Origin of the sequence: Kitasatospora sp. NPDC059812 (genome assembly GCF_042732075.1) — a bacterium.
Taxonomy (GTDB): Bacteria; Actinomycetota; Actinomycetes; order Streptomycetales; family Streptomycetaceae; genus Kitasatospora.
The window spans coordinates 51,641-101,866 of record NZ_JBHWIO010000022.1 but is presented as its reverse complement, the minus strand read 5'-3'; the positions used below and the strand labels follow the sequence as shown (position 1 = coordinate 101,866).

45 protein-coding genes are annotated in these 50,226 nt (G+C 71.9%); 7 read left to right on the top strand and 38 right to left on the bottom strand.

Features of this window, described 5'->3' with window-relative positions; translation table 11 throughout:
* Positions 1-319: 319 nt before the first annotated feature.
* The 9 genes from ACFV6D_RS14600 to ACFV6D_RS14560 form a co-directional block, all read right to left on the bottom strand.
* Positions 320-1,843, bottom strand: a complete 1,524-nt coding sequence (locus tag ACFV6D_RS14600; RefSeq protein WP_350882849.1) for a CoA-acylating methylmalonate-semialdehyde dehydrogenase — start codon at positions 1,841-1,843, stop codon at positions 320-322.
* Between the two features lie 305 nt (positions 1,844-2,148).
* Complete coding sequence (locus tag ACFV6D_RS14595; protein WP_380559893.1) at positions 2,149-2,949, bottom strand: hypothetical protein; 801 nt, start codon at positions 2,947-2,949, stop codon at positions 2,149-2,151.
* Between the two features lie 71 nt (positions 2,950-3,020).
* On the bottom strand, positions 3,021-3,452 hold the full coding sequence (locus ACFV6D_RS14590; RefSeq protein ID WP_063347650.1) for a hypothetical protein: 432 nt from the start codon (positions 3,450-3,452) through the stop codon (positions 3,021-3,023).
* Between the two features lie 181 nt (positions 3,453-3,633).
* The gene (locus ACFV6D_RS14585; protein WP_380377494.1) at positions 3,634-5,028 is read right to left on the bottom strand and encodes an NAD(P)/FAD-dependent oxidoreductase; all 1,395 of its coding nucleotides are present in this window, start codon (positions 5,026-5,028) and stop codon (positions 3,634-3,636) included.
* A gap of 63 nt (positions 5,029-5,091) precedes the next feature.
* Positions 5,092-5,895, bottom strand: coding sequence for an ABC transporter permease (locus ACFV6D_RS14580; RefSeq protein ID WP_063347652.1), 804 nt, complete (start codon positions 5,893-5,895; stop codon positions 5,092-5,094).
* On the bottom strand, positions 5,895-6,824 hold the full coding sequence (locus ACFV6D_RS14575; protein WP_063347653.1) for an ABC transporter permease: 930 nt from the start codon (positions 6,822-6,824) through the stop codon (positions 5,895-5,897). The genes ACFV6D_RS14580 and ACFV6D_RS14575 overlap by 1 nt, the downstream gene beginning before the upstream one ends.
* Positions 6,821-7,963 carry an ABC transporter ATP-binding protein gene (locus tag ACFV6D_RS14570; protein ID WP_380340579.1) on the bottom strand — a complete coding sequence of 381 codons (1,143 nt, stop codon included), beginning with the start codon at positions 7,961-7,963 and terminating at the stop codon, positions 6,821-6,823. The genes ACFV6D_RS14575 and ACFV6D_RS14570 overlap by 4 nt, the downstream gene beginning before the upstream one ends.
* A gap of 47 nt (positions 7,964-8,010) precedes the next feature.
* Entirely contained in the window at positions 8,011-9,261 is a 1,251-nt protein-coding gene (locus ACFV6D_RS14565; protein WP_063347655.1) for a spermidine/putrescine ABC transporter substrate-binding protein, read from the bottom strand.
* 68 nt (positions 9,262-9,329) lie between these two features.
* Positions 9,330-10,841 carry a gamma-aminobutyraldehyde dehydrogenase gene (locus tag ACFV6D_RS14560; protein ID WP_380559891.1) on the bottom strand — a complete coding sequence of 504 codons (1,512 nt, stop codon included), beginning with the start codon at positions 10,839-10,841 and terminating at the stop codon, positions 9,330-9,332.
* Between the two features lie 356 nt (positions 10,842-11,197).
* Between ACFV6D_RS14560 and ACFV6D_RS14555 the strand changes: the two genes are divergently transcribed.
* Complete coding sequence (locus tag ACFV6D_RS14555) at positions 11,198-12,853, top strand: PucR family transcriptional regulator (RefSeq protein ID WP_063347657.1); 1,656 nt, start codon at positions 11,198-11,200, stop codon at positions 12,851-12,853.
* Between the two features lie 32 nt (positions 12,854-12,885).
* Here the strand turns inward: ACFV6D_RS14555 and ACFV6D_RS14550 are convergent, their stop codons facing one another.
* From ACFV6D_RS14550 to ACFV6D_RS14540, 3 genes are all read right to left on the bottom strand, one after another.
* Positions 12,886-14,085 carry a spermidine/putrescine ABC transporter substrate-binding protein gene (locus tag ACFV6D_RS14550; RefSeq protein ID WP_063347658.1) on the bottom strand — a complete coding sequence of 400 codons (1,200 nt, stop codon included), beginning with the start codon at positions 14,083-14,085 and terminating at the stop codon, positions 12,886-12,888.
* A gap of 68 nt (positions 14,086-14,153) precedes the next feature.
* Positions 14,154-15,512, bottom strand: coding sequence for an aspartate aminotransferase family protein (locus tag ACFV6D_RS14545; RefSeq protein WP_063347659.1), 1,359 nt, complete (start codon positions 15,510-15,512; stop codon positions 14,154-14,156).
* Between the two features lie 260 nt (positions 15,513-15,772).
* Positions 15,773-17,218, bottom strand: coding sequence for a gamma-aminobutyraldehyde dehydrogenase (locus tag ACFV6D_RS14540; RefSeq protein WP_380559889.1), 1,446 nt, complete (start codon positions 17,216-17,218; stop codon positions 15,773-15,775).
* Positions 17,219-17,519: 301 nt separating this feature from the next.
* On the opposite strand from ACFV6D_RS14540, the gene ACFV6D_RS14535 reads away from it, so the two are divergent.
* From ACFV6D_RS14535 to ACFV6D_RS14520, 4 genes are all read left to right on the top strand, one after another.
* Positions 17,520-17,993: an Lrp/AsnC family transcriptional regulator gene (locus ACFV6D_RS14535; protein ID WP_030243538.1), complete on the top strand. Its 474-nt coding sequence runs from the start codon at positions 17,520-17,522 to the stop codon at positions 17,991-17,993.
* Positions 17,990-19,384, top strand: coding sequence for an aspartate aminotransferase family protein (locus ACFV6D_RS14530; RefSeq protein ID WP_063347661.1), 1,395 nt, complete (start codon positions 17,990-17,992; stop codon positions 19,382-19,384). The genes ACFV6D_RS14535 and ACFV6D_RS14530 overlap by 4 nt, the downstream gene beginning before the upstream one ends.
* A 212-nt stretch (positions 19,385-19,596) precedes the next feature.
* A complete protein-coding gene (locus ACFV6D_RS14525) occupies positions 19,597-20,352 on the top strand; it encodes an ABC transporter ATP-binding protein (protein WP_380377509.1) in 756 nt (251 codons plus the stop codon).
* A 27-nt stretch (positions 20,353-20,379) separates the two neighbouring features.
* A complete protein-coding gene (locus ACFV6D_RS14520) occupies positions 20,380-21,537 on the top strand; it encodes a hypothetical protein (RefSeq protein ID WP_380559887.1) in 1,158 nt (385 codons plus the stop codon).
* A 62-nt stretch (positions 21,538-21,599) separates the two neighbouring features.
* Here ACFV6D_RS14520 and rlmN read toward each other — a convergent pair whose 3' ends face one another.
* The 6 genes from rlmN to rpsB form a co-directional block, all read right to left on the bottom strand.
* Positions 21,600-22,700 carry a 23S rRNA (adenine(2503)-C(2))-methyltransferase RlmN gene (gene rlmN, locus ACFV6D_RS14515; protein WP_063347664.1) on the bottom strand — a complete coding sequence of 367 codons (1,101 nt, stop codon included), beginning with the start codon at positions 22,698-22,700 and terminating at the stop codon, positions 21,600-21,602.
* Positions 22,701-22,833: 133 nt separating this feature from the next.
* The gene (locus ACFV6D_RS14510) at positions 22,834-24,312 is read right to left on the bottom strand and encodes a phosphatidate cytidylyltransferase (RefSeq protein WP_380559885.1); all 1,479 of its coding nucleotides are present in this window, start codon (positions 24,310-24,312) and stop codon (positions 22,834-22,836) included.
* Complete coding sequence (gene frr / locus ACFV6D_RS14505; protein ID WP_063347665.1) at positions 24,312-24,869, bottom strand: ribosome recycling factor; 558 nt, start codon at positions 24,867-24,869, stop codon at positions 24,312-24,314. The genes ACFV6D_RS14510 and frr overlap by 1 nt, the downstream gene beginning before the upstream one ends.
* 98 nt (positions 24,870-24,967) lie before the next feature.
* Positions 24,968-25,732 (bottom strand): UMP kinase, encoded by a 765-nt coding sequence (gene pyrH / locus ACFV6D_RS14500; RefSeq protein WP_063347666.1) that lies wholly within the window; start codon positions 25,730-25,732, stop codon positions 24,968-24,970.
* Between the two features lie 261 nt (positions 25,733-25,993).
* Positions 25,994-26,833 carry a translation elongation factor Ts gene (tsf, locus tag ACFV6D_RS14495; protein ID WP_063347667.1) on the bottom strand — a complete coding sequence of 280 codons (840 nt, stop codon included), beginning with the start codon at positions 26,831-26,833 and terminating at the stop codon, positions 25,994-25,996.
* Positions 26,834-26,962: 129 nt separating this feature from the next.
* On the bottom strand, positions 26,963-27,865 hold the full coding sequence (gene rpsB / locus ACFV6D_RS14490) for a 30S ribosomal protein S2 (protein WP_063347668.1): 903 nt from the start codon (positions 27,863-27,865) through the stop codon (positions 26,963-26,965).
* A gap of 950 nt (positions 27,866-28,815) precedes the next feature.
* Here rpsB and ACFV6D_RS14485 point away from each other — a divergent pair.
* Complete coding sequence (locus ACFV6D_RS14485; protein ID WP_244293357.1) at positions 28,816-29,163, top strand: M23 family metallopeptidase; 348 nt, start codon at positions 28,816-28,818, stop codon at positions 29,161-29,163.
* A gap of 49 nt (positions 29,164-29,212) precedes the next feature.
* Here the strand turns inward: ACFV6D_RS14485 and ACFV6D_RS14480 are convergent, their stop codons facing one another.
* From ACFV6D_RS14480 to proS, 18 genes are all read right to left on the bottom strand, one after another.
* On the bottom strand, positions 29,213-29,797 hold the full coding sequence (locus tag ACFV6D_RS14480; protein WP_063351115.1) for a TetR/AcrR family transcriptional regulator: 585 nt from the start codon (positions 29,795-29,797) through the stop codon (positions 29,213-29,215).
* Positions 29,798-30,082: 285 nt separating this feature from the next.
* A complete protein-coding gene (gene whiG / locus ACFV6D_RS14475) occupies positions 30,083-31,033 on the bottom strand; it encodes an RNA polymerase sigma factor WhiG (protein WP_380559883.1) in 951 nt (316 codons plus the stop codon).
* 351 nt (positions 31,034-31,384) lie between these two features.
* Positions 31,385-32,551, bottom strand: coding sequence for a DNA-processing protein DprA (gene dprA, locus ACFV6D_RS14470; RefSeq protein ID WP_380559881.1), 1,167 nt, complete (start codon positions 32,549-32,551; stop codon positions 31,385-31,387).
* Between the two features lie 8 nt (positions 32,552-32,559).
* Positions 32,560-34,413, bottom strand: a complete 1,854-nt coding sequence (locus ACFV6D_RS14465; RefSeq protein WP_380559879.1) for a YifB family Mg chelatase-like AAA ATPase — start codon at positions 34,411-34,413, stop codon at positions 32,560-32,562.
* Between the two features lies 1 nt (position 34,414).
* Positions 34,415-34,897, bottom strand: coding sequence for a YraN family protein (locus ACFV6D_RS14460; RefSeq protein WP_363375975.1), 483 nt, complete (start codon positions 34,895-34,897; stop codon positions 34,415-34,417).
* Between the two features lie 252 nt (positions 34,898-35,149).
* Positions 35,150-35,476 carry a DUF2469 domain-containing protein gene (locus ACFV6D_RS14455; RefSeq protein ID WP_030056781.1) on the bottom strand — a complete coding sequence of 109 codons (327 nt, stop codon included), beginning with the start codon at positions 35,474-35,476 and terminating at the stop codon, positions 35,150-35,152.
* A 55-nt stretch (positions 35,477-35,531) separates the two neighbouring features.
* Complete coding sequence (locus ACFV6D_RS14450; protein ID WP_063347669.1) at positions 35,532-36,005, bottom strand: NUDIX hydrolase; 474 nt, start codon at positions 36,003-36,005, stop codon at positions 35,532-35,534.
* A 112-nt stretch (positions 36,006-36,117) separates the two neighbouring features.
* Positions 36,118-36,873 carry a signal peptidase I gene (lepB, locus tag ACFV6D_RS14445; protein WP_380559877.1) on the bottom strand — a complete coding sequence of 252 codons (756 nt, stop codon included), beginning with the start codon at positions 36,871-36,873 and terminating at the stop codon, positions 36,118-36,120.
* A 145-nt stretch (positions 36,874-37,018) separates the two neighbouring features.
* Positions 37,019-38,035 (bottom strand): signal peptidase I, encoded by a 1,017-nt coding sequence (gene lepB / locus ACFV6D_RS14440; protein ID WP_208869071.1) that lies wholly within the window; start codon positions 38,033-38,035, stop codon positions 37,019-37,021.
* 240 nt (positions 38,036-38,275) lie between these two features.
* Positions 38,276-39,133: a signal peptidase I gene (gene lepB, locus ACFV6D_RS14435; protein ID WP_380559875.1), complete on the bottom strand. Its 858-nt coding sequence runs from the start codon at positions 39,131-39,133 to the stop codon at positions 38,276-38,278.
* A gap of 181 nt (positions 39,134-39,314) precedes the next feature.
* The gene (lepB, locus tag ACFV6D_RS14430) at positions 39,315-39,968 is read right to left on the bottom strand and encodes a signal peptidase I (RefSeq protein ID WP_380559873.1); all 654 of its coding nucleotides are present in this window, start codon (positions 39,966-39,968) and stop codon (positions 39,315-39,317) included.
* A 368-nt stretch (positions 39,969-40,336) separates the two neighbouring features.
* Positions 40,337-40,687 (bottom strand): 50S ribosomal protein L19, encoded by a 351-nt coding sequence (rplS, locus tag ACFV6D_RS14425; protein ID WP_063347674.1) that lies wholly within the window; start codon positions 40,685-40,687, stop codon positions 40,337-40,339.
* A gap of 154 nt (positions 40,688-40,841) precedes the next feature.
* The gene (trmD, locus tag ACFV6D_RS14420; RefSeq protein ID WP_063351119.1) at positions 40,842-41,660 is read right to left on the bottom strand and encodes a tRNA (guanosine(37)-N1)-methyltransferase TrmD; all 819 of its coding nucleotides are present in this window, start codon (positions 41,658-41,660) and stop codon (positions 40,842-40,844) included.
* A 35-nt stretch (positions 41,661-41,695) separates the two neighbouring features.
* Entirely contained in the window at positions 41,696-42,337 is a 642-nt protein-coding gene (gene rimM, locus ACFV6D_RS14415; RefSeq protein WP_380559871.1) for a ribosome maturation factor RimM, read from the bottom strand.
* Between the two features lie 130 nt (positions 42,338-42,467).
* A complete protein-coding gene (locus ACFV6D_RS14410; RefSeq protein WP_063347675.1) occupies positions 42,468-42,707 on the bottom strand; it encodes an RNA-binding protein in 240 nt (79 codons plus the stop codon).
* Between the two features lie 2 nt (positions 42,708-42,709).
* Positions 42,710-43,138: a 30S ribosomal protein S16 gene (gene rpsP, locus ACFV6D_RS14405; RefSeq protein ID WP_063347676.1), complete on the bottom strand. Its 429-nt coding sequence runs from the start codon at positions 43,136-43,138 to the stop codon at positions 42,710-42,712.
* 657 nt (positions 43,139-43,795) lie between these two features.
* Positions 43,796-44,374 carry a hypothetical protein gene (locus ACFV6D_RS14400; protein ID WP_063347677.1) on the bottom strand — a complete coding sequence of 193 codons (579 nt, stop codon included), beginning with the start codon at positions 44,372-44,374 and terminating at the stop codon, positions 43,796-43,798.
* Positions 44,375-44,772: 398 nt separating this feature from the next.
* Entirely contained in the window at positions 44,773-46,185 is a 1,413-nt protein-coding gene (gene proS / locus ACFV6D_RS14395; RefSeq protein WP_380376648.1) for a proline--tRNA ligase, read from the bottom strand.
* Positions 46,186-46,459: 274 nt separating this feature from the next.
* Between proS and ACFV6D_RS14390 the strand changes: the two genes are divergently transcribed.
* The gene (locus ACFV6D_RS14390; RefSeq protein ID WP_380559869.1) at positions 46,460-47,284 is read left to right on the top strand and encodes a class I SAM-dependent methyltransferase; all 825 of its coding nucleotides are present in this window, start codon (positions 46,460-46,462) and stop codon (positions 47,282-47,284) included.
* A gap of 180 nt (positions 47,285-47,464) precedes the next feature.
* On the opposite strand, the gene ftsH is transcribed toward ACFV6D_RS14390, so the two are convergent.
* Both ftsH and ACFV6D_RS14380 read right to left on the bottom strand, forming a co-directional pair.
* Positions 47,465-49,408: an ATP-dependent zinc metalloprotease FtsH gene (ftsH, locus tag ACFV6D_RS14385; protein WP_380559867.1), complete on the bottom strand. Its 1,944-nt coding sequence runs from the start codon at positions 49,406-49,408 to the stop codon at positions 47,465-47,467.
* A 170-nt stretch (positions 49,409-49,578) separates the two neighbouring features.
* Entirely contained in the window at positions 49,579-50,121 is a 543-nt protein-coding gene (locus tag ACFV6D_RS14380; protein ID WP_063347681.1) for a GNAT family N-acetyltransferase, read from the bottom strand.
* Positions 50,122-50,226 lie beyond the last annotated feature (105 nt).

Genomic DNA, 50,226 nt, shown 5'->3' with positions numbered 1-50,226 from the left:
GCGGCTTGACGCCCCGTCCGACGTTTCAAACTCTAGCCGATCCCCGCTCCGAAAAGCGAATCGGCCGCAATCCAATAAAACGAACACGCCGAATAAGAACCAAGCCGCGACAAGACGCGACCCAGCCCGAACCAGGAAATGGTGTTTCAAAAGGATTGGCTACCCCGGGACCGTCCGCGCAGAGATGCGTGTCCGGTGCTCCCAGCCAGGCAGCTCGAAGAACTCTACGCGTGATCGCGACCGGATGCAAACGGGGTGCAAAGGGCCGGCCGGACCCCGGGGAGAGGGGTCCGGCCGGCACGACCGCGGGGCGGGGGGATCAGCTGTTGGTGGGGAACCCGAGGTTGATGCCGCCGTGCGAGGGGTCCAGCCAGCGCTGGGTCACGGCCTTGCCGCGGGTGAAGAACTGCACGCCGTCCGGACCGTACGCGTGGGCGTCGCCGAACAGGGAGGCCTTCCACCCGCCGAAGGAGTAGTAGGCGACCGGGACCGGGATCGGCACGTTGATGCCGACCATGCCGACCTCCACCTCGAACTGGAAGCGCCGGGCCGCGCCGCCGTCGTTGGTGAAGAGGGCGGTGCCGTTGCCGTACGGGTTGGCGTTGATCAGTGCCAGGCCCTCGTCGTAGGAGGCGACGCGCACGACGGAGAGGATCGGGCCGAAGATCTCGTCGTTGTAGACGGACATGCCCGGCTTCACGTGGTCGAACAGCGTGGGGCCGAGCCAGAAGCCGTCCGAGGTCGGGGCGCCGTTCTCGTCCTCGGCGGTGACCGGGTGCTTGCGGCCGTCCACGGCGAGCTCGGCGCCGTCGGCGACACCGGACTCGACGTAGGAGGTGACCTTGTCGCGGTGCTGGCCGGTGACCAGCGGGCCCATCTCGGAGTCGCCGTTGCAGCCGGGGCCGACCTTCAGGGTGGCGATCCGCTGCTTGATCTTGTCGACCAGCTCGTCGCCGATCGGGTCGACCGCGACCAGGACGGACACGGCCATGCAGCGCTCGCCGGCCGCGCCGAAGCCCGCGTTGACGGCGGCGTCGGCGGCCAGGTCGAGGTCGGCGTCGGGCAGGACCAGCATGTGGTTCTTGGCGCCGCCCAGGGCCTGCACGCGCTTGCCGTAGCGCGTACCGGTCTCGTAGACGTAGCGGGCGATCGGGGTGGAGCCGACGAAGCTGACGGACTTGACGTCCGGGTGCTCCAGCAGGCGGTCCACGGCGGCCTTGTCGCCGTGCACGACGTTGAAGACGCCGTCCGGCAGGCCTGCCTCCTTCCACAGCCCGGCGAGGAAGTTGGCGGCGGACGGGTCCTTCTCCGAGGGCTTCAGGACGACGGTGTTGCCGGCCGCGATGGCGAGCGGGAAGAACCACATCGGCACCATGGCCGGGAAGTTGAACGGCGAGATGATCGCGACCGGGCCGAGCGGCTGGCGGATCGAGTAGACGTCGACGCCGGTGGACGCCTGCTCGGTGAAGCCGCCCTTGACGAGCTGCGGGATGCCGCAGGCGTACTCGACGACCTCCAGGCCGCGGGCGATCTCGCCGAGCGCATCGGAGTGGACCTTGCCGTGCTCGGACACGATGATCGCGGCCAGCTCGTCGCGGCGGGCGTTCAGCAGCTCGCGGAAGGCGAACAGCACGGTGGTGCGCTTGGCGACCGAGGCGGTGCGCCACTCGGCGAAGGCCGAGGCGGCGGCGGCCACGGCCTGGTCGACCTCGGCGATCCCGGCGAAGTCGACCTGGCCGGCGACCTGGCCGGTGGCCGGGTCGAAGATGTCACCGCGGCGGGGCGCCGCGCCGGCGGTGGCGACGGGCTCGCCGCCGATCCAGTGAGTGATGTGCTTGCTCAAGTCCGTCTGCCTCCGAAGTCCCGGGCGGCGTCCTGCCGCCGGTCCTGTCTGGCGCCGCCCGCGAGTGGGCCGGGCGACGGGATTCACGGGGCTACCGCGTTCGTCTCCAGTCTGGTGCCCGCCGCGCCAGGCCTCAACGAACAGGCTGACGGGGATCGCGGATTCAGCCTTACAGGTCGTCCGGTTGCTCGGCCGAATGCGTGAGGGGGCACGAACGAACGTGTGAAGCCGGACCCGCAAAGACGACCCCGCAAGACGAACGCGCCAGGACGAACGCGCGAGGACGAAGCGCCGCCACCCCGCGTTCAGGACTCCTCGTCCTCCAGGTACGGGTCGTACAGACCGTCGGCCGCCTCCTGGGTCTCCAGCAGGTCCAGCCGCAGGTCCTGGGCCCAGGCGAGCGCCCACCGCTTCAGCCCGCCGACCGCGCGTGCCGCGACACCCCGGGCCCGGAACCGGCCGTCCGCCGCCTCGGCCAGCGTCTCCAGCCGGTCGGCGAGCGCCGCGGGCTGGAAGTCCGCGTCCAATTCGCCTGCCAGCGCGATGAGTTCGCCCTCCCGGTAGCAGTCGGTGAGGGCGTGCACGTCGACCAGGTCCCGCGGCATGCCACGGTCCACCAGCAGCGCGGTGGTGAGCGCGGCGGCGTCCTCCAGGGCGACGACCGGCAGCACAACTGGCAGGACGACCGGCAGCGCCACCGGCAGGACCGCCGCCGGTTCGCCGGGCGGGGGCGCGGCGAGGTCGAAGCGCACCGGCCGGTGCGCCAGCGGCTCCTTCCGCAGCTCCACCGAGTGCGACCGCCCGCCGAGCGCGAGCCGGACGGTGAGCTGCTCCAGCCGCGGCGTGCCCGGGCGTTCGGCGACCCCGCCGCCGGCCGCGCGGTAGGCCTCGCCCAGCGCGGCGGCCACCTCCGGCAGGTCGGCCCCGCCGGTCACCAGGGTGAGTCCGTCCTGCGGGCAGGCCGCGACACCGTGGGCGCGCAGCGCGTGCCCACCGGCCAGGGCGAGCCCGTACCGGTCGCAGACGGGGGCCGCCAGTGCGGCGAGGCGCAGCTGGGTGTGGCCCGGTCGAAGGGGCGCGTCGACGGCGTCCGGGGCGGTGGTCACGTTTCCAGTCTGACGCGACCGCCCGCCCCGCGCGCCACCGCTGCCCTGGGCCCGGAGCCCGGGGCGGGCGATCACCAGCCGCTGAGCCCGGCCGCGGCCTCGTGCAGGGCGAGCTCCAGCAGCACCGGGTCGTTGAGCCGTCCGGAGCCGTCGGGCGGGACGAGCCAGCGCACCCCGCGGCTGCGGCGCTCGGGGTGCGGGACGACGATCCAGGTGCCCTCCCCCGCGCTGCGCACGCCCGTCCCGATCCAGCGGGCGGCGGTGCCGACGGGGACCAGGAAGCTGACGTGTTCGTCCCCGAAGTCGGTGAGGACGGGGCCGCAGGAGCCGGGGTCCAGGATCTCCAGGGCCGGGCGCCCGAGCCGTCCGGGGACGGAGAGGACGTCCCAGCGGCGGCCGGCCGGTAGCAGCATCAGCCCCAGCCCGGTGCGCTCCCATTGCTCCCGGAAGGCCTCCGGGTCCGCTGCCACCTGAGCGAGCCAGTGCAGTCCGGTGCTCTCCATGTCTGTCCCCGCTTCTCGCCGCTGGTTCCGGTCGGGTCGTCCTGGTCGGGACGCGGCGGGGAGACCGAGACCCGCCGTCACCAAGGAGAGGCGGACGGCGGGTCTCTCTTACACGGATAGCACGGATAACACGGATAGCAGGGATGGCACGGATGGCGAGGTCAGCTCACGGACAACGAGGTCAACTGTCGAAGCCGAGCCCCATGCGGTCGAGCGTGCGCAGCCAGAGGTTGCGGTGGCCGCCGTTGCGGTCCGCGCGCTCCAGCGAGCGGGTGGTGATCTCGATCCCGGCCCAGCGCACCGGCTCGGGCGGGAACGGCAGCGGCTTGCTGCGCACCATGTCCAGCGAGGTGCGCTCGGTGCGCTCGCCGGACAGCAGGTCGAGCATCACCTCGGCGCCGAAGCGCGTCGCGCCGACGCCGAGCCCGGTGTACCCGGCCGCGTACGCGACCTTGCCCCGGTAGGCGGTGTCGAAGAACGCCGAGAACCGGCTGCAGGTGTCGATGGCGCCGCCCCAGGCGTGGGTGAACCGCAGGCCCTCCAGCTGCGGGAAGCAGCGGAAGAAGTGGTTCGCCAGCGTACGGAAGGTCTCCGGCCGCTGGTCGTACTCGTGCCGGACGCGGCCGCCGTAGTGGTAGACGGCGTCGTAGCCGCCCCACAGGATCCGGTTGTCGGCGGAGAGCCGGAAGTAGTGGAACTTGTTGGCGCTGTCGCCGAGTCCCTGCCGGCCGCGCCAGCCGATCGCGGCGAGCTGCTCGTCGCTGAGCGGCTCGGTCATCAGCGCGTAGTCGTACACCGGCACGATGTACGGCCGGACCCTCTTGACCAGCGACGGGAACACGTTGGTGCCGAGTGCGACGCGCCGGGCGAAGACCCGTCCGTACGGGGTGCGGACGGCCATGCCGCTGCCGTACTCCCGCAGGTCGGTGGCCCGGGTGTGCTCGAAGATCCGCACGCCCTGGCCGAGGCAGGCGTCCCGCAGGCCCCAGGCGAGCTTGGCGGGGTGGACCATCGCCACGCCCTCCTTGTCCCAGAGGCCGCCGAGGAAGGTCGGCGAGTCGACCTCGGCGCGCAGCTCGTCGGCGTCCAGGACGGTGATGTCGAAGCCGTACCGGGCGACGGCCTCGGCGATCTCGTGGAGTTCCTCGACCTGGTGCGGCTGGGTGGCGACGTCGATCTCGCCGGTGCGCTCCCACTCGGCGTCGATGCCGTAGCGCTTGAGGGTGGCCTCGATGCCGTCCAGGTTGGCGGCACCGAGGCGTTCCAGCTGGGCGAGTTCGGCGGGCCAGCGTTGCAGGCCGTTGCCGAAGCCGTGGGTGAGGCTGGCCGCGCAGAATCCGCCGTTGCGCCCGGACGCGGCCCACCCGACCTCGTTGCCCTCGACCAGCACGACGTCCAGCGAGGGGTCGCGTTCCTTGGCGATGAGGGCGGTCCAGAGGCCGGAGTAGCCGCCGCCGACGACCAGCAGGTCGCAGGTGGTGTCGCCGACCAGGGCGGGCAGTGCCGCCGGCCGGCCCGGATCCTCCAGCCAGAAGGGGGTGGGCCTGGCGTCACTGAGTGCGCGGGCGGAGTCCATGCATTATCAGCCACTTTCTGTACTTAGGCGATGGTTTGTTCGGCCACCACACCCGACCGTACGTCAGGCGGTGGCCTTCCGGCGGTTGCCCAGCCACTGGCCGGCGACGGTCAGCGCGACGGCGGCGATGAACATCGCGGTGCCGATGACGTTGACCTGTACCGGGATGCCGCGCTGCGACGCGCCCCAGACGAACATCGGGAAGGTGACCGTGGTCGGGCCCGAGTTGAACTGGGTGATGATGAAGTCGTCGAAGGAGAGCGCGAAGCTGAGCAGCGCTCCCGCCGCGATGCCGGGGGCGGCCAGCGGCAGGGTGACCCGCAGGAAGGTCTGGGTGGGGGTCGCGTAGAGGTCCTGGGCGGCCTGTTCGAGCCTCGGGTCCATGCTCATCACGCGGGCCTTGACGGCCGTCACCACGAAGCTGAGGCAGAACATGATGTGCGCGATGAGGATGGTGGTGAAGCCGAACGGGATGCGCATGTTGAGGAACAGGGTCCCGAGCGAGGCGGCCATGACCACCTCGGGCATGGCCATCGGCAGGAAGATCATCGCGGTGGTGGCCGAGCGGCCGCGGAAGCGGTAGCGGGCCAGCGCGAAGGCGACCATGGTGCCGAGCACGGTGGCGCCGATGGTGGCGAGCACCGCGATCTGCAGGCTGAGCGAGAGCGACTGGCACATGTCGGCCACGCCGCAGGGGTTGGTCCAGGCGTCGGTGGAGAACTCGTTCCACTCGTAGTTGAACTTGCCGACCGGCTTGTTGAACGAGAAGGCGAGCACCACCAGGTTGGGCAGCACCAGGTAGGCGAGGGCCAGCACGCCGGCCAGCACCACCAGGTGGGCGCGTATCCACTTGGTAATCCGGGACATCAGACCAGTTCCTCCGTCCCGGCCTTGCGCATGTAGACCGTCACCATGCCCAGGATCAGGGCCATCAGGATGAAGCTCAGTGCGGCAGCCGTGGGGTAGTCGAGCACGTTCAGGAACTGCTTCTGGATGCCGTTGCCGACCATCTGCTCGCTCGGCGAGCCCAGCAGCTGGGCGTTGATGTAGTCGCCGGAGGCCGGGATGAAGGTGAGCAGGGTGCCGGCGACCACCCCGGGCAGCGAGATCGGGAAGGTGACCTTGCGGAAGGTGGTGAACGGCCGGGCGTACAGGTCGCCGGCCGCCTCGTGCAGGCGGGGGTCGATCCGCTCCAGCGAGGTGTACAGCGGCAGGATCATGAACGGCAGGAAGTTGTAGGTGAGACCGCAGACCACGGCGAGCGGCGTGGCGAGCACCCGGTCGCCGGAGGTGAGGCCGAGCGCGTTGGTGACGTCCAGGACGTGCAGGGTGTTGAGCACCCCGACCACCGGCCCGCCGTCGGACAGGATGGTCTTCCAGGCCAGCGTGCGGATCAGGAAGCTGGTGAAGAACGGCGCGATGACCAGGATCAGGATGACGTTGCGCCAGCGCTTGCCGGCCTTGAAGGCGATCGTGTACGCGAGCGGGTAGCCGACGGCCAGGCAGAGCACGGTGGCGATGCCCGCGTAGGAGAACGAGCGGACGAAGTGCCACTTGTACTCGACCAGGGCGTCCCAGTAGGTCGCGAGGTGCCAGGTGACCTTGAAGCCCGCTTCGAGCGAGCCGGTCTGCAGCGAGGTGGACGCCTGGTAGACCATCGGGACGGCGAAGAAGACGACGAGCCAGGCGATGCCGGGCAGCAGCAGCCAGTACGCGGTGAGCTTGCGCTTCGGCTTCCGTGCCGGTTCCGCGAGCGGTATGACCTGTGACGGAGCGGCCGGGGTGGTGGTGGTCATGCGGCCTCCTCCGCGGTGCCCGCGTCGATCGCCTGCGCGGCGTCCAGGGCGAAGGAGTGCGCCGGGTTCCAGTGCAGCAGGACGGGCGCGCCGGGGACGATCCGGGCGTCGCGCTCCATGTTCTGCTCGAAGACGGTGACCTCCTGGCCGCCGTCGGTGCGCACCACGTACTGGGTGGAGACGCCGATGAAGCTGGAGTCGAGGACGGTGCCGGCCAGCCGGTTGCGGCCGTCGGCGACCTCGGCGGAGGCGTGCGCGATGGTGATCTTCTCCGGGCGCACGCCCAGGTGGACCTGCCTGGCCTCGGTGGCGCAGCGCGCCTTGGGCACGGCGAGGCGGACGCCGGCCGCGGTGAGCAGCAGGTCGCCGCCGTCGGTGCCGGTGACCTCGGCGGGCAGCAGGTTGGACTGGCCGAGGAAGTTGGCCACGAAGGTGGTGGCGGGGTTCTCGTACAGCTCGGCGGGGGCGCCCAGTTGCTCGACCCGGCCGCCGTTCATCACCGCGATGGTGTCGGCCATCGTCATGGCCTCCTCCTGGTCGTGGGTGACGTGCACGAAGGTGATGCCGACCTCGGTCTGGATCCGCTTGAGCTCCAGCTGCATCTGGCGGCGGAGTTTGAGGTCGAGTGCGCCGAGCGGCTCGTCGAGGAGCAGCACCTGCGGGTGGTTGATCAGGGCGCGGGCGACGGCGACGCGCTGCTGCTGGCCGCCGGAGAGCTGGTGCGGCTTGCGCCGGGCGTACTGGCCGAGTTCGACCAGCTCCAGCATCTCCTCGACCTGCTTCTTGACGTCCTTGCGGCCGCGGCGGCGCAGGCCGAAGGCGACGTTCTCGAAGATGTCGAGGTGCGGGAAGAGCGCGTAGCTCTGGAAGACGGTGTTCACCGGCCGCTTGTACGGGGGCAGGGCGGTGACGTCCTGGCCGCCGATCAGGACGGTGCCGCTGGTGGGCTCCTCCAGGCCGGCGATCATGCGCAGGGTGGTGGTCTTGCCGCAGCCGGAGGCGCCGAGCAGGGCGAAGAAGGAGCCCTGCGGGACGGTGAGGTCGAGCGGGTGGACGGCGGTGAAGGCGCCGTAGGTCTTGCCGATGCCGGTGAGGCGGACGTCGCCGCCGGCGGCCGCGTCGCGCTGCTGGTCTGTCATGGGTGTCTTCCTGGGTTCTCTGCCGGGAGTGGGCCGCGCGTGGGGGGTCAAGCGCCGATGAGCTTGGAGAACTTCTGCTCGAAGTCGCTCTCCTCGGTCTCGGTGAGGGTGCGGAACACGTGCGACTTGGCCGCCATCTCGGGGGTGGGTACGACCAGCGGGTTGGCCGCGCTGTCCGGGGCGAGGGCGGCGAGTTCGTCCTTCATCCCGGTGACGGCGGAGACGAAGCCGATGCCCGCGACCAGCTGCGCCGCGATCTTCGGCTGATAGTAGAAGTCGATCAGCTTTTCCGCGTTCGCCTTGTGCTGCGCCCGGGCCGGGATCAGCATGTTGTCCGTCGAGGAGACGTAGCCCTTCTCCGGGATGACGAACTCGATGTCCGGGTTGTCGGCGCGCAGTTGGATCAGGTCACCGCCCCAGGCGACGCAGGCCGCGATGTCACCGGAGGACAGCTCCTGGCCGTAGTCGTTGCCGGTGAAGCGGCGGATCTGCTTGCTGTCGACGCCCTTCTGCAGCCGGGCGACGGCGGCGTCGTAGTCGTCGGCGGTGAACTTCGCCGGGTCCTTGCCCAGGTCCAGCAGGGTGATCCCGATGCTGTCGCGCATCTCGGAGAGGAAGGTGACCCGGCCCTTGAGGTCGGGGTCGTCCAGCAGTTGGGAGACGCTGGTGACCTCCTTCCCCTTGGTCGCCTTCTTGTTGTAGGCGATGACGACCTGGATGCCGGCCCACGGGTAGGAGTACAGCCGGCCCGGGTCCCAGTCGGGGGCGCGGAAGCGGGAGTCGATGGTGGTGATCGCGGTGGTGACGTTCGCCGGGTTGAGCTTCTGCGCCCAGCCGAGCCGGATCATCCGGGCGGCCATCCAGTCGGTGAGGACCATCAGGTCGCGGCCGGTGTCCTGGCCGGCCGCGAGCTGCGGCTTGACCTTGCCGAAGAACTCGACGTTGTCGTTGACGTCCTCGTTGTACCTGACCTTGACGCCGGTGGCCGCGGTGAAGGCGTCCAGGGTGCCGTGCTTCTCCTTGTCCTTCTCGTCGGTGTCGATGTACAGCGGCCAGTTGGAGAAGTTGACCACCTTCTCGGTGTCCGAGAGGTCCTTGGCGGCGTTGGCGGTCGAGTCGCCGCCGACGGTCCTGGCCGCCGGGATCCCGCAGGCGGCCAGCGTGCCCGCACCGGCGGTCAGCGCGGCGGCCCGCAGCAGGGTGCGGCGGCCGATCGCGGCCCGGCCGCTGGTCAGGCTGCGTTCCCAGGCCTTGCGGACCGGTTCGGGCAGACCGTCGGTGAACTCGTTGAACGCCATGGAACGGGCCTCCTGGGGGTAAGAGGTCGAATCGGGGCGCCCTGGGGGGCGGCGCCCCTGGGCAGGGGTTATCTGTCTCCGAAGACGGTGCGGTGCCAGTCCTTGCGGGCCACCGCGGTGGTGTCGAACATGACGTGCTTGACCTGGGTGTACTCGTCCAGCGAGTACTGGGACATGTCCTTGCCGTAGCCGGACGCCTTGTAGCCGCCGTGCGGCATCTCGCTGATGATCGGGATGTGGTCGTTGACCCAGACGCACCCGGCCGCGATCTCCCGGGTGGCGCGCAGCGAGCGGTGCACGTTGCCCGTCCAGGCGGAGGCGGCCAGGCCGTAGGGGGTGTCGTTGGCCAGCCGCAGGCCCTCGTCGTCGGTGTCGAAGGGCAGCACGACGAGCACCGGGCCGAAGATCTCGCCCTGGACCACCTCGCTGTCCTGGGCGGCGCCGGTGATCAGGGTGGGCGCGTAGTACGCGCCGCGGGTGAGGTCGGTGCCGTCGTGGCCCTTCTCCGGCGCGCGGCCGCCGGTGACCACGGTGGCGTAGGAGCGGGCGCGTTCGACGAAGCCGGCCACCCGGTCCCGGTGGGTGTACGAGACCAGCGGGCCGAGGTCGGTGTGCGGGTTGAGCGGGTCGCCGATCCGGATCGCGGCGTACAGCTCGGCCACGCCGGCCACGAACGCGTCGTACAGCGGGCGCTGGACGTACGCGCGGGTGGCGGCGGTGCAGTCCTGGCCGCCGTTGATCAGCGAGGCGGCGACCGCGCCGTGCACGGCGGCGTCGAGGTCGGCGTCGTCGAAGACCACGAACGGGGCCTTGCCGCCGAGCTCCAGGTGGGTGCGCTTGACGCTCGCGGTGGCGAGTTCGGCGACCCTGCGGCCGACCGAGGTGGAGCCGGTGAAGGACACCATGGCGACGTCCGGGTGCGCGACCAGGTGCTCGCCGGTGGTGCGTCCGGCGCCGGTGACCACGTTGACCACGCCGTCGGGGATGCCCGCCTCGGTGCAGGCCCGGGCGAACATCAGCGAGGTGAGCGGGGTCAGCTCGGACGGCTTGAGCACGATGGTGTTGCCCGCCGCGATCGCCGGCAGGACCTTCCAGGCGGCCATCTGCAGCGGGTAGTTCCACGGCGAGATCGAGCCGACCACGCCGATCGCCTCGCGGCGCACGTAGGAGGTGTGGTCGCCGGAGTACTCGCCGGCCGCCTTGCCCTCCAGGTTGCGGGCGGCGCCGGCGAAGAACGCCACGTTGTCGATGGTGCCGGGGACGTCGAACTCGGTGGCCAGCTTGACCGGCTTGCCGGTCTGCGCGGTCTCCACCCGGGCGAGGTCGGCGCTCGCCGAGGTCAGGACGGCGGCCAGTGCGGTCAGCGCCTCGGAGCGGGCGCCGGGGGTGGCGCGGGACCAGCCGGGCAGGGCCGCCTTCGCGGCGGCCACGGCCGCGTCGACCTCGCCGGTGGTGGCCAGGGCGACCTGCTCGACCACGCTGCCGTCTGCGGGGTTGACGACCTGGAAGGGCTCGCCGCTCCCCCGGGTCTGACGGCCCGCGATGTACTGCGCGCCCGCGCCGAAGTCGGTCAGGTCCATCTGGTTCCTCCAAGTGCCGGTGGGTCGACTGCCACGGCGATTCTCACGGTTGTGCGGTGGGGGAATCCGACCGGCTGATCACCGGGGTTGCGCGATCCTGGCAGTCCGGCGGACTCCGGACAAGGGATTCCGCTGTTGCATTCCGGCAACGCGATGGATTCCGGCGTGAGGTCTGTTTTTCGCCACAGCCGACCCGCTGACCATGCCCGGTGCCGCCCCGGCGTGACAAGGGTCACTCCGACAACCTCGGTGGGTAGGGCCTTACAGGGTGCAAGGGTTCACCGAGGGCGACAGGTCGTCGCCGCGATGGATGATTTACCTGACACTCTGGTCCCTCAAGGCCCTGGAGGCCCGCGATGCTCCCCACCGTCGCCCGCGTGCTCGACCTGGAGGTGATGCGGCGCGGCCTGCCCCAGGTCGTCGCCGGCGCCGACCACCTGGAGCGGCCGGTCCGCTGGGTCCACGTGAGCGAACTGCCCGACGTCGCCGGGATGCTCCAGGGCGGCGAACTGGTGCTCACCACCGGCATCGCGCTGCCCGACGACCGCGAGGGCCTGGCCCGCTACGTCCGCGAACTGGACGAGGTGGGGGTCGCCGGACTGGTCGTCGAGTACGGCCGGCGCTACTTCGACTCGCTGCCCCGCGCCCTGGTGCACGCCGCCGAACAGCGCGGCCTGCCACTGATCACGCTCCGCCGCGAGCTGCGCTTCGTCGCCGTCACCGAGGCCGTGCACGCGCTGGTGGTCAACGCCCAGCTGGAGCAGCTGCGCGTCTCCGAGGCCGTCCACCAGGTGTTCAACGAGCTGGTGGTGGAGGGCGCCGAGCCGCCCGAGGTGATCCGCCAGGTGGCCCGGATGGCGGGCGCGCCGGTCGTCCTGGAGAACCTCGCGCACCAGGTGCTCGCCCACGACACCGCCGGCCGCCCGGAGGTCGAACTGCTGGAGGACTGGGAGCGCCGCTCCCGCGGGGTCCGCCCGCCCGGCCGCACCGGGCACGACCCGCGCAGCGGCTGGCTGGTGACCACGGTCGGCGCCCGCGGCCAGGACTGGGGCCGACTCGTGCTGGTGCAGGATCCGGGCCCGCTGCCCGAGAACGAGGCCCACCCGCACACCATGCTTCTGGAACGCGGCGCCTCCGCTCTGGCGCTCAACCGGCTGGTGGTACGCGACCGGGAGAGCCTGGAGCGGCAGACCCACCGCACCCTGCTGTCCGGCATCCTCACCCACGCGCTGACCGTCTCCGAGGTGGCCCTGCGCGCCCAGGCGCTCGGCGTCCCGCTGGAGGGCCGCCGACTGGTCGGAGTGGTGCTGCGGCAGCGGCGCGGCCCGATCCCGGCCGCCCTGGAGGCGCAGGCCCGGCTGCGCGACTTCACCGAGCTCGCCGCGGGAGCCGTCCGGGCCTGCCGGCTCTCCGCCCTGGTCGGCGCGCTGGACGACGAGGGCGTCGGCGTGCTGATCACGCTCGGCACCCAGCAGGACGAGCACGCCGCCCTGGACGCCTTCTCGGCCACGCTGCGCCGGATGTCGGCCGAGGCCGGCCGGGACGACGCCGCCGCCGCACCGGCCCCGGTGGTCGCGGTCGGATCCTCGGTCGGCTCCGTCCGGGACGCCCGGCGCACCCTGCTGGAGGCCACCCAGGTCGCCGACGCGGCCCTGCACGACGCGCCCGGCGGCCGGGCCGCCTCGTACTACCGGCTGCCGGACGTCCGGCTGCGCGGCCTGCTCCACCTGCTGCGCGACGACGCCCGGCTGCAGACCTACGTGGAGCGGGAGCTGGGCCCGCTGCTGGCCCACGACGCCGAGCACAACGGCCAGTTGGTGCAGATGCTGCGGATCTACCTGGAGCAGGGCCGGAACAAGTCGGCGGCGGCCGACGCCGCGCACCTGTCCCGGCCGTCCTTCTACGACCGCCTGCACAAGGTCGAGCGGATCCTCGGCGTCGACCTCGACCAGGTGGAGTCCTGCCTCTCCCTGCACGTGGCGCTGCTCGCCCTGGACGCCGTCCGCCGCTGACCGCCGACCGCTGACCGCTGACCGCCGGTGGCCTACACGCCGGTGATGCGCCCCCAGACCTTGTGCAGTTCGGGCCGCTCCGCCGAGGTGACGTCGCGCATGGTGTGCAGCCGGGCGCGCATCTCGTCGGTCGGGAAGAGCAGCGGGTTCTCCGCCAGTTCGGCCTTGTCCTTGTCGCCGCTGGCCGCCAGCACCTCGCGGGCGGCCGGCACCGGGCAGATGTACTGGACGAAGGCGGCGAGTTCGGCGGCCACCTCGGGCTGGTAGTAGTGGTCGATCAGCAGCTCGGCGTTGCGCTTGTGCCGGGCCCGGTTGGGGATCATCAGGCTCTCCGCCCACAGCTCGCCGCCCTCCTGCGGCACCACGAACTCGATGTCCGGGTTCTGGGCGGTCAGTTGGACGGCGTCGCCGGAGTAGGCCTGGCAGGCGACGGCGGCACCGGAGGCGAGGTCGCTGGTGTAGTCGTTGCCGGTGAAGCGGCGGATGTGGCCGGTGTCGACCATCTTCTGCACGGTGTCCATCGCCCGGTGCGCGTCGTCCTCGCCGAACCGGGAGACGTCCGCACCCTGGGCGAGCATCAGCAGCCCGAGCGCCTCGTCCAGCCCGGCGAACAGGGTGACCCGGCCCTTGAGATCGGGCGCCCAGAGGTCCGCGGTCGACTTCAGCTCCCGGCCGAGCGCCTTGCGGTTGTACGCGATGCCGGTGATCCCGGACTGCCAGGGCACGCTGCGCCGGCGCCCGGGGTCGAAGGCCGGGTCGGCGAGCTGCGGGTCCAGGTTGGCGGTGACGTTGGGCAGGTTGGCCCGGTCCATGGCCTGCACCCAGCCGAGCGAGACGTACCGGCCGGCCATCCAGTCGCTGACCACCATGAGGTCCCGGCCGGGGTCGGCGCCCTGGGTGAGCACCGGGCTGATCTTTCCGAAGAACTCGTCGTTGTCGTTGATGTCCTCGGTGTAGGTGACCGCGATGCCGGTCCGCTCGGTGAAGGCGTCCAGGGTCGGCCGGTGGCCCTGGTCGTCGGTGTCGATGTACTGGGTCCAGTTGGAGAAGGCGAGCCGCTGCTCGCGGTCCGAGCGGTCCTGGACCGAGCGGCGGTCCTCGGCGACGTACGCGGACGGGATGCCGCAGCCGGTCAGCGTGCCGGCGCCGAGCAGCGCGGCCCCGCCGAGCACCGAACGCCGGCGGATCGTACGGGAGTTGTGGGGGCGGGTCGGGGTGGTGCTGCTGGGCATGGGGAAGGCCTCCGGAGCGTGGGACGGCCCCGGGCGTGCGCGACACCCGGGGCCGTCCGGTCGGTACGTCAGACGGTGTGCGCGTCGGCGAGCGACAGCACCTCGTCGAGCACCGCGAGACCGGTCTTGGCCTCCTCCTCGGTGACGGTGCACGGCGGGACGACGTGGAGGCGGTTCATGTTGACGAACGGCCAGAGCCCGCGCTGCTTGCAGGCGGCGGCCAGCTCGGCCATCGGCGCGTTGGCGGGGCCGGCCGCGTTGTACGGGACCAGCGGCTCGCGGGTCCCGCGGTCCTTCACCAGGTCGAGCGCCCAGAACACGCCGAGGCCGCGGACCTCGCCGATCGAGGGGTGCCGCTCGGCCAGCTCCCGCAGGCCGGGGCCGAGCACGGTCTCGCCGATGTGCTTGGCGTTCTCGACGATGCCCTCCTCCGCCATGGCGGTGATGGTGGCGACGGCCGAGGCGCAGGCCAGCGGGTGGCCGGAGTAGGTGAGCCCGCCCGGGAACGCCCGCTCGGCGAAGGTGGCGGCGATCTCGGCGCTGATCGCCACGCCGCCCAGCGGGACGTAGCCCGAGTTGACGCCCTTGGCGAAGGTCAGCAGGTCCGGGGTGACGCCCCAGTGGTCGGCGGCGAACCACTCGCCGGTGCGGCCGAAGCCGGCCATCACCTCGTCGAGGATGAACACGATGCCGAAGCGGTCGCAGATCTCCCGCACCCCGGCCAGGTAGCCCGCCGGCGGGATCAGGATGCCCGCGGTGCCGACCACGGTCTCCAGGATGATCGCCGCGATCGTCCCGGGGCCCTCGAAGGCGATCACCTGCTCCAGGTGCTCCAGCGCGCGCTCGCACTCCTGCGCCTCGTTCTCGGCGTGGAAGTTGGAGCGGTAGGCGTACGGGCCCCAGAAGTGCACCACGCCGGAGACGCCGGTCTCGTTGGCCCAGCGCCGCGGGTCGCCGGTGAGGGCGATCGCGTTGGCGGTGGCGCCGTGGTACGAGCGGTAGGCGGACATGACCTTCTGCCGGCCGGTGTGCAGCCGGGCCAGCCGGACGGCGTTCTCGACCGCCTCGGCGCCGCCGTTGGTGAAGAAGATCTTGTCGAGGTCACCGGGGGTGCGCTCGGCGATCAGCCGGGCGGCCTCGCTGCGCGCCTCGACCGCGAAGCCGGGGGCGATGGTGCAGAGCTTCGCCGCCTGCTCCTGGATCGCGGCGACCACCTTCGGGTGCTGGTGGCCGATGTTGGTGTTGACCAGCTGCGAGGAGAAGTCGAGGTAGCGGTTGCCGTCGTAGTCCCAGAAGTACGAGCCCTCGGCGCCGGCCACCGCGAGGGGGTCGATCAGCGCCTGGGCGGACCACGAGTGGAAGACGTGCGCGCGGTCGGCGGCCTTGACCGCCTGGCCGGCGGCTGAGTCAGCGGTGGGGATGCTCATGCCGGTAAGGCTAGGGAGTCGCGGCCCCGAAGTGCAGTTTCATCTTGTCAGCCGGTCACGCGAACGGCCGACAGGATGCAAAGACACCGGGCCCGGGTCGAAAGGACCCGGGCCCATTGTCCGTTCACACGATGGACGTGCGATCAGATCGCGGTCATACAGCGCCCGACCGTCACGACCCGCTAGATCGCGGTCATACAGCGCTCAACCGTCACGACCCGCTAGATCGCGGTCATACAGCGCTCAACCGTCACGACCCGCTAGATCGCGGTCATGACGTGCTTCACCCGGGTGTAGTCCTCGAAGCCGTACGCGGAGAGGTCCTTGCCGTAGCCGGACTTCTTGAAGCCGCCGTGCGGCATCTCGGCGACCAGCGGGATGTGGGTGTTGATCCAGACGCAGCCGAAGTCCAGGCGGCGCGACATCCGCATGGCGCGGGCGTGGTCCTTGGTCCACACCGAGGAGGCCAGCGCGAAGTCGACGCCGTTGGCGTAGTCGACGGCCTGGTCCTCGTCGGTGAACTTCTGCACGGTGATGACCGGGCCGAAGACCTCGTTCTGGATGATCTCGTCGTCCTGCCGCAGGCCGGAGACGACGGTCGGGGCGTAGAAATAGCCCTTCTCGCCGACCTGGTGGCCACCGGCCTCGATCTTGGCGTGGGCGGGCAGCCGCTCGATGAAGCCGGCCACCTGCTTCAGCTGGTTGGCGTTGTTCAGCGGGCCGTACAGCACGTCCTCGTCGTCCACGCCGCCGGTCTTGGTCTCGGCCGCGGCCTTGGCCAGCGCCTCGACGAAGGCGTCGTGGATCGACTCGTGCACCAGCACGCGGGTGGCGGCGGTGCAGTCCTGGCCGGCGTTGAAGTAGCCCGCGACCGAGATGCCCTCGACGGCCTCGGCGATGTCGGCGTCCTCGAAGACCACGACCGGGGCCTTGCCGCCCAGCTCCAGGTGGACGCGCTTGACGTCCTTGGAGGCGGACTCGGCGACCTGGATGCCGGCCCGGACCGAACCGGTGATGGAGGCCATCGCCGGGGTCTTGTGCTCGACCATCAGCCGGCCGGACTCGCGGTCGCCGCAGATCACGTTGAAGACGCCGGCCGGCAGCTCCAGGTCCTTGAGGACGCCGCCGATGATCTCGGCGAGCAGGACGGTGGAGGCCGGGGTGGTGTCCGAGGGCTTCAGGACGACGGTGTTGCCCGCGGCGATGGCCGGGGCGAACTTCCAGACAGCCATCATCATCGGGTAGTTCCACGGCGCGACCTGGGCACAGACGCCGACCGGCTCGCGGCGGACGATCGAGGTCATCCCGTCCATGTACTCCCCGGCGGCCTTGCCCTCCAGCATGCGGGCGGCACCGGCGAAGAAGCGGATCTGGTCCACCATCGGACCGATCTCCTCCGAGAGGGTCAGCCCGCGCGGCTTGCCCGTGTTGCGGACCTCCGCGTCGACGAGCTCGTCGGCCCGGGCCTCGACCGCGTCGGCGATCTTGAGCAGCAGCTTCTGGCGGGTGCTCGGGGTGGCGTCGCGCCAGATCGGGAAGGCGGCGGCGGCCGAGGCCATCGCGGCGTCCACATCGGAGGCACCGGACAGCGGGGACGTCGCGTAGGCCTCACCGGTGGTGGGGTCGACGATGTCGAGCGTGCGGCCGTCCGCCGCGTCGACGAACTCACCGTTGATGTAGTTGCGCAGCGTGCGAAGGTCGCTCACGGGGTCTCTCCTCGGTCTGGGCCTGCGGCGTTGCAGTTTCCGGCGCCATGGTACGTCGGCGGGTCCGGCGCACGAAGGGTGTCGGGTGGCCGGGCCCTGGACGGCGCGGTCCACTGGTTTGGGGGAACGCGCGCTGCGCTGCGGGGCTGCGCGCGTACCGTGCCAGGGTAGCCGCATGACTGCCGGTATCGACAGGTGCAGTGCATGTAGGCGATGAAATCCGTACGCGGATTCCAAGATCGCGACGAAATCAGCAGATTCCTCGCTTGCGAACAGGGGAACGATCAGGCACAGTGGCGGCGTGGCCAACCGCGACCGGAACGCGAGCGTTCCCCTCGATGCCGCCTCCAAGGCGATCATCGAGCAGCTCCAGGAGGACGGACGCCGCCCGTACGCCGCCATCGGCAAGGCCGTCGGCCTGTCCGAGGCGGCCGTGCGCCAGCGCGTCCAGAAGCTGCTCGACCAGGGCGTGATGCAGATCGTCGCCGTCACGGACCCGCTCACCGTCGGCTTCACCCGCCAGGCGATGGTCGGCATCCGGGTCGAGGGCGACATCGAGCCCGTAGCCGACGCGCTGGCCGCCCTCGACGAGGTCGACTACGTCGTCTGCACCGCAGGCTCGTTCGACCTCCTGGCCGAACTGGTCTGCGAGGACGACGAGCACCTGCTCGAACTGATCAACAAGCGCATCCGCGCGCTTCCCGGCGTGCGGAGCACCGAGAGCTTCGTCTACCTGAAGCTCCGGAAACAGACCTACACCTGGGGCACCCGATGACAGCCGACCCGGCGCAGAAGGACCTTTCCAAGACCGCCTACGATCACCTGTGGATGCACTTCACCCGCATGTCGTCGTACGAGAACTCCCCCGTGCCGACGATCGTCAAGGGCGAAGGCACCTACGTCTGGGACGACAAGGGACGCAAGTACCTCGACGGCCTCGCCGGCCTGTTCGTCGTCCAGGCCGGCCACGGCCGCGAGGAGCTGGCCGAGGCCGCCGCCAAGCAGGCCAAGGAGCTCGCCTTCTTCCCGGTGTGGAGCTACGCCCACCCGAAGGCCGTCGAGCTGGCCGAGCGCCTGGCCAACTACGCCCCGGGCGACCTGAACAAGGTCTTCTTCTCCACCGGTGGCGGCGAGGCCGTCGAGACCGCCTGGAAGCTCGCCAAGCAGTACTTCAAGCTGACCGGCAAGCCGACCAAGTACAAGGTCATCTCGCGCGCCGTCGCCTACCACGGCACCCCGCAGGGCGCCCTGTCGATCACCGGCCTGCCGGGCCTGAAGGCCCCGTTCGAGCCGCTGGTGCCGGGCACCCACAAGGCCCCGAACACCAACATCTACCGCGCCCCCGCCTTCCTCGAAGGCCCGGACGGCACGGTCGACCCCGAGGCCTACGGCCGCTGGTGCGCCGACGAGATCGAGGTGGCCATCCTCAACGAGGGCGCCGAGACCGTCGCCGCCGTCTTCGTCGAGCCGGTGCAGAACGCCGGTGGCTGCTTCCCGCCGCCGCCCGGGTACTTCCAGCGCCTGCGCGAGATCTGCGACCGCCACGACGTGCTGCTGGTCTCGGACGAGGTCATCTGCGCCTTCGGCCGTCTGGGCACCATGTTCGGCGCCGACAAGTTCGGCTACCAGCCCGACATGATCACCTGCGCCAAGGGCATGACCTCGGGCTACTCCCCGATCGGCGCCACGATCATCTCGGACCGCCTCGCCGAGCCGTTCTACAAGGGCGACAACACCTTCCTGCACGGCTACACCTTCGGCGGCCACCCGGTCTCCTCCGCGGTGGCGCTGGCCAACCTCGACATCTTCGAGCGCGAGGGCCTGAACCAGCACGTCCTCGACAACGAGGCCGCGTTCCTGGGCACCCTGAACAAGCTGCGCGACCTGCCGATCGTCGGCGACGTCCGCGGCAACGGGTACTTCTACGGCATCGAGCTCGTGAAGGACAAGGTCACCAAGGAGTCGTTCAACGACGACGAGGTCGAGCGCGTCCTCTACGGCTTCCTGTCGAAGGCCCTCTTCGACAACGGCCTGTACTGCCGCGCCGACGACCGTGGCGACCCGGTCATCCAGCTGGCCCCGCCGCTGATCTCCAACCAGTCGACCTTCGACGAGATCGAGCAGATCCTGCGGACCAGCCTCACCGACGCGTGGGCGAAGATCTGACCCCCTGATCCTCCTTCCCCACCCTCCGCCGAAGGGCGGTCCCACTCCCCCGGGACCGCCCTTCGGCGTTTTTCCGGCGCTGTCGGCCGATCAAACATGCCTGATTGCGGGTGATTTGCCCGCGATGGACCAGAGCGCCGCAACCGCACCAGGCCCCAGTCGTTCTAATCTGACGACTGTCATATCCCTGCGGCCACCCAGGATGGAACCTCATGTCAGCGGCACCGCCTGACAACGACGTGCTGTGGGCCCGGGGGATCGTCAAGTCCCATCACGGCACCCCCGCCCTGCGGGGCATCTCGATCGGCGTCCGCGAGGGCGAAGTGCTCGCCGTCACCGGCCCGCGCGGCTCCGGCAAGAGCACCCTCCTCGGCTGCCTCTCCGCCCTCCTCACCGTCGACGAGGGCGAGGTCTGGTTCAACAGCGCGCCCGTCCACACCCTCGGCCGGGCCGGGCGCGAACGGCTGCGCCGCGACCGCTTCGGCTTCGTCGGCTCCGAACCCCACCTGGTGCCCGAACTGACCGCCCGGGAGAACGTCGCCCTGCCGCTGCTGCTCGCCGGCGCCGGCAACAAGGCCGCCTACACCGCCGCCGACGAATGGCTGGAACGCCTCGACGTCGGCGAGGTCGCCCGGCAGCGCCCCGACCGGCTGCTCCAGAGCCAGCGCCAGCGGATCGCCGTCGCCCGCGCCCTCGCCCCGCTGCCGCCCGTCGTCTTCGCCGACGACCCCACCGCCCCGCTCCACCGCGAGGCCGCCGACCAGGTCCTGCGGATACTGACCAGCGCGGCCCGGTCGCACCAGCTCACCCTCGTCCTGGCCACTCACGACCCCGAGCTCGTCCGGTTCGCGGACCGCGCCGTCGCCCTCGTCGACGGACGGCTCACCGCCCCCGCCGCCCCCGTCCCGCGCGGGCACGCCGTCCCGGGGGCGGCCGGCGCGTCCGCCGTCTCGGGCACCCGCCGCTGACGACGCCGAGCCGCTGAAAGAGTCGACGTGTTCTATCTCCGTCTGGCCCGGGGCTACCGGGTGCCCGACCTCGGCCGCTGGCTGCTCACCGTGCTGGCCGCCGCCGTGGTCTCCGCCTTCCTGCTGCGCTCCCTCGGCCGGGCGATGAGCGACCCGCTCGGCGGCGAGGACGCGCTGGTGCGACTGCTCTGGTGCCTGCCCCCGCTCGCCGCCGTCGCCTGGTTCGCGGCCGTCGCCGCCCGCGCCGTACCCGCCCAGCGGCCCGAACGGATCACCGGCCTGCGCGCCGCCGGAGCCGGCTCCGGCCGGATCCGCACCCTGATCGCCGGTGAGGTCGTGCTCGCCTGCACCCTCGGCAGCGTGCTCACCCTGCTGGTCTTCCTGGTCCTGCGCAACGACATCGCCGGGCCCGCGCTCGCCCCCGACCTCGGCATGGGCGTACCGCTGCCGGCCGTCGCGCCGGTCGCCCTGCTCGCCCTGGTCCCGCTCACCGCCGGGATCGCCGCCGCCTGCGCCGTCCCACCCACCGAGTACCTGCCCGGCGGCCGCACCCGCACCCGCGGCGGCACCGGCTTCGGCGCCCTGCGGGTCGCCCTGCCCGTCGGGCTCGCCGTGATCGGCCTCGCCCTCGAACTCATCGCCCTGCGGCCCGGCGCCGCCGCCGACGGCCGGCCGATCCACCTGCCCGCCGGGCTCGGCAGCACCAGCACCGCCGCACTCGGCGGCTGGGCCGCCAGCGCGGTCGGACTCGCCCTGCTCACCGGCCCGTTGCTGTCCTGGACCGGGCGGCTGCTCGCGCTCGGCCGGCCCACCCCGCTGCGGCTGCTGGCCGGCCGCGGACTCACCGCCCAGGCCCGCAGCCTCGGCCCGCCGCTGGCCGTGCTCACCCTCGCCCTCGCGCTGGTGCTCACCACCATCCGCTACTGGATCGGCACGCCCGACAGCGCCGACGCGCTGCCCGCCGTCGAGGCCTGCCTGGTGCTCGGCTGCGCGGCCGCCGCCGTGGTCACCCGGCTGGCCGAGGTCCGCACCGACCGCCGGGACGTCACCGACGTGCTGCTGCGCCTCGGCACCTCGCCCCGGCTGCTGTTCGGCGCGGTCGCGCTGCGCACCCTGGCGGTGGGCACCACGCTGCTGGTGACCGGCGGGGCGACCGCCGCTCTGGCGGCCGCCGGCCTGCGCTGACCTTGCGGCTTGCGCTGACCTGCGGCTGTCGCTGACCTGCCGGTTTGCGTTGGCCCGCCGGCTCAGCCCGCCGCGGCGAGCTGACCGCAGGCGCCGTCGATCTCCTGGCCCCGGGTGTCGCGGACGGTCGTCGGCACCCCGTGCGACTGGAGCCGACGGACGAACTCGCGCTCGTCCTCGGGCCGGGAGGCGGTCCACTTGGAGCCCGGCGTCGGGTTCAGCGGGATCAGGTTGACGTGCACCCGGTGGTTCTTGATCAGCCGGCCGAGCAGGTCCGCCCGCCATGCCTGGTCGTTGATGTCCTTGATCAGCGCGTACTCGATGGAGATCCGCCGGCCGGACTTCTCCGCGTAGTTCCACGCGGCGTCCAGCACCTCGGCGACCTTCCAGCGGGTGTTCACCGGCACCAGCTCGTCGCGCAGCTCGTCGTCCGGGGCGTGCAGCGACAGCGCCAGGCGGCAGCTGAGGCCCTCGTCGGCCAGCCGGTTCATCGCCGGGACCAGGCCAACGGTCGACACCGTGACACCGCGCTGGGACAGGCCGAAACCGTCCGGCGCCGGGTCGGTCAGCCGGCGGATCGCGGCCAGCACCCGGTTGTAGTTGGCCAGCGGCTCGCCCATGCCCATGAAGACCACGTTCGACAGCCGCGCCTCGCCGCCCGGGATCTCGCCGGCCTTGAGCGCGCGCATCCCGGCGGCGATCTGCTCGACGATCTCGGCGGTGGACAGGTTGCGGGTCAGCCCGGCCTGGCCGGTCGCGCAGAAGGGGCAGTTCATGCCGCAGCCCGCCTGCGAGCTGATGCACATGGTGACCCGGTCCGGGTAGCGCATCAGCACCGACTCGACGAGCGTGCCGTCGAAGAGCTTCCAGAGCGTCTTGCGGGTGGTGTCGTCGTCGCAGGACACGTGCCGCACGACCGACATCAGCTCCGGCAGCAGGCTCCCGGTCAGCTTCTCCCGGCTGGCGGCGGGGATGTCCGTCCAGCCCTCCGGGTCGTTCGACATCCGGCCGAAGTAGTGGTTGGAGAGCTGCTTGGCGCGGAACGGCTGCTCGCCCAGCTCGGCGACGGCCTCCTTGCGCTCGGCGGGGCTCAGGTCGGCGAGGTGTCGCGGGGGCTTGGCGCCGCGCGGCGCGACAAAGGTGAGTTCTCCGGGCTTAGGCATGGTTCATCCAGTGTCGCAGACGCCGGGAGCAGGCCAGGACGTGCGAGGGCCCCGGACGCGCAGGCGTCCGGGGCCCTTCCACCACTCGCGGCCGGAGGACAGGTTCTGAGGCGTCCTACGGCCGGACAAGGCCCTAGCTGCCGACGAAGGCCGCCAGCAGCAGCCAGACCACCGGGGCGGTCGGCAGGAGCGAGTCCAGCCGGTCCATGATGCCGCCGTGGCCGGGCAGCAGCGTGCCCATGTCCTTGATGCCGAGGTCTCGCTTGATCATCGACTCGCCCAGGTCGCCCAGGGTCGCGGTGACCGCCGCGCAGCCGCCCAGGATCAGGCCCTGCCACCAGCTGCCGCCGTCGATGATCAGCTCCATCAGCACGGCGCCCGCCAGCATCGACAGGCCGATGCCGCCGGCCAGGCCCTCACGGGTCTTGCCGGGGCTGATCGTCGGGGCGAGCTTGGTCTTGCCGAACTTGTAGCCCACGGCGTAGGCGCCCGTGTCGCTGCAGATCGTGACGATCAGGAACAGCACGATCCGCTGGGGGCCGTCGTCGGCCGCCAGCATCAACGCCACGAAGGTGGCCAGGAACGGCACGTAGAAGGCGGTGAACACCCCGGCCGTTATGTCCCGCAGGTAGTCCTCCGGCGGCTCGGCCATCCGCCAGACCATCACCGCCAGCCCGGTCAGCGCGAGCGAGGCCGCGGCCCACTGCACCCCGGCCCAGTAGCCGGTGGCGATCATGGCGATGCCGCCTGCGACCAGCGGCACCAGCGGCGCCTTGATCTGCTTGCGCTCGGCGAGCCGGCTGGTCAGCTCCCAGATACCGACCGACACCGCGGCCATCACGACGAACAGGAACAGCGCCTTCACCACGAACAGCGAGGCGATGATCACCACACCGAGACCGACCCCCACGCCTATCGCGGCCTGGAGGTTACGGCCACCGCGCTGCTTGCGCGGCTGCGGCTGCGGGGCGGACTGGGCGGCCACGGGTGTCTCCTGCCCTGGATGGGACGACGGCACGAAGTGGGGCTGCCCGGCCGCCGGGTAGGTCGACGGCGGCGCGGGAGGCACCGGGGCCCCGGTGCGCGGCGGGGCGCCGCGGCCGGGGGTGGCGTCATCGGTTATCGCGCGCAGCACGACCGTCTCCGTCACACCCGGCACCGCCGCCTCGGACCGGTCGTCCCGGAACAGCGGGCCGCTCAACCGACCGGCCTCCCGGGACTGACCGGCGGCGGGGTCACCCGGCCGGCCGGAGCCCGCCGGCGGGCCCTGGTCCGGCACGCCGGGGAACGGGCCGGGGCCCGCCGGTACGGGAGGCATGACCTGAGTCTCCTCCGCGTCGCCGCCCCAGTACACCGGAGGCTGCTGCGAGTGATCCGAACGGTGGCCGGGGCCACCCGGCGCGCCGCCCGGCGCACCCGGGTGGGCCGCCCGGCCGCCCGGGTGACCGGGGTAGCCCTGGGCCTGCGGCGGCGCCGGGTACTCGCCGTAACCCGGCGCCGGGTGCGCCTGCTGCAGAGGAGCCTGCGGCCGGGGCTGCGGCGCCGGGCGGTAGGGCTGGAACTGCTGGTCGGACGGGCCCCAGTAGCCAGGGGCGTCAGGGGCGTCGTTCATCAGACTTCGAGCAGCTCGGCTTCCTTGTGCTTCAGCAGCTCGTCGACGGCGGCCACGTACTTGGCCGTGGTGTCGTCGAGCTCCTTCTCGGCGCGGCGGCCGTCGTCCTCGCCGACCTCGCCGTCCTTGACCAGCTTGTCGATGGCGTCCTTGGCCTTGCGGCGCACCGCGCGGATCGAGACCTTCGCGTCCTCGCCCTTGCCCCGGGCCACCTTGATGAACTCCCGGCGGCGCTCCTCGGTCAGCTCGGGCAGCACCACCCGGATGAGGGAGCCGTCGTTGGACGGGTTGACGCCCAGGTCGGAGTCGCGGATCGCCTGCTCGATCGCCTTCAGCGCGGTCTTGTCGAACGGCGAGACGACCGCCATCCGGGGCTCCGGCACCGAGAACGAGGCCAGCTGGTTGATCGGCGTCACGGTGCCGTAGTACTCGGCGACGATCTTGGCGAACATCGCCGGGTGGGCACGGCCGGTGCGGATGGCGGCGAAGTCGTCCTTGGCGACGGCGACGGCCTTCTCCATCTTCTCCTCGGCTTCGAGGAGGGTCTCTTCGATCACTGTGATCTCCCTGTCCGGTTCATCTGCGATTGTCCCGACCGGTGTCGGCGTCGAGGCCGGTCACGGCGACGGCGCCGTCCCGTACGGCTGATTGCTGCTCAGGCCCGGACAGAATCCTGGCTGATGAGTGTGCCGATCTTCTCACTCTTCACCGCGCGCGCGATATTGCCCTCCGCCAGCAGCTCGAAGACCAGCATCGGGAGGTTGTTGTCCTTGCACAGCGTGATCGCGGTGAGGTCGGCGACCTTGAGGTCGCGCGTGATGACCTCGGAGTACTCCAGCGCGTCGAACTTCACCGCGTCCGGGTTGGTCCGGGGGTCCGAGTCGTAGACGCCGTCCACGCCGTTCTTGCCCATCAGCAGGACGTCGGCGTGGATCTCCAGGGCCCGCTGGACGGCGGTGGTGTCGGTCGAGAAGTACGGCATGCCCATACCGGCGCCGAAGATCACCACACGGCCCTTCTCCAGGTGCCGGACGGCCCGCAGCGGCAGGTACGGTTCGGCGACCTGGCCCATGGTGATCGCGGTCTGGACCCGGGTCTCGATGCCTTCCTTGACCAGGAAGTCCTGCAGCGCCAGGCAGTTCATCACGGTGCCGAGCATGCCCATGTAGTCGGAGCGCGCCCGGTCCATGCCGCGGACCTGCAGCTCGGCGCCCCGGAAGAAGTTGCCGCCGCCGATGACCACCGCGACCTCGGTACCGGCACGGACGACGGTGGCGATCTCCCGGGCGATCGCGTGCACGACGTCCGGGTCGACGCCGAGTCCGCCACCACCGGCAAAGGCTTCACCGGACAGCTTGAGCAGCACCCGGCGGCGCGAGCCGGCCTTGGGGTCCTGCGCGGTCTCCTGCGTCTCCTGCATGGACTTCTCCTTTTTGCACCTACTGGCTCACAGGCGCGGGTGTGCGGATGCCCGGCCTGCGCGTACGCGAGAGGAGGCCACTGCCGCGGGAACCGGTTCGGTGTCCTGCACGGCAATGGCCTCCTCGTCGTTCATGGTGCCGACGCGGCCCGCCCGTGGACGGTTGGCACTGGGTGAGCCCGTTCGGCGTTCCGCCCGCCCTGGTCAACGGGCGGGGGCGGTTCCCAGCGTAAGGGTGCCGGGGACCAGGTGGAACGTGGCTCAGGCGCCGACGCGGAAGCGGGCGAAGCGCTTGAGGGCGACGCCGTTCTCCTCGAGGACCTTGGCGACGGTCTTCTTGTTGTCCTTCGCGAAGGCCTGCTCCAGGACGGAGTTCTCCTTGACGAAGCCGGTGACGCGACCCTCGACGATCTTCGGCAGGGCAGCCTCGGGCTTGCCCTCCTCACGCGCGGTGGCCTCGGCGACGCGGCGCTCGTTCTCGAGGTCCTCGGCCGGGATCTCCTCGCGGGACAGGAACTTCGGCGCGAACGCGGCGATGTGCTGCGCGACGTCCTTCGCGACCTCGGCGTTCTCCTTGTCCAGCTCGACCAGGACGCCGACGGCCGGCGGCAGGTCGGGGCTGGTCTTGTGCAGGTAGACCGCGACGAAGCCGTCACCGTCGAACTGGGCGAAGCGACGGAAGACGATCTTCTCGCCCAGGGTCGCGTTGGCCTCGTCGACGAACTGCTGGACGGTCTTGCCGGCCTCGATCTCGGACGCCAGGGCGGCATCCAGGTCGGCCGGGGCGGTCTTGGCCACGTGAGCCGCGATCGCGTCGGCGACCTTGACGAAGTTGTCACCCTTGGCGACGAAGTCGGTCTCGCAGTTCAGCTCGACCAGAACGCCGGACTTCTTGTCCTCGGCGATCAGCGCGGCGACGGCGCCGTTGGAGGCGTCACGGCCCTCGCGCTTGGCAACGCCCTTCTGGCCCTTGATGCGCAGGAGCTCGACGGCCTTCTCGACGTTGCCCTCGGCCTCGTCCAGGGCCTTCTTGCAGTCCATCATGCCGGCGCCGGTGAGCTCACGGAGCTTCTTGACGTCCGCGGCGGTGAAGTTCGCCATGGTGTGAATCTCTTCTCGCGTCTCGCGTGTCTGCGTGGGGAGACGCCGGGACCGATGATTCGGTCCCGGCGCGGGAGAGAGGGGCACCTACCGGTGTCGTACCGGCGGGTGCCCCTCACCCTTGGTACGTCAGGCCTGCTCGGCCGGCGCCTCGGTGGCCTCAGCCTCGGCGGCGGGGGCCTCGACGGCCTCAGCCTCGGCGGCGGGGGCCTCAGCGGCCGGAGCCTCGGCGGCGGCGGGGGCCTCCTCGGCCTTCTTCTCGCCCTCGATGAGGTCCTTCTCCCAGTCGGCCAGCGGCTGGTCGGCGCCCGGCTCGGCCTTGACGTCGCCCTTGGCGACACCGGCGCGGGACTTCAGACCCTCGGCCACGGCGTCGGCGATCACGCGGGTCAGCAGGGTGACGGAGCGGATCGCGTCGTCGTTGCCCGGGATCTTGTAGTCGACCTCGTCGGGGTCACAGTTGGTGTCGAGGATGGCGACGACCGGGATGTTGAGCTTCCGGGCCTCGCCGACCGCGATGTGCTCCTTCTTGGTGTCCACGATCCACACGGCGCTGGGAACGCGCTGCATGTCGCGGATACCGCCGAGGGTCTTCTCCAGCTTGTCGTGCTCGCGCTGGAGGACCAGGAGCTCCTTCTTGGTGAGGCCGGAACCGGCCACGTCCGAGAAGTCCAGCTCGCCGAGCTCCTTCAGGCGCTGCAGGCGCTTGTAGACGGTCGAGAAGTTGGTCAGCATGCCGCCGAGCCAGCGCTGGTTCACGTAGGGCATGCCCACGCGGGTGGCCTGCTCGGCGATGGCCTCCTGGGCCTGCTTCTTCGTGCCGACGAAGAGGACGCTGCCGCCGTGGGCAACGGTCTCCTTGATGAACTCGAAGGCGCGGTCGATGTAGTTCAGCGACTGCAGGAGGTCGATGATGTAGATGCCGTTGCGCTCCGTGATGATGAAGCGCTTCATCTTCGGGTTCCAACGGCGGGTCTGGTGACCGAAGTGGACGCCGCTCTCCAGCAGCTCCCGCATCGTGACGACGGCCATAGCCGTGCTCCTCAGGTGTTACGGCCCGGCGGTCGCGCAACGGACGGCGGGTTCGCGCGGTGGCGCTCCCCGCTCGCGCGGTGCGTCCGGCCGGGTCAGGCTCGGTTTGTCCGTGGCAGCCAGGTGACAGCCACGCCTGACGCCCCGAACGTGCCGAGCCGCTTGAACCCGCACGGTCCGGGGACCAGGCGGGCTCGGCGGACCGAGCGGCACTCGCACCTGGCGGGGGCAGCGGCCGGGCCGCGTCCGTCCACCGGTGGCGGGGCGTGCGAAGTCGACCCGGCGGACCGGGTCGCGTGTGAAGTGTACGGGAAGCGCCGCGGAGCGGGCGACTCCGCGACTGGCGGAGGCCCTGGACGGGCGGGTCCGCGCTGGCGGGAGCTGGGCGGAGGCCGGGCCGAGGCGGGGCGGCCGGGCCTTGGGAGTGCTGCTGCTGCGGTGCTTGTACACCGGATGGCGGCATCCGTACACCCGCTGGAGGGACGGGATCAGGCCACGAGGGCGGTTTGTCCACAGGAGTCCGGAAGTGGGTGGCGCCGGGGCGGCCGCGCAGCAAGCCTCGGGGCATGACCGCTCGCGCCGAATGCCCGGTTCCGCCCGCCATCGGTCCGGCCTGCTCGGGGCCGGGCCGGTTGAGCCTTGACCGATTGGGGCCGGGCCGGTTGGGGCCGGGCTCGTTTGGTGTGCTGCGGGGGCTGGTCGCCGTGCTGGCCGCGCTGGTGCTGCTGGTCTCGGGCAGTGCGGGGCGGGGCGCCGCTCTCAGCGGGGGCGGCGGAGGTGATGGCGGGGGCGGCGGAGGTGATGGCGGGGGCGGCGGAGGTGATGGCGGGGGCGGCGAGACCGGCCGGACCGGTTCGGGCGGTGCGCGGGCCTGGCCGGTGGGCGGGCCCGGCGGGGTGCTCCGGCGGTTCGAGCCACCGGCCACGCCATGGGCCGCCGGACACCGGGGAGTGGACCTCGCCGCCGCGCCCGGGGCGGAGGTGCGGGCGGCTGCCGCCGGGGTGGTCACGTTCTCCGGGCTGGTGGCGGGGCGCCCGGTGGTGACCGTCACCCACCCCGGCTCGGGGTCACCCCCCTTGCGGACCACCTACCTGCCCGTCGCCGGCACCGCCCCGGTCGGCACCGAGGTACCCGCCGGACAGGTGATCGGACGGCTCGCCCCCGACGGACGGCACTGCCCAGCACGGGACTGCCTGCACTGGGGGCTGCTGCGCGGCGGGCGCTACCTCGACCCGCTGGCCCTGTTCGGCGCGGGAGCGGCGCGGCTGCTGCCGCTGGGCGGCGCCGGGCGCACCTGATGAATTCAGATGAACCGAACGAACCAAACGGACCGGGCCGGACGGCGGCTCAGGCCCGGTCGAGGCCGTGCAGGGCCATGGCCACGGCGGCGTCCGCGATCAGTTCGGGGCGCTCGGCCGCACACCCGGCACGCTCCCCCGCGGCCACTTGCTCGGCCCGGCGCACGGCCGCCTCCACGACCCCTTGGAGCAACGCCGCAGCGAGCCGGGGCTGCGCGTGACCGAGATCCTCCAGGGCCCGGACGACCAGGCCGACCAGCTTGCCGTGCGCCGCCCGGATGCGCTCGCGCGCGGCCTCGTCGAGTTCGAGCGCGGAGATCGCCACCACCGCCCGGTGGCGCGGGTCTGCGGCCAACGCCAGCTGGCCACGGACATACGCCTCGATCCGGTCGGCCGCGCTGTCGCAGCTCTCCATCCCGGCCTCGATCTCGGCCGCCCAGAGCGGAAAGTCCACCTCGCAGAGCGCCTCGACCACGGCGGCCCGGGAGCGGAAGTACTCGTAGACCGAGGAGCGCGCCAGGGAGGTGCGCGCAGCGAGCGCAGGGAAGGTCAGCGCCTCCATGCCGCCCTCCGTGAGCAGGGTGCGGGCAGCGTCAAGGAGGGCTGCACGCTGCAGCTGGCGATGCTCGGCCACCGTGGCCGCTCGGATCTTCGGCACGCTCCCACTGTACGGAGCCCTACCTGCGGCCGGTACGGCGCCGCGCATTTGAGCGGGGAGCGAGAGCGCGCAGGCGTGCGGCGAGGCGTGCGAGCGGGCGCGCAACCCGGGGATCCGGCCCGGAGTAACGGCCCAGGGTTACAGCCGGGCAGGTGCGGCCGGGCAGGCGCGGCCCGGGATGCGGCCGGGCAGGCGCGGACCGGCAACGTGGCCGGGGTCGCGACCCGGAGGTCGGCCGGAACGGGACGGTCCCGGCCCGCGCTACCGGATGTCCGACAGCTTGGCGCGCAGCTGGAGGACGGACTTGGTGTGGATCTGGCTCACCCGGCTCTCCGTCACCCCCAGCACCTGGCCGATCTCGGCGAGGGTGAGGCCCTCGTAGTAGTAGAGCGTCACCACGGTCTTCTCCCGCTCGGGGAGGGTGTTGACCGCCTGGGCCAGCAGCCTGCGCAGCTCGCGGTCCTCGGCCACCTCAACCGGGTTGTCGGCACCGTGGTCCACCAGGGTGTCCATCAGGCTCAGCCGGTCGCCGCCCTCCCCCACCGGGTGCAGCAGTTCGTCCAGGGCCACCACGTTGGCCAGGGACAGCTGGCTGAAGATCGCGTGCAGATCCTCGATCGCGATACCCATCTCGGCCGCGACCTCGGGATCGTGCGGCGTACGGCGCAGCCGGGCCTCCAGCGTCGCGTACGTCCGCTCGACGGCCTTCGCCTTCTGCCGCACCGAGCGCGGGATCCAGTCCAGGGCACGCAGTTCGTCGATGATCGCGCCGCGGATCCGGCTGATCGCATAGGTCTCGAACTTGATGGCGCGGTCGATGTCGAACTTCTCGATCGCATCGATCAGCCCGAAGACCCCCGAGGAGACGAAGTCGGCCTGCTCGACGTTGGAGGGCAGGCCGACCCCGACCCGCCCCGCCACGTACTTGACGAGCGGCGAGTAGTGCAGGATCAGCTGCTCGCGCAGCCGCTGGTCGCCGGTCTCCTTGTAGGAGCGCCAGAGCTCTTCGAGCGCGGTGCGCCCCTGGGCTCCGGGGCCTGGACCGCCCGGCCCCGGTCCCTGCTCCGGGCCAGGCGGGGGGGTGCCGTCCGGCGGCAGGGCACCGGCAGCGATCGGGCGGGCTGCGCCGTCGCCGGTGGCGGCGCCGACCGCGTCGGCGGGCTGGCCCGGCACCGCCATCGGCCGGCCGCCCTGGCGCGACAGGCCCCCCATTGTCCCCGTCGCCTTGGGCGGGAACTCAGTCACGGGACGCCGCTCGGTCCGCGGCCCTCCCGAGGACCGGGCGCCACCGGTCACTCTGTGTCCGGGAATGTGTGTGGGCATGCGTTGGTCTGCGCCGTTCTGCCGAGTCATGTGCTGATAGGGAAGGCATGTGGAGCGTAGCGTGACCGACTCGCTGCAATGCGCTACCGCCACTCGGTCGTCCCCCGATCCGGTGGCGTTCGCGTCACCGGATCCGGGCACGCGAACGGACGAACCGGATCAGCAGGTCAACCGGGCGATTCCGACACTCCCTCCCCACGCCCCCTCCCCACGACACGGATGTGCGCTTCGTCCCGACCGTCACCTCCTCCGCACCAGGCGCCAGTGCGCGCCGTGCCGCTCGACGTAACCGAGCGAGCCCAACTCGTAGAGCCGCTGCAGCACTTCGTCCGGCGGGAGTCCGGACTGCCGGGCCAACCGCTCGATCGGCGCGCCCTCCGCCGTCGCCGGGACGGCCTCCAGCACCCGGGCCACCGCCGGCTCCAACAGATCCCGGGGCAAGACCGGGCCGCTGCGCTGCGGCGCCAGGTCGTCCCCGATCGCCCCGATCAGTTCGGCGATCTCGGCGGAGTCGGTGACCAGCGTGGCGCCGCCGCTGCGGATCAGGGCGTGCACCCCGGCCGAGAGTTCCGAGGTCACCGGGCCGGCGACGCCCATGGTGTGGCGGTTGAGGTCCCGCGCCCGTCTGGCCGTGCTCAGCGCGCCGCTGCGCATCGCCGCCTCGACCACCACCGTGCCCCGGGTGAGCGCCGCGATGACCCGGTTGCGGAGCACGAAGCGGAAGCGGTTCGGGTGTTCCCCGGGCGGGAGTTCACTGACCAGCAGCCCCTGGGCGCCGATCCGCCGGATCAGTTCGGCGTTCCCTTTCGGGTAGGCCACGTCGACCCCACAGGCGAGCACCGCGATCGTCATCCCGCCGACGGAGAGCGCCCCTCGGTGGGCGGCCGCGTCGATCCCGTAGGCGGCTCCGGACACCACGACCCAACCTCGCTCGGCCAGTTGGGCCGACAGCTCCCCCGCGACGTGGGCGCCGTAGGCCGTGCAGGCCCGGGAGCCGACCATCGCCACCGAGCGGAGCGCGAGCAGCCGCAGCGAACCCGTGCCGGTCGTCCAGAGCCCGATCGGGCGCCCGTCGCCCAGATCGTCCAGTTGGCTGGGCCATTCCGTGTCCCCCGGAATGATGAAGCGTCCACCGACGGCTCGTACCCGTTCAAGGTCCTCGGCCGGGTCCAGACCGGGGAGTCTCGCCTGGTAGCCGGCCAGCCGGGGCCCGTCCAGCCCGGGGTGTGCGGGCACCGTCCCGTCACGGATCGCCCGGACGGCGTCGACTGCGGAGAGCTGACCGAGCCACCGGCCGACCACCGCGTCCCCGGGCTCGCTCAGCCGGCTGAGCACCGCGCGGGCGAGGCGCTCCGGATCGGGACCGGACTCGGACTCTGCCCGGCCGGGCGGCTGAAGGTGCGTCATCATCGGGTTCATGCCTCACCGCCCTCGTCCACCGGATGCTGGTCGCGTTTCCCGGACCGCTTGACGGAGCCGGACCGGGTGGACCGGCCAAGGGCATCGGGGCGGTCCGGCGGACCAGGACTCTCCGGGTCCGGGCTCTCCGGGTCAGGACAATCGGGACGATCGGGCTTCTCGAACCGGCCCGACCGGCTCTGCCCTTCGGGCGGCTCGTCGACCGGGCCGACGCGCTGGGCCGGGATGCCACCGAGTCGGCCGTAGACCCGCTCGGCCAGCGGCAGCCCCTGCTCGACGCCAGTGCGCAGGACCAGTGCGGTGCGAACGTCCCGCTGGTCCGGCCGGTCACGACCGGCGAGGTCGGCGACCGTCCAGGCGACCCGGAGCACCCGGTCCAGGCCCCGGGCGGTCAGCAGCCCGCGCTCCAACTGGCGGGCGACATCGTTCAGTGCGCCGGGGGCGAGCTGCCAGCGGGTCCGCAGCTCGTGGCCCGGGACTTCCGCGTTGGTCCGCCACGGGGTGGTCGCCAGCCGGGCCGCTGCCCGTTCCCGCGCGGCCAGCACCCGGGCCGCGACGGTCTCGGTGTTCTCCGCCGTGATGTCCCGCTCCATGAGTTCGATCCTCGTCACCGGGGCGACCTGGACCTGGAGGTCGACCCGGTCCAGCAGCGGCCCGGAGAGCCGCCCCTGGTAGCGGCTGACCATCGCAGGGGTGCACTCGCACCCCTCACCCCGCCGTGAATGACGGCCGCACGGGCAGGGGTTGGCGGCCAGGCAGAGCAGGAACCTGGCCGGAAGCCGGAGTGAGCCGGCCGAGCGGGCGATCACCACCTCGCCCGACTCCAGTGGCTGGCGCAGCGAGTCGAGCACCCGGACCGGAAACTCCGGCGCCTCGTCCAGGAACAGCACGCCCCGGTGGGCCAGCGAGACCGCCCCCGGTCTCGGCAGGCCGCTGCCGCCGCCGACGATCGCCGGCATCGTCGTGGAGTGGTGCGGGGCGCAGTACGGCGCCGTGTCGATGAGCGGGCGCCCAACCGGGAGCAGCCCGGCCACCGAGTGCACGGCGGTGACCTCCAGAGCCTCCTTCTGGGTCAGTGGCGGGAGCAGCGAGGGCAGCCGCTCCGCCAGCATCGTCTTGCCCGCGCCCGGTGGGCCCTTGAGGTACAGGTGGTGACCGCCGGCAGCGGCGATCTCCAGGGCGCGCCGGGCCTCGTACTGTCCGGCCACGTCAGCCAGATCGAGGCGCGCCGCCTTGTCGTCGACCAGCCCTCGGACGCCGGCGCTGGGCAGCATCAGGCCGGCCATCAGCGGATCCGGCCGGCCGGCGATCGGGTCGGGCGGCTCCTCCGGCGCGGACGCGCCGGTCAGGACGGCGACCAGCTGCCGCAGGCTGCGGACGCCGATCACGGTCACGCCCGGGACGAGCGAGGCCTCGGGCGCGGTCTGCTCCGCGACCACGACCCGCTGGTATCCCGCGTCGGCCGCGGCCAGCACCGACGGCAGCACCCCGCGGACCGGCCGCACCCGGCCGTCCAGACCCAGTTCGCCGATGATCAGCAGCTCGGCGATGGAGGAGGGGTCGAGCCGTTCGGCCGCGGCCAGGACGGCGCAGGCCACCGCGAGGTCGAAGCCACTGCCGCTCTTGGGCACCGAGGCCGGGCTGAGCCCGACGGTCAGCTTGCGCTGCGGCCAGGCCTCACCGCTGTTGACCACGGCCGCGCGCACCCGGTCGCGGGCCTCGGACAGCGCCTTGTCGGGCAGGCCGACCAGGGCGAACGCGGCCACCCCGGGCTCCAGATCGGCCTGGACCTCGACGATCACTCCGTCGACGCCGACCAGCGCGACGGAACAGGTACGGGCGAAGGCCATCTCAGACCACCCCCCGCAGGTGGTCGACCAGGGCCGCACCCCGGGCCCGGTTGACCACGGCCACCAGGTCGATCCGCACGCCCCCGGGCGGAGCGGGCGGCCAGTGCGGGTCCGTGGGCCCGGGGTCGTACCCGGGACCGGCCAGCCGTGCGAAGTGGCCGGGCCAGCGCTCGGCCATCCAGCGCTCCGCCAGGCGTTGCAACCGGGCGGCCTTGGCCTGGCCGATGGCCTCGCTGGGTTGTTGGAAGCCCCGCTCGGAGCGGGTCTTCACCTCGCAGACCGCCACGGTGTCGCCGTCGAGGGCGACGATGTCCAACTCGCCCTCGACACAGCGCCAGTTGCGGTCCAGGATGCGGAGCCCGGCCTCCGTGAGACGGCGGGCGGCGACCCGCTCGCCGTAGCGGCCGAGCCCGTTGTTGGTACTGCGACCGCCGGTACTGCGACCCGGGCCCGGCCCGGTGCCGTCCTTCGTGCCGTCCCGCACGGCTCCGGCCGCTGTGGCCGCTGAGGCCTGGTCCAGTACGGCCGCACCCGGTACGGTCTGGTCCTGCGTGATCGTGTTCTGCACGGTGACCACCTCCGACGTGGAGGTTGCACCGTCGCGCACGGCGAGGCCGGGAATTTCCGTTTCCCTGTGGATAACTCGGACCTGTGGATAACTTTTGTCACCCGCAGGAGTGAGACGCCCCGATCGCGCGAAATTCCGCTGGACAACGCGGGTCCGAGCGGTCCAACGTCAGTTCCCGAAGCCGGACTCGTCCGAGGGCAGCTCCAGATCGCTCTTCGCGAGTTCCTCGATGTTCACGTCCTTGAAGGTCAGCACCCGGACCTTACGGACGAACCGGGCCGGCCGGTACATGTCCCAGACCCACGCATCCGCCATCGACACCTCGAAGAAGACCTCGCCCTGCACCGAGTGCACCTGCAACTCGTAGTCATTGGTGAGGTAGAACCGTCGCTCGGTCTCGATCACGTACTTGAACAGGCCGACGACGTCCCGGTACTCCCGGTAGAGCTTGAGCTCCATCTCGGTCTCGTACTTCTCGAGATCTTCGGCACTCATCCAGGCGTCCCCTCAACTTGTCACGTCCACCCATTGTGGACCACCGCACCCACGCTCAGAGCCGTACCGGGGCGACCGGCGGGCCCTCGGCCAGCAGTCGCTCCAGGAAGTCCGCCAATCCGACCGGGTAGACCGTGTCGGCGGTCCCCCTCAGCTCCTCGACCGTCCACCAGCGCGCCGCGAGCAGTTGGGCGTGTTCCTCCTCGCCCATCCCCGAGTGGTCGAGACCCGTCTCCGTGGTCCGGGCCAGATGGAACCACTGATCCTGCTCGTAACGCCGCCCCTGAAAGGAGAACGACACCGTGCCGTACGCCACCAAGGGCCCCAGGTCCACACCCCGCAGGCCGGTCTCCTCCGCGAGTTCCCGCGCGGCGGCCTCCCGCACGTCCTCCCCGGGCTCCAAGCCGCCGCCGGGCGTGAACCACCACGCCTCCCCCGGCGTCGCCGGGTCGGAGCCCAGGAAGAGAAGGATGCGGTCCTGCCCGTCCAGCAGCAGGATCCGCGCCGCCCTGCGCCGTTGTGCCGTCATGGCAGCGCTCCACGCTCCTTCCGTTCGCGTCGGTGGCGCTACCGATCCTGCCACCCGGCGCCGCCGTCCGGGGCGATGTTCGGCAGAGCGGCCCGGGCCGCGACGACCGCGATCAGGAGCTGCGCCCCCGGCTGAGCCGGCGGGCCAGGCCCGCCACCCCGCCCACCGCCGAAGTCACGAGGATCAGCGCCGCGCCCGCAACGGTCGCGAAGGCGGCCGGTTGCAGCGGCCCGGGCGCACCGGCCTTCGGTCCGGGAAGCCCGTCGAAGGCCGCGGTCCGGCCGAGGTCGCCCGTCCTGCCGAACGGCATCAGGGTGGCCTCGACCCTGGCCTCCACCGCGCCGGCCGGGACGGTCCCGCCGTCGACCTCCAGGTGGGTGCGGGAGTCGAGCGAGCCCAGCCGGTTGTCGCCGAGCAGGAACAGCCGCCCCGGCGGCACCGTGACGCTGAACGAGGAGCCTTGCGGGCCCTGCACCGCGAGGTACGGCTCCTCCACCAGCTGTCCGTCGACCGTCAGCCGGTGGTCGTTGCCGGTAACCGCGACGGTGTCCCCGCCGACCGCGACCACGCGCTTGACCATGAGCTCGCCACCCCAGTCCTGGTCCCGGAAGACCACCACGTCCCCCCGGCCGACGGCCCCGCCGCCGATCTTCCGGGCGAGCACGGTGTCCCCGATCCGAAGCGTGGGGGACATCGAGGCGGTCGGGATGCTGTACGGCCGGTAGTCGATCGCGATCAAGGCGAAGCCGCCGATCATCAGCACCAGCCCGAGCGCGAGCGCGACGCCCTGCAGCACCGCCGCGGGCCGGCGGCCCGGACGGGCGGGCGAAGCCGGGTGGTCGGCCGTCTGCTCAACGACACCGCTCATCGAAACCGTCCACCTCTGGCCGACCGGAGAACACCAATGGCACGCCGGGGGCACCGGCAGAAAAGCCGACGGGCCGTGGCACGTCCGAGCAGATTACTCGTCGGTACCACGGCCCGCGCAAGGGCTGAGGAGAACCCGGTGGAGCTCAGGAGTCCTTCCGGCCGTCCCTCCGCTCCCGCACCCGACGCACCAGCGGAAGCAGCGCGACCGCGCCCACCGCGCCGGCCACGGGAGGCGCCAGAGGCGCGGCCGCCGCCAGGCCCTTCTGGTCGAAGGTGTTCGGCACCGAGAGCGTCGACCAGTGACCGACCGGCCAGGCCACGACGAAGGCCCGCCCGATCACGTTGCCCACCGGAACGGTGCCGCCACCCGGCTGGTCCATGTGGAAGCGGGAGTCCAGCGAGTCGGCACGGTGGTCGCCCATCACCCAGATCCGGCCGTTGGGCACCTTCACCGGGTCGAACGGGTGGTCACCGCAGGGGGTGTTGCCCTGGTAGACGTACGGCTCGTTGAGCGCGACGCCGTTGACCTTCACCGGCCCGGTGCCCTGGCACTCGACGGTGTCCCCGCCGACCGCGATGACCCGCTTGATCAGGTCCTTCTCGTTGGCCGACGGCATCAGACCGACGAAGCTGAGCACGTCCTGGACGCCCCGGACGAAGGAGTTGCTGCTCTGCGGGGTCGGCTCGTCGTTCAGCCAGCCGCCCGGGTCGTGGAACACCACGACCTCACCACGCTCGGGCTCCGCGCCGAACCAGGGGGTCAGCTTGTCCACCAGGACACGGTCACCGACCTGCAACGTGTTCTGCATCGACTCCGACGGAATGGAGAAGGCCTGAACGAAGAAGGTCTTGATCACTAGCGCCAGGACCAGCGCGATGCCGACCAGGATCGGCAGTTCCTTCCAGAAGGAACGCTGCTTGCGCTGCTTGCCGGGGGCCTGCGACTCCGACTGGTCCGCCGACTCGGCGTCGGGCCGGTGGGACTCCGAAGAGCCCCCGGTGGGGCCCTCCGTCCCGTCGCCATGCTCGTCGGCGGTCTGGGCCGCCGCGTCCTCGACCGAGGCCGAGGATGCACCGGACTCAGCGGACCGGGCCGCTCGACCGCCAGAACCCTCGGGCTCGCCGGCACCTGAGCGGGCGCCGATCACCACATCCCCCACAACGTCTCCTCCCTGCTGTGCGGACGCCCGAGCGCCCGCGCTCACAGTGCCGCACAGCGGGCACCACGCTCACCACGACCATGGACGCTTCGGGACTGCCCATCACGGGCTCCCCTGACACCAGCACAGCCTCGACGCACGACCGGGACCTCCCGGCCGCACCTGCACTTCTCTATCACTCCAAGGCATCCGGCTCGCGGTCCCACGCGCGCGGCCCGGCCGCGAGACGCCCGGCCCGGCTCACTCGGGCGGCCGCCCTGACCGGCGAACGACGGCCGGAAAGATGCCCAACACACCCATAACGAGCGGAGGTTCCATCGGAACCGGCCCAACGCCCACGGATTCCGGCGCAGTTCCGCGCGCCTGCGGAGCCCGCGCCAACGAGGAGAGTGAACTCGGCACGTCAAGTTGATGGAGGCGGTCCAGCGGCCAGGCGTTCATGAAGGCCCGGCCGACCACACCGCTCAGCGGGATGGTCCCCTGCCCCGGGTTCCCCATGTGGAAGCGGGAGTCGGCGGACACGTCCCGGTGGTCGCCCATGACCCAGAGCCGACCCTGCGGCACCTGCACCTTGAAGGGCTGCCGGGACGGCGGGTTGGCGGGCGCGAGGTACGGCTCGTCCACCGGCGTGCCGTTGACGCTCAACCGCCCCTGCGCGTCGCAGCACTCCACGGTGTCCCCGCCGACGCCGATGACCCGTTTGATCAAGTCCTGCTCGCTGTCCGACGGCAGCAGCCCGACGAAGGTGAGGACCTGCTTGGCCGCCCCCAGCACCGGACCGTCGTCGGACGGCTTGTGGTCGCTCTCCAGCCAGCCGCCCGGATCCTTGAACACCACCACGTCGCCGCGCTGCGGCTCGCTGCCGAACCAGGGGGTCAGCTTGTCCACCAGCACCCGGTCCCCCACCTGGATGGTCTGCTCCATCGAGCCGGAGGGGATCACGAACACCTGGAGCAGGAAGGTCTTCATCACCAGCGCGACCAGCAACGCCACCACGATGATCAGCGGGAACTCCCGCAGCAGCGACCGCTTGCGCCGCCGGGCCGCGCGTCGGGCGCTGCGGCGGCGATCGGCCCGGCCCCGGACGGGCAGCACCACGGTCGGGCCCGCACCCCCGGGGGAGGCGCCTCCTGGCCCGGCACCGTCAGATCCGGCACTCACGGATCCGGCACTCGCCGATCCGGCATCCGCGGGTCCGGCACCTGCTGATCCGGCGCCGACCGGTCCGCCGGCATCCGGCTCCGGGCCCGGGCGGTCCGCCAGCCGGTCCCTGCCTCTGCTACCCCTGCTCCCCATGACCGCCCGTTCCCGCAGTCGCGGCGAAGGCCGCGGGCCGGTCCAGGCCGGTCAAGCGCGAGAACGGGTAGACCACCCAGTCCGCCCGGCCGATCACCCTGCTCTCGGGCACGAAGCCGCCACCGGGCTCGCCGAGGTGGTCGCGCGAGTCACGGGAGGCGCTGCGGTGGTCCCCCAACACCCAGAGCTTGCCGGTCGGCACCACCACGTCGAAGGCCACGCTCGACGGCTGGTCCCCCGGGGCCAGGTAGGAGGACTCGTCGATCGGCACCCCGTTGACGGTGATCGGCCCGCCCGGGCCGGTGCTGGTCACCCGGTCCCCGCCGACGCCGATCACCCGTTTGACGTAGACCGTGTTCCCGGCCGGGGCCAGCCCGAGGTCCCGGCCGAGCGAGCTCAGCCCGTCCCGGAAGCCGGTCGGCCCGCCCGACTCCGGAAGGAAGGAGCCCGTCCCGTCGAAGACCACGACGTCGCCCCGCTGGGGGTGGCCGCCGAAGGCGTAGGCGAGTTGGTTCGCGATCAGCCGGTCGCCCGGACGCAGGGTCTCCTCCATCGACCCGGACGGCACCGAGAACGGGCGCGCGACGAAGGCGTTCACCAGCAGCAGGGCCAGCAGGCAGATCCCCACGAGCAGCAACAGGTCCCGCGAGCGCGAGTGGCCCGGCTCCTCGTCCCCCGGTGCGCTCTCATCCCCCCGTGCGTTCTCACCCTCTGGCGCGCTCTCACCCTCTGGCGCGTTCTCGTCCTTGGACGCGACCTCGCCCTCCGGCGCACCCCCAGCGTCCGCCCGTGGATCCCCACCGGGGCCGGCCCCCTCCCCACCGGGCCCCGGGACGACCCCGGAAACGACCGCGGACCGCGACAGCGAGTCCGCACCGGTGGGTGCGGGACTGCCGTCGCGGTCCGCGGGTGGTTCATGCGTGCTCATCGGGGGCTGAGCTTACCGTGCGGTGGCCCGGCCCCTCGGAGCGATCCGATCCCCCGGCGAGGCCGGGGGACGGTGGATCAGCGGTCGCGCTTCTCCTTGATCTTCGCGGCCTTGCCGCGGAGGTCACGCAGGTAGTACAGCTTGGCGCGGCGAACCGCACCGCGGGTCACGACCTCGATCTTCTCGACGACCGGGGTGTGCACCGGGAAGGTGCGCTCCACGCCGACGTTGAAGCTGACCTTGCGAACGGTGAAGGTCTCACCGACGCCGGCGCCGTGGCGGCGGATGACGACGCCCTGGAAGACCTGGACACGGGAGCGGTTGCCCTCGATGACCCGGACGTGAACCTTCAGGGTGTCACCGGCGCGGAAGGCCGGAATGTCGCTACGCAGCGAGGCCGCGTCGACAGCAGCGAGCTTGTTGCTCATGTTGCTCTCCATCGCAGGCGCCACGGGCCGCCCACGGAAGTTCGTCACAATGGGGTTTGCTGCGGGCCGCATCGGCTGACGACGATCCCCCCGTGGCGAGGGCGCCGGTCCACGTGGCCCCTACGAAGGGGGCCCAGCGACAGACAACAGCGGCCTATTCTTCCACACCAACGGCCACGGACCGAAATCGGCCGAGCTCCTCGTCCCAGGCCAGGCCGAGGATGCTGAGCGCCTCCCGGTCCTTCTTGTCGAAGGCGCCGTAGCGCCAGCGCTCGACCAGGTCGGTGCGGTTCGCCAGGGTCCGGGCGAAGGCCTGTTCCCGCCGCCAGCGGGCGATCCGGCCGTGGTTTCCGCTGAGCAGCACGTCCGGCACGGTCCGGCCGCGCCACTCGGCGGGCTTGGTGTAGACCGGGCCCTCCAGCAGGTCGGCCATCGCGCCGGGCGCGAAGGAGTCGTCCCGGTGGGACTCGGCGTTGCCGAGCACCCCGGGCAGCAGCCGGGCGATCGCCTCGACCATCACCAGCACGGCGACCTCGCCGCCGGCCAGCACGTAATCGCCGATCGAGGCCTCGACCACCGGCATCCGGGTGGCCGCCTCCTCGATGACCCGCCGGTCGATGCCCTCGTACCGGGCGGGGGTGAACGCCAGCCAGGGGCGGCTCGCCAGCTCCTGGGCGAGTTCCTGCGTGAACGGCCGCCCGCTGGGGGTGGGCACGACGAGCGTCGGCAGCTGGCCCTCGGGCCCGCCGGCGACCACCGCGTCCAGCGCCTCGCCCCACGGCTCGGGCTTCATCACCATGCCGGGGCCGCCGCCGTACGGGCTGTCGTCCACCGTCCGGTGCACGTCGTGGGTCCACTCGCGCAGGTCGTGGACGTGCACGTCCAGCTGGCCGCGGGAGCGGGCCTTGCCGACCAGCGAGATGTTCAGCGGTTCCAGGTACTCGGGGAAGATCGAGACGACGTCGATCCGCATCCCGTTCTGGACCTGCGCGACGCCCTCCTCCACCGTCACTTCGACCCCTCCGCGCCCTTGGCACCGGCCGCGCCCTCGGCGCCGTCGACAACCTCGGCGCCCTCAGCGCTCTCGGTGTCCTCGGCGTCCTCGCCCTCGGCGGAAGCGCCACGGGCGACCTCGGCCTGTTCGGGTTCGATCAGGCCGACCGGCGGGGTGATCACGGCGCGCTGGTTCTCCAGGTCGATGGTCGGCACGATCTGGCGGACGAAGGGCACCAGCACCTCCGTCCCGTCGGCCTTCTCCACCGTGAGCAGGTCCTGGTACGGCAGGTGGACGACCTCGGTCAGCTCGCCGACGAGGGTGCCGTCGAGCAGCACCACGTCCAGGCCGATCAGCTGGTGGTCGTAGTACTCCTCCGGGTCCTCGGGGCTCTCCTCCGGGTCGACCTCGGAGATGAGCAGCGTGCCCCGCAGCGCCTCCGCCGCGTTGCGGTCCTTGACGCCGACGAAGCGCAGCAGCAGCCGGCCGCTGTGCACCTTGCCGGACTCGATGGTCAGCGGTCCCACCGACGCGGGGTCGGTGAACAGGACGGCACCGGGGCCGAGCCGGAGCTCCGGCTCGTCGGTGCGGACCTCGACGCTGACGTCCCCCCTGATGCCGTGGGCGCGGCCGATCTTGCCGACGACGAGCTGCACGGTGATCGTTCTCCTGGAGTTCCTAGAGCGGGACGGAATGCGGAAAGCGCGAGAAACGCGAAAAGGCCGACCGGGACGACATGCGTCCCGGTCGGCCTCACAAGCCCTGACGGCTGAACGAGCAGCTGTGTCAGCGAATGTTGTCCACGTCGACCAGGTCGACCCGGACGTTGTGACCGCCGAGGGCGCCGACGACGGTGCGCAGTGCGCGCGCCGTGCGGCCACCCCGGCCGATCACCTTGCCGAGGTCATCGGGGTGCACTCGCACCTCGATGGTGTTGCCCCGACGCAGGTTGCGCGAGCGCACCTGCACGTCGTCGGGGTGCTCGACGATGCCCTTCACCAAGTGGTCGAGGGCGTCCTCGATCACGCTCAGGCCTCGGCGGCGGCGTCGGCCTCAGCCTCGACCTTGTCCGACTTCTTGGCCTTCGGGGTGATGGCAACACCGGTGGTGGCGTCCTCGAAGCCGGCGACGGCCTTCGCGAACAGGTGCGAGAAGTCCTCGACCTTGGGCTCGGCAACCAGCAGCGGCGCCGGGGCCGGGAGGCCCTTGAACTTCTGCCAGTCGCCGGTCAGCTTGAGGATGGCGAGCACCGGCTCGGTCGGCTGGGCGCCGACGGACAGCCAGTACTGGGCGCGGTCGGTGTCGACCTCGATCTTCGAGGGGTTGTAGGTCGGCTGGTAGATGCCGATCTCCTCGATCGCGCGGCCGTCACGCTTGGTGCGCGAGTCGGCGACGACGATGCGGTAGTGCGGGGAGCGAATCTTGCCGAGACGCTTGAGCTTGATCTTGACTGCCACGGGAGTGGATTCTCCTGGTGTTGACGTGGGTGAGCGGCCGCGCCGTCGCGTGGGGTTGCGCCGTGGGCCGTTCAAGGGACACGCCAGCCGTAGGAGAGAGGGGTCCTGCTCGGCTGCCGAGTACTCAGCTGTCCATTCTGCCATACCGGCGCGAACCGCCTTCGCTCGGCCATCCGCAGGACGCATCCCGGCTGCTTCTCAGCCGTACCCCGGCGCCGCGCGCCCGGCTGTCCGCGGGCCGCGCGAGACCCTCCGGGGGGCCGCCCCCCGACTGCCTCCGCAGGCCCGTTCACAAGGCGCGACCGGGAGCCCTCGCTCCCGGTCCGCCCACGAACTCACCGATGTACCGCTCGTTCCGGCCGGATCCGCTGCCCGCACAGCCGTCCGCCGGCCTTCCCCGTCTTCTGGTGTTCTGGCCTAGCCGATCTCTCGGTCCAACCGATCTCCCGGCCTGACCGATCTCCCGGTCTGACCGATCTCCGGGTCCAACCGATCTCCCGGCCCAACGGTCTTCCGGTTCAGCGATCTCCCGGTCCAGCAGTCCTCCGCCGCACCGGTCGCCCGGCAGGACGGTCTTCCGCCACCCCGGTCATCCGACGCGCCGGTCGTCCGATCCGACGACCGCCCGGTCCTCCGGTGTCCCGGTGGACCGATCGGTCACGAGATCTTGAACGGCTGCTGGCACGCGCCGCAGACGATGGACGCCTGGGCGAGCACCGACGGCACGACCCGGACGTTCCGTCCGCAGCCGCACACCGCCTTGACCCGGACGCCGCCCCCGGAGGAACCGTGCCGGGCGGCCGGGCCGCGGAAGGCCCGCGTCGTACCGTCGCCGGCCACCGCCTCCTGGTGCGCGCCGAGGGCGCGGTCCAGTCGCTCGATGGTCTCCGCGTAGCGCTCCTGGGTCTCCTTGAGCATGGTCACCTGGGAGAAGCCGCTGCTCGCGTGCGGTTCGACCGGGTGCGCCAGGCCGAGCTCGGAGGCGAGCAGCAGGAAGCGCCGGTTGTGGTAGCGGCCGGCTCGCGAGGTGTCCCGGATGTCCCGGGCCGCGGCCAGACCGTGGGCAGCCTCGTGGAGGAGCCGCTCGAAACCGAGCCGGGTGCCACAGGCCGAGGAGGATTCGCCGATCAGGGCCTCGGGCGAGGCCAGGTCGGGGAGGTCCTGGTGGTGGGCCTGGATGTCACTCCAGGCGGCGGCCAGTTCGGCCGCGAGGACGAGGGGCTGTGTCGTGCTCACGCTAGACCAACGATGGAGTGCGAGCCGATGTTCCGCATGTTCTCGTTCTTCGGGAATTCCCAGGGAACTCCCAGGAATGCATGGTCGCGCGCGAATTGCGCGTTCCGGATCTGATGCAAGACCAACCCCCTGCCGGTTTCGGCCCGCCGCAGCTCGGCGGGCCTCGTGAATTCCGCCCGGGGGCGGGCTGTCGCCCCCTGGACGTACGGCCCGTGGACCCGTCGAGTTGACAGGGCCACGGGCCGTACACCGTACCGCTATTGCGTTAATACCGGCAGTTGACCGGCCAGTAGGGATGTCCGCGGTCGGGGCGCCTCTCGGACAGTTACCGGATTCTTACTCATCCGCATTCCGGGCAAATGTCGCCGCCAACGGTCATTACCTGCTGGTAACAGGCATCAGTACGCGCGGGCGACGATCGCGATATTGCCGTCCTGGTCGTCCGCCAGCGGCACCGAGCCGTCGGCCGCGACAATGCAGCGCACCGAAACGCCCTGCTCGGCGAGCTTGGCCTCGCCCTCCGGACCGAGGTCGGCCCAGGAGATCCGGCCCCAGCCGGTCGCGGCGGCCTCGGCGGCCTCCTCGATGGTCTTGACGTCGACGGTACGGGCCTCGCGGCGCTCGCGGGACTGGCGCAGCAGCAGCGCCTGGTCCTCCTCCAGGATGCCCGGGACCAGCGCGGCCAGGGAGTCGATGGAGACGGGCTCCTTGCCGCCGGGGATCCGGCGGGCCAGCATCGCGGTGCCGTTCTCGAGGTCGCGCGGGCCGACCTCGATGCGCAGCGGCACGCCCTTGAGCTCCCAGTCCACCGCGCGGCGGCCGAACGGGGTGTCGGTGCGGTCGTCGACGACCACCCGGACACCGGCGGCCTCCAGCGTGGCGCCGATCTCGCGCACCTTGGCGATGACCGCGTCGTCGCCCTTGATGGCGAGCACGACGGCCTGGACGGCGGCCAGTCGCGGGGGCACCCGCAGGCCGTTGTCGTCGCCGTGGGACATGATCAGGCCGCCGACCATGCGGGTCGAGACGCCCCAGGAGGTCTGCCAGACGTACTCGCGCTCGGCGCCCTGGAGCTGGTAGGTCGTGTTGAACGCCTTGGCGAAGTTCTGGCCCAGCTCGTGGCTGGTGCCCATCTGCAGCGCCTTGCCGTCGCCCATCATGCCCTCCAGGGTGAGGGTGTTGATGGCGCCGGCGAACCGCTCCTTGGCGGTCTTGCGGCCGAGCACGACGTCGATGCCGAGCACGTTCGTCATGAAGTCGCCGTAGACCTGGGTGTGGATCATCGACGCGTACGCGCGGGCGTCCTCGTAGGTGGCGTGGGCGGTGTGGCCCTCCTGCCAGAGGAACTCGGTGGTGCGCAGGAAGACGCGCGGGCGCAGCTCCCAACGGACCACGTTGGCCCACTGGTTGATCAGCAGGGGCAGGTCGCGGTGGCTCTGCACCCACTTCGAGAAGTACTCGTTGATGATCGTCTCGGAGGTGGGCCGGACGACGACCGGCTCGTCGAGCTGCTTGCCGCCGCCGTGGGTGACCACCGCGAGCTCGGGTGCGAAGCCCTCGACGTGCTCGGCCTCCCTGGTCAGGTAGGACTGCGGGATGAACATCGGGAAGTAGGCGTTCTGCGCGCCGGCCTTCTTGATCCGCGCGTCCATCTCCTGCTGCATCCGCTCCCACAGGCCGTAGCCGTACGGTCGGATGACCATGGTGCCGCGCACCGGACCGTTGTCGGCCAGCTCGGCCTTGTTGATGAGGTCCTGGTACCAGCGCGGGAAGTCTTCCGCCTGAGGGGTGAGAACGGGTGCCTTAGCCATGGCCCGAATGGTACGGGGCGCGGCCCCCTGACTTCGAATCGATAACACGCCGGCGGCCGCCGGACGGACGACCACCGCACCCGCCGGACGGACGACCGCGCACCCGCCGGCAGCAGACGGCGGCACCCGCCGACCGCAGGGGGCGCACGACCGCGACACGCGCGCACCACCCTGCACCCCTCTGGACGCCGGGCCCGACCCGCTGTTCGCTGGAGTGGGGCGGGACTTTGGGGGAGCCGTAGCAGCACACCGAAGGACCGGATGGGAGGCCGCGATGGCTTCAGCTCGGACGACCGGCACGACCGTACGACCGACAGGCGCACGACCGCACCACCCGCAGGCCGGGGCGGCGCGGCCCGCGCGGGCGCGCGACTGGGCGGAGATCCAGGAGCGCATGCTGGTGCCGCTCTACGAGGCGGTCCACGACCGGCTGGAGGTCGGCCCGGCGACCAGCGTGCTGGGCCTGGGCTGCCGGTCCGGACTGGCGCTGCTGCTCGCCGCCGGGCGCGGTGCCCAGGTCACCGGCCAGGAGCCGCGGGACGAGCTGCGCGAGCTGGCCCGCGGCCGCCGGCTGCGGGTGTGCGCGGGGGCCCGGCCGACCGCGGCCGTCCCCCGCTCGGCCCATTCGCTGGTGACGGTCTTCGAGCAGTTGCCCGGTTGCGCCGAGCCGGGTCCGGTGGTCGTCGAGGCCGCCCGGCTGACCCTCCCGGGCGGGCACGTGGTGCTGGCCGCCTGGGGCCCTCCGGAGCGCTGCCAGAGCGCCCCGGTGCTGGACGTGGCGCGTCGGCGGGCGGGCCGGACCACCGCGCGCGACCCGTTCGAGCTGAGCACGCCCGGCACGCTGGAGGACCTGCTCGCCCCGGCCGGCCTGCGCCCGGCCGGCAGCGGGCGGGTGAGCTGCCCGTTCGCCTACGCGGACCTGGACAGCGCGGTGCGCGGCCTGCTCTCCACCGGTCTTTTCGAGGCGGCCGAGGAGTTCTCCGGCGCGTCGCTGGTCGCCAAGGAGCTGGAGGAGGCGCTGCAGCCGTACCTGCGCGCGGACGGCTCGGTCCGGATGGAGAACGTCTTCCGCTACCTGGTCGCCGAACGGCCCCGGTAGCGGCGGCCGACCGGCCCCGACGGCGCGGGGAACGGGGCCACGGCGACGCCCGGACGAGCCCCCGGCGGCACCGGGAACGAGACCCCCGGCAGCAATCGGACGGCCCCGGGCGACAACAGATCCGACAGCGACGAAACCGGGGGCGCCCGCCCGCACGGCGAGCGCCCCCGGCCCGCCGGTTCACGCCTGGTCGAGCGACTTCCCGTCGGACCCGGAACCCTTCCGCGGCACCCCGGCCGCCCGGTACGCCTGCTCCTCGTCCAGCGTCTCCGCCTCCAGCAGCGCCGCCGCCAGCGCGTCCAGCCGGGCCCGCTCCTCGGTCAGCAGCCGTACCGCGTGCTCGTAGCACTCGGCGACGATCCGCCGGGCCTCCTCGTCCACCGCGTCCAGGGTGGTCGGCGCGGCGGAGAGCCCGTAGGCGCCCTGCGGGTCGGCGGGCACCGCGGTCAACCGGCCGACCCGCTCGCTCATCCCCCACCGGCCGGCCATCCCGCGGGCGATGTTGGTGACCTGCTCCAGGTCGCTCTCCGCTCCGGTGGTGATCACCCCGTAGACCACCTGCTCGGCCGCCATCCCGCCGAGCGCGCCGATGATCCGGCCGCGCAGGTAGGGCTCGGTGTACGAGTAGCGGTCGTTCTCCGGGGTGGACAGGGTGACGCCGAGCGCCCGGCCGCGCGGCACGATGGTGATCTTGCGGACGGGGTCGGCGCCGGGCTGCAGCATGCCCAGCAGCGCGTGCCCGCTCTCGTGGTAGGCCGTGCGCTCGCGCTCCTCCTGCGGCATCACCAGCGGCCGGACGGCGCCGAGCTGGACCTTCTCCAGGGCGTCCGAGAGGTCCCGCTCGTTCACCGCGTCCTGCTTGCGCTTGACGGCCAGCAGGGCGGCCTCGTTGACAAGGTTGGCGAGTTCGGCGCCGGTCATCCCGGGGGTGACCTTGGCCAGCCGGGTGAGGTCGGCGTCGCCGGCCAGCGGGACGGTCCGGGTGTGGATGCGCAGGATGGCGGCGCGGCCGTCCCGGTCGGGCGGGCTGACGGTGATCCGCCGGTCGAACCGGCCGGGGCGCAGCAGCGCCGGGTCGAGCACGTCCGCGCGGTTGGTCGCGGCGATCACGATGACGCCCTCGGAGCCGGTGAAGCCGTCCATCTCGGTGAGGATCTGGTTGAGCGTCTGCTCGCGCTCGTCGTGCCCGCCCATGCCGCCGCCCGCGCCGCGCTGGCGGCCGATGGTGTCGATCTCGTCGATGAAGATGATCGCCGGGGCGACCTTGCGGGCCTCGGCGAACAGTTCACGGACCCGGCTGGCGCCGACGCCGACGATCATCTCGATGAACTCGGAGGCGGAGGCGGAGAAGAACGGCACGTCCGCCTCGCCGGCGACGGCCCGGGCGAGCAGGGTCTTGCCCGTCCCGGGCGGGCCGCTCAGCAGCACGCCGCGCGGCATCTTGGCGCCGAGCCTGCGGTACTGCTGCGGGTTCTTCAGGAAGTCGACCACCTCGGTGAGTTCGGCCTCGACCTCGTCGATGCCGGCCACGTCGGCGAAGGTGGTGCGCTTGCCCTGGTCGGCGGTGACCGGCTTGGGCGGGGCCTTGCGGCCGAGCGCGCCGGCGCCCAGCCCGCCGGCCATCCGGCGGGCGAGCAGCACCCAGATCAGGATCAGCAGCACCATGGGGGCCAGCGAGATCAGCAGGTTGGCGAGGAAGCTGCGCTGCTGGACCACCGGGGAGGTGGCGGTGACCTCGACGCCCTGCTGCTGCAGCGTGGTCCACAGGTTGTCGTTGGCGAAGGACGGCCGCTGGGTGGCGAAGTCGGTGTAGTCGCCCTTGCCGCCGTCCGGCTTGGGCTGGGCGCTCTTGAGGGTGCCCTCGATCGCGTCGCCCTTGGAGTAGATCTTGGTGATGTTGCCCTTGTTCAGCTGGTTGTTGAACTCGGTGTAGGAGATCGTGGTGGCGCCGGCGTTGCCGAAGTAGGACAGCAGCAGGTCGGAGATCAGGAACACCACGAGCGCGGTGAGGGCGAGCCCCATCCAGCCGCCGGGCATCCGGCGGCGGGGCGGCGGCGGGGGCGGGGCGCCCTCGGACCGCCAGGGCTGGTCGGGGGTCTGGCGCGGCGGCACGGGTTCGGTCACCCATCGGACGATACGGACGCGGGCTCGGGCGAGCCACCCGAAACGCCGCGCCGAGCACGCCCCTGACCAGCCGCGACGGGGCCCCGCCAGTGCCTGATCCCCGCCGCCCCGTCAGTGCCTGCGCCCGGATCCCCGCCCGTGACTCAGAGGCCTCGGCGCCCCGCCCGTGGCTACGCCTCGGCGCCCGGCCACTCCTCGGCGGTCAGCGCGAACCGCTCGTGGTCCCGCCAGTCGCCCTGGAGGAACAGCATCCGGGGGGTGAAGCCCTCGTGCCGGAAGCCCAGCCGCTTGGCCATCGCCACCGACCGCTCGTTGTCCGGCTGCACGTTGATCTCCAGCCGGTGCAGGCCCAGCCCGCCGGCCGGCTGCGGGGCGAAGCAGCGGTCCAGGACCAGCCGCAGCCCCTCCGTCATCCGCCCGGTGCCGGCGAACGGCAGGTACGCGTCGTAGCCCAGCGCGCCGTTGCAGAACCGGCCCATCACGATGTTGGCGACATTCACCTTGCCGACCAGCCCGCCGGTCTCCCGGTCGACGATCAGAAAGGTGCGCAGGCCCGGCCCCTGGCGGTCCAGCAGTTCGGCCAGGCCGTCCGGCTCGACCGGGTTCCACCGCCCGATGTGGTCGGCGGACCGTCGGACCGCCTCGGCGTACACGTCCTTGTCCTCGGCCCGCGGGGCCCTGATCGTCACTCGCACACCACCATCATCGGGCATGCGAGCGGGGGGGGGCCCCGGGCCGCGCGCGCCGCGGGGGGGCCCCCGCTGCGGGGCGGGCGGCCGGCGGCGCGCGGACCACTTCTGCGGGGGGGGGGGGGCGGC

What these genes read in the sequence shown, in the direction of transcription:
- ACFV6D_RS14570 (WP_380340579.1), bottom strand. Translation starts at nt 7,963, where the DNA reads ATGACAGACCAGCAGCGCGACGCGGCCGCCGGCGGCGACGTCCGCCTC.
- ACFV6D_RS14450 (WP_063347669.1), bottom strand. Translation starts at nt 36,005, where the DNA reads ATGACGGCACAACGGCGCAGGGCGGCGCGGATCCTGCTGCTGGACGGG.
- ACFV6D_RS14565 (WP_063347655.1), bottom strand. Translation starts at nt 9,261, where the DNA reads ATGGCGTTCAACGAGTTCACCGACGGTCTGCCCGAACCGGTCCGCAAG.
- ACFV6D_RS14380 (WP_063347681.1), bottom strand. Translation starts at nt 50,121, where the DNA reads ATGCCCGATGATGGTGGTGTGCGAGTGACGATCAGGGCCCCGCGGGCC.
- ACFV6D_RS14465 (WP_380559879.1), bottom strand. Translation starts at nt 34,413, where the DNA reads ATGGCCTTCGCCCGTACCTGTTCCGTCGCGCTGGTCGGCGTCGACGGA.
- trmD (WP_063351119.1), bottom strand. Translation starts at nt 41,660, where the DNA reads ATGCGGATCGACGTCGTCTCGATCTTCCCCGAGTACCTGGAACCGCTG.
- ACFV6D_RS14545 (WP_063347659.1), bottom strand. Translation starts at nt 15,512, where the DNA reads ATGAGCATCCCCACCGCTGACTCAGCCGCCGGCCAGGCGGTCAAGGCC.
- lepB (WP_380559877.1), bottom strand. Translation starts at nt 36,873, where the DNA reads ATGAGCGGTGTCGTTGAGCAGACGGCCGACCACCCGGCTTCGCCCGCC.
- ACFV6D_RS14455 (WP_030056781.1), bottom strand. Translation starts at nt 35,476, where the DNA reads ATGAGTGCCGAAGATCTCGAGAAGTACGAGACCGAGATGGAGCTCAAG.
- pyrH (WP_063347666.1), bottom strand. Translation starts at nt 25,732, where the DNA reads ATGCAGGAGACGCAGGAGACCGCGCAGGACCCCAAGGCCGGCTCGCGC.
- ACFV6D_RS14560 (WP_380559891.1), bottom strand. Translation starts at nt 10,841, where the DNA reads ATGGACCTGACCGACTTCGGCGCGGGCGCGCAGTACATCGCGGGCCGT.
- tsf (WP_063347667.1), bottom strand. Translation starts at nt 26,833, where the DNA reads ATGGCGAACTTCACCGCCGCGGACGTCAAGAAGCTCCGTGAGCTCACC.
- ACFV6D_RS14525 (WP_380377509.1), top strand. Translation starts at nt 19,597, where the DNA reads ATGTCAGCGGCACCGCCTGACAACGACGTGCTGTGGGCCCGGGGGATC.
- ACFV6D_RS14390 (WP_380559869.1), top strand. Translation starts at nt 46,460, where the DNA reads ATGGCTTCAGCTCGGACGACCGGCACGACCGTACGACCGACAGGCGCA.
- ACFV6D_RS14580 (WP_063347652.1), bottom strand. Translation starts at nt 5,895, where the DNA reads ATGTCCCGGATTACCAAGTGGATACGCGCCCACCTGGTGGTGCTGGCC.
- proS (WP_380376648.1), bottom strand. Translation starts at nt 46,185, where the DNA reads ATGGCTAAGGCACCCGTTCTCACCCCTCAGGCGGAAGACTTCCCGCGC.
- ACFV6D_RS14510 (WP_380559885.1), bottom strand. Translation starts at nt 24,312, where the DNA reads ATGAACGACGCCCCTGACGCCCCTGGCTACTGGGGCCCGTCCGACCAG.
- ACFV6D_RS14585 (WP_380377494.1), bottom strand. Translation starts at nt 5,028, where the DNA reads ATGGACTCCGCCCGCGCACTCAGTGACGCCAGGCCCACCCCCTTCTGG.
- ACFV6D_RS14555 (WP_063347657.1), top strand. Translation starts at nt 11,198, where the DNA reads ATGCTCCCCACCGTCGCCCGCGTGCTCGACCTGGAGGTGATGCGGCGC.
- dprA (WP_380559881.1), bottom strand. Translation starts at nt 32,551, where the DNA reads ATGACGCACCTTCAGCCGCCCGGCCGGGCAGAGTCCGAGTCCGGTCCC.
- whiG (WP_380559883.1), bottom strand. Translation starts at nt 31,033, where the DNA reads ATGGGGGGCCTGTCGCGCCAGGGCGGCCGGCCGATGGCGGTGCCGGGC.
- ACFV6D_RS14530 (WP_063347661.1), top strand. Translation starts at nt 17,990, where the DNA reads ATGACAGCCGACCCGGCGCAGAAGGACCTTTCCAAGACCGCCTACGAT.
- ACFV6D_RS14590 (WP_063347650.1), bottom strand. Translation starts at nt 3,452, where the DNA reads ATGGAGAGCACCGGACTGCACTGGCTCGCTCAGGTGGCAGCGGACCCG.
- rpsB (WP_063347668.1), bottom strand. Translation starts at nt 27,865, where the DNA reads ATGGCCGTCGTCACGATGCGGGAGCTGCTGGAGAGCGGCGTCCACTTC.
- ACFV6D_RS14550 (WP_063347658.1), bottom strand. Translation starts at nt 14,085, where the DNA reads ATGCCCAGCAGCACCACCCCGACCCGCCCCCACAACTCCCGTACGATC.
- rplS (WP_063347674.1), bottom strand. Translation starts at nt 40,687, where the DNA reads ATGAGCAACAAGCTCGCTGCTGTCGACGCGGCCTCGCTGCGTAGCGAC.
- rlmN (WP_063347664.1), bottom strand. Translation starts at nt 22,700, where the DNA reads ATGCCTAAGCCCGGAGAACTCACCTTTGTCGCGCCGCGCGGCGCCAAG.
- ACFV6D_RS14575 (WP_063347653.1), bottom strand. Translation starts at nt 6,824, where the DNA reads ATGACCACCACCACCCCGGCCGCTCCGTCACAGGTCATACCGCTCGCG.